This window comes from Nonomuraea sp. NPDC005501 (assembly GCF_040605905.1).
GTDB lineage: Bacteria > Actinomycetota > Actinomycetes > Streptosporangiales > Streptosporangiaceae > Nonomuraea.
Window position 1 is genome coordinate 1 of sequence record NZ_JBEXDT010000040.1, and the last position, 53,964, is coordinate 53,964.

Below are 53,964 nucleotides of genomic sequence, written 5' to 3' on the forward strand. Positions count from 1 at the left end.
TGCGGGAGTCGTGGGGGAGGGCTCCGCCGCGTGGACCGGCCCGGTCGCGATCACCGTGGTCGCCAGGGCCGCGATGACACAGGATAAGACTCGTGTTTTCATGACGTACCGCGCCTTACATTAAGGGCATGAAGGGGTGGCCGGACGGCGGCCGAAGCCGCCATCCGGCCGAGGGGGGTCCCCGAAAAGGTCAGAGCTCAGGTGTCACATCGGGCCGGCGGCGTTCTCACGGGTTGCCGTACTTTTTGACGAACTGGTAATACGTCCATGCCCATGCCCTGCAGTCCGGCCGGACCAGGATGAAGTAGCCGCCGCACACCTTGTCGCGCAGGGTGATGTAGAACCGGTTGTCCACATCGAGCTTTCGCGTACGGGTGTTGTCGAGGTAGTACTTGTAATGCTTCTTCCGGTTGGCTATCAGGCCGTATCCGTAGTCGTGGGAGTCACAGGCCGGCCGGAAATCGAAATTGTGAGGCTTGTCCGGGGACGACGTGCAGTGGTCGTAGTAGATGCCCCTGACCTTGAAGCCGCTGGCGGTCCGCTTCCAGTCGGGCTTGCGCCACTTGCCGCCGTGGAATGCCCAGGCCGAGCAGCCCGACTTCGTGTACCACATCCAGGTCACGGCGGTGCTGCACTTCTTCGGGTAGGACTGCGGGGGATCCACGCCGTCCGGCAGGAAGTCACTGGCGGGCGGCTCGGTCGCATTGGGGTCGTCCAGCCCGGCCGCGCCCTCGGTCGTCCCGCCGTTGGCCGGCATGTCGGTGCCCGTGGCGGTCACCTGGGGAGCGGCGACGCCCGCCGGGAAGCTGAGCTGCCACCCGCCGTTGGTGACGGACTCGATCGACGACAGGCGTCCCACCGCGTCGTAGGCGTAGGTCCCCTGGACGGCGCCGACGCTGGGATCGCTCACGGTGCGCAGCAGGCCGTTCGGGTCGTAGGCGTAGCTCGCCTCGATCTGCGGCGCCTCGGTCCCGTAGGTGACCGCGACCTCCTTGAGCCGGCCCGCGTAGTCGCCGTTGGAGGTGCCGGAGGCCGTGGTGGTCGTGGCGTAGGTGAACTTGGTGACGGATGCGGGGTCCGTGGCGCCGGCCGGCTCCTTCACGGTGCTGACGCGGCCCTGGGTGTCGTAGGTGATGGTGGACTTGCCGACGGCGGTGCTGCCCACGTCCGTCACCCGCCAGGGGTCGGCGCTCGGCGCCCCGGCCGGCCGGGCCCAGGCGTAGGTGAGCTGGAGGTCGCCGTTGTTGATCGGGGTGCCGTCGGCGGTGACGAAGGTGTCGTCGCCCGCCTCCACGAGGCCCGGATCCATCGGGATCGTCTCGATCGTCGTGGTGCGCATCGCTCCGACGTTCGCGTCCCACTTGGTGGTTTCGGTGATCTTTGATCCGTTGTCGGCCTGGTACGTCTGGATACCGCCGCCGTCGGGGAAGGAGACGCTGCTCTTCAGGGGGTAGCGGGTCGACGTCCCTCCCTCGAGCTCCGTGACGACGAGGGTGCCGTTCTGGTTCTCCAGTTTCCGGTTGATCTCCCCGCCGGCGAACTCCGCCTGCCAGCCGGGCCCGAAGACGCCGAGCTCGGGGCGGGTGGCCGGGGCGGACTGCGGCCGGGCCAGATCGCCGGCGGTCAGGGCCACGCCGTGCTTACGGCTGATCGCGCCGGCGGACACGTCCAGCTCGGTGAGCTTGAAGGTCTTGGTGTCGGCGGAGTACTGGCCGGGGCCGATCTCCTGCACGTCGGCCGGCGGCGGATCGGTCAGCGCGGCGGCGGAGACGTCCGGGGCCAGGAAGGGGAGGAGCATGGCCGCGAGGGCGGCGGACAGAGGTAATCGGCGCACGTGGTGCCTCCAGGGTGAAGAGAGAAAGTGATCTGATCACCTGGAGAGTAAGTGCTGATAAATCCCTTGACAAGATATGGACAATTCCGTGGAGTGATGCTCCAATCGCGTATGGAGCTGCGTCCCCGCTGCCATCCCCCTCGTATGAAATGTGCAGGCCGCGAAGGCCGTTCGGCGAATGCTGCCGAATTTATGCAGAATTTATGGGGACAGTTCGGTGGTCTGCGAAAAAGAGAGAATCGCCGGCCCGCCGGTGCTCGTCCGCGCCGACTTGGAGGTCGAAGTGCATAGGAATCAGCGGTGGCAACGCCTCGACGTCGACGAATTTCGATTTCACGGCGGCCCGTAGCGGCAGGCCGGCGCACCGCGGCGGCGCGAGAGGGCCGGACGGCACCCCGGCGAGGACCGCCGCCGCGGGGCCGTGATCACATCGGATAGCCCGGCGTGAACTCGACCGGCAGCGACTCCAGGCTGCGCATCTGGATCGACGACCGCCACTCCAGCGACTCCGGCGGCACCGCCAGCACCACGTCGGGCAGCCGGTCGAGCAGCATCTCCACCGCGATGTGCGCGATGACCTCCGCGAGCTCCGGCGCGGGGTGCGGGCAGCCGTGCGCGCCGTACCCGAACGACATGTGCGCGTGATTGCTCACGGAGTCGCCGTAGAGGTCCGGGCGTACCTGGGGGTCGAGGTTGGCGGCGGCCAGGCCGCAGACGAGGAGGTCGCCGGCCTTGATGCGGCGGCCGCTGAGCTGGGTGTCCATGACCGGCCACCGTCCGATGGCGATCTGCCCGGGCGCCTCCTTCCACAGCACCTCGTTCAGCGCCTGGCCGATGCTGCGCCGGCCGCCCGACAGCGTCATGGCGAACCGGTCGTCCGTCAGCATGAGCTGGATCGTGTTGCCGATCCAGGTGGCCGTCGGGTCGTGGGCCGCGGTCAGGGTCAGGAGCAGGTCCTGGGTGAGCTCCTCGTCGGTGAGCCCGGCGGGGTGGGCGAGCAGCCGGGAGGGCATGTCGGGCCCCGGGTACTGCCGTTTCGTCTCCAGCAGCCGGCTCATGATGGCCTGTACCCGCTGGTACGCCTCCATCGCGGCCGGCCCGCCGTTCAGGGTCGTGGCGACCTCGCCGACCAGCGCACGGGTGTCCGGATCCGGCAGGCCGAGCATCGAGGCGAGGACGAGCAGCGGGATCGGGTTGGCGTACTGCGCCATCAGGTCCGCCCGGCCGGAGCCGATGAAGGTGTTGATCAGCCCCTCGGCGACCCGCTCGCAGCGCGCCCGCAGCTCGAACTGGTCGGCCGCGGCGAGGGCGTCGCTGACCGCGCCCGCGCGGCGCTCGTGCGCCGCGCCCACCTCGAACAGCATGGACGGCTGGTAGGCGACGTACGCGTTGAGGGGCCAGTCGGGCGGGATGTTCTTCCACTGGTTCCAATGGCGCGAGTCGCGGACGAACAGCTTGGGATTGCTGAGCACGTAACGCAGCTCGCGGTAGCCGAGCACCAGCCAGCCGGGTACGTCGCCCTCCAGCAGGATCGGGACCACGGGGCCCTGCTTGCGCATCTCCTCGAAGGCGCGGGCGGGGTTTCGGTGGTACTCCCTGCCGTACATGGGGAAGGCGCCCTCGAACGCGCTCCGCTCAGGGACCGTGGGAGGGGCGGCGAACCAGTGGACGGGTTCGGAGGAATGCGTGGCGTCGGTCATGAGGTCACCTGCCGGGCGGAGGACAGAGCATAGAGGTGGTTGACCAGCGTGATCAGCACGGCCTTGCTGGACTCCCGCTGCCGCGCGTCGCACGCGATCAGCGGCACGTCGCTGGAGAGGTCGAGCGCGTCCCGGATCTGGTCGAGCGTGTGGGTGGACTCGCCGAACCGGTTGTGGGCCACGATGAACGGCATGCCGTGGTGTTCGAGCCGGTCGATGGCGTACCAGGAGTCGGCCAGGCGACGCGTGTCCACCAGCACGACGGCCCCCAGGGTTCCGGTGAACAGGCGGTCCCACAGGAACCAGAACCGCTCCTGACCCGGCGCGCCGAACAGGTAGAGCACCAGCTCGGCGTTCAGGCTGATCCGGCCGAAGTCGAACGCCACCGTGGTGGTGGACTTCGCCTCCACCCCGCGCGCGTCGTCCACCCCGATCCCCGCCCGCGTCATGGTCTCCTCGGTGCTCAGCGGACGGATCTCGCTGACCGATTTGACCAGGGTCGTCTTCCCCACGCCGAAGCCGCCGACGATCACGATCTTGAGTCCGGTGGTCGCGGAGCTCGGCAACGGGGTGCGCGCGACCGGTTCAGAGGTTCTGGAGTCCAACGAGTACCTGCTTCAGCATGTCGGGATCGGGCAGACGCGTCTCGGCAGGCGCCGGACGCGGGTTCCTGGCGGTGATGCGTCCGGTGTCCAGCAGGTCGCACAGCAGGATGCACACAACGCTGACCGGCAGCCGCAGCTCCGCCGCGATCTCCACGACCGCCGTCGGGCTCCTGCAGAGCCGGAGAATGCGGGCATGCTCGGACTGCATGCCCGGAGTGGGATCGCACTCACTCACGATCAGCGTGACCATGTCGAAGGCGTCGTCCGTCACGCTGCTGCGCCCGCCGGTCACCATGTAGAGGCGGTCCGGATTCTCGTCCTCCAGGCGCGGCGACATCAGAGCCGGCTGCTCTGCTGCGGTGCGCGGGGCGGCGCGGTCAGGTATTCGCCGATCTGCTCCACCAGCTCGTTCATGTTGTGGCCGATGACCCCCGGATCGGCGTCGTCGCCGGCCACCACGGCGAGGTGCGCGCCCTCTCCCGCCTCCACGATGAACAGCAACCCGCCGTGGAACTCGGTCATGGACTGCCGCAGCCCTCCCGTGCCGTCGCCGAACTCGATGGACGCGCCGTACGACAGGCTCTGGATACCGGAGGCGATCGCCGCGAGCTGGTCGGCGCGGTCCACGGTGAGCGCGGCGGTGTGGGAGAGGCGCAGGCCGTCTCTCGACAGCACCAGCGCGTACCGGGTCTGCGGGGTCCTCTCCAGGAGGTTCTCCAGCAGCCAGCCGAGTTCCTGATCTGAGCTTCTCATCGAGGTCCGTCCTCTCCAATCTGTCGTGCCCTGCTCGCCTGGTGGAAGGCCGCGAACTTGGCTGCGGCGTCGGAAGGTGGCCGCGTGGGCCGGGGCTCGGGGCCGGCGGCCGGCGCCGGCGACGTGGGTGCGGCGGCCGCGAGCGTCTGCCCCCGGCGGCGTCGCGGCAGCCCGTGCAGCTCCGCGTCCTGCTCGGGGGCAGCCGGCGGCGCGGCCTGCCGGCCGTGCAGGGCCGCCGCGGGGGAGTGCGTCACCCGCGGGGCCGGGATGTTGTGACTGATGAGCTGCTGCGGGATCATGACGACCACGCCGGTGCCGCCACGCGAGGACGGGCGGAAGGACACGGTCAGGCCGTGCTTGCGGGCCAGGCAGCCGACGACCGCCAGCCCGAGCCGGGAGCCGGACAGCGTCGTGAAGTCCAGCGGCTCGGCGGACACGGCGCGCTCCGCCCGGGCCAGCGCGGCGGGGCTCATCACCAGGCCGCAGTCCTCGATCGTGATCACGATCCCCGTGCTCACCTCCTCCACGTACACGTGGACCTCTTCGGTGGGCGGGGAGAAGCTGGTGGCGTTGTCCATCAGCTCGGCGAGGGCGTGCATGACGCCCTCCGCGGCGTGCCCGGCGATCGCGACGGTGCTGACCGAGTGCACCCGGACCCGCTGGTAGGCGCTGATCCTGCCGATGGCCCCCCGCAGGATGCTCTCCATCACGATCGGCTTGGTCCAGCGCCGCCCCGACCTCGCCCCGGTCAGCAGGGCGATGCTGTCGGCGAGCCGGCCGGCCTGCGCGGTCGTGTGGTCGAGCTTCAGCAGGTCGCCGAGGGTGATCCGGTCGTGCCGGTCCTCCATCTCGCGCAGGTCGGCCAGCATGCTGGTGGCCAGGGCCTGCACCCGCCCGGCGGCACTGGCGCACGCGGACGTCGTGGCGGCGCGTACCCGCTGCTCCCGGCTGACCTCGTTGACGAAGACGTACAGGAGGTGCTGCTGGGCGGTGCTCGCCGGCCGGGGGATGCCCGCGAGTACGGACTCCGCCGACATCCCCTCCCTGATCCGCGCCACCGTTCCGGGCATCGTCTCCGTGGCCATCCGGATGAGCTCCGCGTCGCCCGCGGCGAGCCGGCTGCGCAGCTGCCGGATCTGCTGGCTGCCGTACGTCGCGAACGTGACCGCACCGCACACGAGGACGGCCGCGACACCGAGGGTCCAGGCCAGGAATGTCCGGGCCGAGAGGGGGGCGGTGAGCACGGCCGTCAACGACGCGGCCCCCGTGATGACGGCCGTGGCCGCCAGGACGACCAGGGATTCCCCCAGCGGCAGGCGCGCCGCGCGGTGGCGTGTTGGTACCTGTACTGACATCGATGAGCTCCTCGTCGGCGAGTGGAGCCCGGTCATCGCGAACGCGACGCGACCGGGGCCGAACGCGCGACGACGGACCTGTTCCGGCCGATCTCCTTGATCGCTGGGCGAGCGACAAAAGATCTTACAGCACTTTACTCTGCGTCATAAGGCCGCATCTGACGGCAACGCGTCAGATCCTCCCCGAAACTCGACACGTTGATCAACCCTCCAGTACGGTGCCAGTTCCTATCGCCTTGACACAGGACGGGAGTCGGCTCTCCATGGCTGGTTCACTACTCGATGGCAAAGCGGCGTTGATCACGGGCGCCGGATCGGGCATCGGAGCCGCCACGGCGGTGGTGTTCGCCCGGCACGGGGCCAGGGTGGTGGTCGCCGACATCAACGAGGAGGGCGGCAAGCGCACGGTCGCCGAGGTCGAGGCGGCGGGCGGCGAGGCGGCCTTCGTGTGGGTGGACGTGCGGCGGTCCGACGCGGTCAAGGACATGGTCGACTTCACGGTCGAGCGGTTCGGCCGCCTGGACTGCGCGGTCAACAACGCGGGCGTGGACACGGCGGGCGACGGCCGGCTCCACGAGGTGGGCGAGGAAGCCTGGGACGCCTCGATCGGGGTCAACCTCAAGGGCGTCTGGTGGTGCATGAAGCACGAGCTCGTCCAGATGCTGGAGCAGGGCTCGGGCTCGATCGTCAACGTGGCCTCGGTGGCCGGCCTGGTCGGCATCGAGGCGCCCTTCGTCTCGCCGTACGTCGCCGCCAAGCACGGGGTGGTGGGGCTGACCAAGGCGGCCGCCCTGGAGTACGCGACCTCGGGGATCCGCGTGAACGCCGTGTGTCCCGGCGCCGTGCGCACCCAGATGGTGGACGACCTCATCCAGCAGGGGATCATGACGCTGGACCAGACCGCCGCCTACCACCCGGTCAGGCGGTACGCCAACCCTCCGGAGATCGGCGAGGCGATCGCCTGGCTCAGCTCCGACGCCGCCTCGTTCGTGACCGGCCTGCCCATGGCCGTGGACGGGGCGATGACCGCCCGCTGACGGGGCTGCTCACTGGGCGGTCCAGCCGCCGTCCACCGGAAGGATCGCGCCCGTGATGTACGACGCGGCCGGGCTCGCCAGCAGGAGCGCCGCCGCGGTCAGCTCGGTCGTCTCGGCCCAGCGTCCGGCGGGGACCTGGTGGTCCAGGAAGTCGCGCACGCGGGGGTCGTCGTCGGCGCCCTCGTTCAGCGGCGTGCGGAACGGGCCCGGAGCCAGGGCGTTGACGCAGATGCCGGTGCCGGCCAGCTCGACCGCCAGGCTCCGGGTGAGCTGCACGACGGCGCCCTTGCTGGCGGCGTACCCGGCCCGGCCCGCCGCGCCCACGAGGCCCAGCGCGCTGGCCAGCGTGACGATGCGGCCGTACCCGGCGGCCCGCATCACCGGGACGGCCGCCTGGCAGGCCAGGAACGTGCCGACGACGTTGACCTCCAGGCAGCGCCGGAGGTCCGCGGCGGTGAGGTCGGCGAGCGCGCCGCGGGCCTGGACCCCGGCGCTGGTCACCAGGACGTCCAGCCGGCCGTGCCGGTCGACGGCCTCGTCCACCATCCGGCGCACCCCGGCGTCGTCGGCCACGTCGCAGGCCAGCGCCAGGGCGGGACGGCCGGTGAGGGCGGTGATCCGGCCGGCCGCACTCTCGGCGGTCTCCCGTCGCCGCCCGGCCACCGCGACGGTCGCGCCCGCCCGCGCGAGGGCGAGCGCGATGGACTCGCCCAGGCCGGACGAGCCGCCGGTGATCAAAGCGACCTGCCCGTCGAGATCGGTTCCCGGAATCATGGCTGCTCGCCCAGGTATTCGGCTCCGTTGACCCAGTTGCGGGTGAGCCAGCGCGCCGCCTCGCCGAGATCCTCGTCGCGGATGGCGGCGACGATGCGCCGGTGCTCGGCGAGGCTCTGCTCCGCTCGTTCCCGGCCGCCGAAGTAGAGCACGTCGTACCGCTTGACCAGGGGCTTGGTCTGGGCGATGAGCCGCATCAGGTGGTCGTTGGCGCAGGCCGACAGCAGCAACGCGTGCCAGGCGTCGTCGAGCGCGGCCAGGTCGCCTCCGGTGTCGAGGGCGGCGCGCATGTCGTCGTTGAGCCGTTCGAGCCGGTCCGTGACGCCGTGGAGGGCCTGCGGCGGGGACCAGCGCAGCGCGAGCGCCTCCAGCTCGCCCACCAGCGGATAGAGCTTGCGAGCCTCAGCCGGGTCGAGGGGCGGCACGCGGAAGCCGCGCCGGGGCTCGGCCACCAGGAGACCCCGGTCGGTGAGCTCCACCAGCGCCTCCCGCAGCGGAGTGCGGCTGACGCCCAGCTCGGCGGCCAGACGGACCTCGTTGACGCGCGCGGCCGCCGGGAACCGGCCGTCCAGGACGCGCGCCGTGATCTGCTCGGCCAGGTCCCGGCGGAGGGGACTCGCGTTGTCTGTCACACTCGCATCCTATTGCATGCAATCACGAATTTCTGTATTCAGTTTGTATGAACTGCATGCAAGACGTGGACGTCGGGCGGGCGCGGGCGGAGACTCCCGGGTGCGCCCGGGTGACCCACCTCGACAACGCGGGGGCCGCGCTCCCACCCGCGATCGTGACCGACACGGTGATCGCCCACCTGCGCGAGGAGGCCTTGCGCGGCGGCTACCGGGCGGCGGCCGAGGCCGCGCCGCGGCTCGACGCCGTACGGGAGTCCGTCGCCACCCTGCTGAACGCGCACGGCGACGACATCGCACTGACCGACAACGCCACCCGCGGCTGGCAGGCGGTGTTCTACGCCCTGCCGTTCGGCCCCGGCGATCGCATCCTGACCAGCCGGGCCGAGTACGCCAGCAACGTCATCGCGTTCCTCCAGGTCGCCGAGCGGACCGGGGCGCGCGTGGAGGTGGTCGACGACGACCCGAGCGGGCAGCTCGACGTCGAGGACCTGCGGCGCCGCCTGGACGAGCGGGTGCGGCTCATCGCCATCACCCATGTCCCCACCCAGGGCGGCCTGGTCAACCCCGCAGAGGAGGTGGGCCGGATCGCCGCGGACGCCGGCGTGCCGTACCTGCTGGACGCCTGCCAGTCGGCCGGGCAGCTCGACCTCGACGTCGAACGGCTGCGCTGCGACGCGCTGAGCGCCCCAGGCCGCAAGTACCTGCGCGGTCCCCGGGGCACCGGCCTGCTCTACGTCCGGCCCCGGCTGCGCGAACGCCTCACGCCCGCCGTCCTCGACCTGCACGCCGCCACCTGGACCCATCCGGACCGGTACGAGGTGGAGGAGACGGCGCGGATGTTCGAGACGTGGGAGCGCGACGTCGCCGCCATCCTCGGGCTGGGCGCCGCCGTCGACCACGCGCTGTCGTGGGGCCTGCCCGCCATCGAGCGGCGGGTCGGCACGCTGGCGGGGCGGCTCAGGGACGCGCTGCGGGAGGTGCCGGGCGTGCGGGTCCACGACCAGGGGGTGCGGAAGTGCGGCATCGTCACGTTCACGGTGGAGGGAAGACCGGCGGCCGAGGTCCATGGCCGGCTGGCCGCGAGGGGCGTCAACACGTCGGTCTCGCTGCGGCGCTACGCCCGCTACGACCTGCCCGCGCGCGGCCTGCCCGACCTGGTCCGGGCCTCGGTGCACTACTACAACACCGAGGATGAGCTGCACCGGCTCGTCGAGGCGGTCGGCGGGATGAGCCGGTGACGCGCCGGCAGGGTGGTTCACCTCGGCGATGAAACGGACTATAGTCCGGCTATGGCGCGCGATAACAACGGACCGCAGGCCGATTCTGCGAGGCCGCTGGAGCTGCTGCTGAGCCGCCCGCCCAAGGAGCGGGCCGACGCCTCCCGCAACCGCGCCACCGTGCTGGACGCCGCCGCGCGGCTGTTCGCCGCGCACGGGGTCGAGGCGGTGTCCATGGACCAGGTCGCCAAGGCGGCCGGCGTCGGCAAGGGCACGCTGTTCCGGCGCTTCGGCGACAAGTCGGGGCTGGCGGCGGCGCTGCTGGACGCCCGGGAGCGGGTGCTGCAGGAGGCGATCCTGTACGGGCCGCCGCCGCTGGGGCCCGGGGCCGCGCCCGCCGAGCGCCTGGCCGCCTTCGTGGACGCCTACCTCGACTACCTGCTGGAGCACCTGGCGGTGATCCGCATGTCGGAGACCGGCTCCCCCGGCGCCCGTTACCGGATCGGGGCGTACCGGTTCTGGCACCGCCACGTGGCGATCCTGCTCGGCGGGACCCCCGACCCCGACCACTCCGCCCATGCGCTGCTCGCCGCTCTGTCGGCCGTGCACGTGACGGCGCTGCTCCCGGAGCTCGGCGAGCGGCGCATCCGCGCGGGGGTCCTCCGTCTGGCCCGCTCGCTGGGGTGACCCAGGCGGTCCCTGCCGAGAGGCGGCGCGCTCAGGCGGCCGGCGGCGCCGCCAGGTCCCGCTTCGCCGCGCGGCTCAGCTCGTCGGCGAGGATCTCCGGCCGGCCCGCGGCCAGCCCGTCCAGGGCCGCGGCGGCCACCTGCGCCGGATCCACTTTCTGCTCCGGGTCCACGTACGACGCCATGTCGGTGTCCATGTAGCCGACATGCACGCTGGTCACCCCGATGCCCCGCGGGGCGAGCTGCTGCCGCACCGCGTCGGTCATCGCCCACGCCGCGGCCTTGCCCGCGCTGTAGGCGCCGTAGTCGGGCACGTGCACCCACGACAGCACGGACAGGACGTTGATGATCCCGCCCCCGCCGTTCGCCTCGATGACCGGCGCGAAGGCGCGCGTGACGGCCAGCGGGCCGAAGAAGTGGGTCTCCATCTCCAGGCGGATCAGGTCGAAGTCGCCGCCGAGCAGCGTGGCGTGGGTGGAGATGCCGGCGTTGTTGACCAGCACCGTCGTGTCCGTGGCGACCCGGGCCGCCTCGGCCACCGACTCCGCGTCGATGATGTCCAGCCGCAACGGCACCGCGCCGGGCACGTCCACCTGCCCGGGGTCGCGGGCGGCGGCGTACACCTTCGCGCCGCGCTCGAGGAGCTGGGTGACGAAGTGCCTGCCCAGCCCGCGGTTCCCGCCGGTCACCACCGCGACCGCGTCCTTGAGGTCCATACCTCCAGGGTGCCCCGCTGGTCACGGCAGGAGCCGGACGGTAAAGCAAAAGGGCCCGGCGGCAGGCTGCCCCTTGGTGAGGAGCGCGTAGCAGCAGTGGCGGGGAGACCGGGTCAGGCGGGTACGTCGGCGTCCGCGCCGAGGGCCGCCGCGCAGGCCCGCCGCCTTTGCGGTCGTCGTGCCGGGCGGAGCTGTCCGGATCGCCTCAGCGAAGCGTGTCCGGCAGGATGATCACATGGCGGCCGAGAACAGCAGGCGATGGAACCACAACATCCATTACCACCCCCGCATCCTGAGCTCGATCCCTGAGGGAGCCGGGCGCGCCCTCGACGTCGGCTGCGGCGAGGGGATGCTCGCCCGCGAACTCCGGCGGACCGTGCCGCACGTCACCGGCATCGACCTGCACGCGCCCAGCATCGAGCAGGCCCGCTCACACCCCGACGACGTCGGCTACATCGTCGGCGACTTCCTCACCCACCCCTTCGAGCCCGCCTCGTTCGACGTCGTCGCCTCCGTGGCCACCCTGCACCACATGGACGCCGCCACCGGGCTGGCCCGCATGCGCGACCTGCTGCGCCCCGGCGGCGTCCTGGCCGTCGTCGGCCTCGCCCGCAGCACCATGCCCGGCGACCTGCCGCGCGTCCTGGCCGGCGTCGCCGTCGGCACCTTCCACCGCGCCGTCAAGGGCCTCTGGCGGCATTCGGCGCCCACGGTGTGGCCGCCGCCGGTGACCTACCCGCAGATGCGGGAGCTGGCCGCCGAGATCCTGCCCGGCTCCGAGTACCGCCGCCACCTGCTGCTGCGGTACAGCATCACCTGGCGCAAACCGCAGGACTGAGCCGGCGGCGCTCCGGGAGCGGCGTCAGCCGAGGACGAAGTGCAGGCGGGTGGTGGTGCCGTCGGCGTGGTCGTGGCGGCGCACCAGATCGCTGAGCTCGTTGACGAGGATCAGCCCGTGACCGCGCGACTGCAGGTCCACCGGCGGGATCCGCCCGGCCATCGGCTCGACGAAGTGACCGGCGTCGTCGATCTGGTACACGAGCGTCGCGGTCTCGGTCCACACGGTGATCGTGCAGCCGCCCGTGGTGTGCTCGAAGGCGTTGGTGGCGACCTCGTTGACCGCGAGCACGGCGCGTTCGACGCGGGAGTCGGGCAGGCCCGCCGAGCGGGCGAGACCGGCGGTGAAGGAGCGCACGTCCTCCAGCTCGCCGACGGTCTTGAACGTCCGCTGGTACGCGGTGAGTGGGGGAGTGGGAAGAGGCTGGTCGAACATCGCTGCGGTGTCCAAGGGATCGGCGTAGAGGCCGCTGGCCCAGGTGCGGTCTGCCTCGGCCATGACGGGATGGGTGCGGTAGGAGTCCTCGACCGCTCGCGCGCCGAGGGCGGCCGTGTCGTACGGGCACAGGATCGCCGCGTCTCGGCCGGCGAAGGCGGCGTTGATGAGCGCCTCGTGCGCCGCGCAGGCCGGGTACTCGACCTCGCTGCGGCCCGCCCAGATCGGCTCACCGATGATCCACACGCGCTGCCCGGAGTGGCGGCGGGCGAAGTCCAGCAGGACGCGGGGGATGATGCGGCCGGGATTGCGGCCGGCCACCGCCATGTCGGCGAAGACCACCCGGGAGGCGGCCCCGCCCAGACGGGACCGGATGAGGTCGCCGTTGCCGCCCGGCACGGCCACCATGGCCGGCTCGCCGGCGTCGAGCGCCCGCCGCAGGAACGCGGCGCACCCCTCGGCGTAGGCGTCGGGCGTGTCGTAGAGCAGCCCGATGTGCTCGAACGGATCGGCGACGGACCCGGAGGGGCCGGAGGGGGAGGTCGTGACGCTCATACCGGGCTCCCGGTGACGCACCGCGCGTGGGCCTGGCCCGGGTCGATCACCGACAGCATCTCGTGCAGCGTCGGGCGGACGCCCCGCAGGAGGAGCCGGCCCCGCGCGGCGGCGACCGCGCCGGCCAGCAGGCGGGCGATGGCCGTGTCGGCGAACGTCAGGTCCGCCACGTCCACCACCAGCGGGGCGGCCCCGTCGGCGATGCGATGGGCGTCGGCCACGACATGGCGCAGCGTGGCCTCCAGGGCGTCGCTGTTGCTCCGGTCGGCCGCGCCCGTCAGCGCCAGCCCCTCGAAGGTGCGCCGGATCCGCAGCATCGGCGCCCACTCCTCGTGGCTGCCCGCCCCCGCCCGCGCGGTCGCCGGGTGGGCGGCGCCGACCCGGTCCAGCTCGGCGCTGGTGAACAGCCGCCGGTCGTAGCAGCACAGCGCCATCGCGTAGCCGTCGGAGAAGATCTGGTTGACCTGCGCCTCGTACCAGGCCAGCCGCTCGACGCCGGGAGTGGCGCGGACCGTCCAGCCCATGTCGGCCGCCACCCGCAGCGCGCTGTAGCCCTGGCCGCGCGCCTCGCCGATGGCGGTGTGCCAGCCCTCCAGGGCACGCTCGGCGTCGAACGTGCCGCCCGCCAGGTAGGACTCCTCGGCGGTGGTCACCTGAAGCTGCCCGGTGCGCTCGGGCTCGCGCACCTCCAGACCGTACGCCTGCGCCGCCGCGAGGAAGGCGTCGGGCAGGAAGGTGTCGGTGAAGTACAGGACCTGCTCACCCCGCTCGAGACCTCCGCGAAGGTAACGAATCAGGGCCGACAGATGCCGTTCATGGTCGTCGAATGTCCAGCAGACGTGATCCCCCGGGAGGAGATGGTCCACTGTGGTGGGATGTGCCATGTACCGCTTCTCGTCTTCGGGGATGCGGCAGGAGGTCCAGGCGTCGAGGGAGTCGAGGGGAGCCGCGCGTTCCTGCCCGCCCTTCCACAGTAACAACTTCTCCCGCCTCCGCGCCCTTTCGCGGTGACCCCCGTCACAGACGCGGGCGCCGTCCCCGCGGGACGGCGCCCGGAGAACGGGGCGGTCAGGAGGGCACGACCACCTCGGCGTAGCGGGCCTTCATGGTGGCCAGCACCTCGTCCGGATCGGCGGCCCACACGTCGGCGTTGAAGATCTCGACCTCCACGTCGCCGGTGTAGCCGGCCGCCAGCACGGCCCGGGTGATCGGCGCGAAGTCGATCACTCCGTCACCCATCATGCCGCGCCCCAGCAGCACGTCGGCGGGCAGCGGGTGCAGGAAGTCGCACACCTGGTAGGAGGCGATCCGCTCGCCGGCGCGGGCGATCTGCTCGAACAGCCGCGGGTCCCACCACACGTGGAAGGTGTCGACCACCACCCCGACCTGCTCCACCGGATACGGCAGGCTGAGGTCCACCGCCTGCTCCAGGGTGGAGATGACCGCCCGGTCCGCGCAGTAGACCGGGTGCAGCGGCTCCAGCGCCAGCTTCACGCCCCGCTCACCGGCGTACGGCGCGAGCACGGCCAGGCCCTCGGCCACCCGCTCCCGAGCGGCGGCGAGATCCTTCGACACGGCGCCCGACAGCGGCTCGCCCGGGACCACGCCCGGCAGCCCGCCGACCACCATCACCAGGCAGGCCGCGCCCAGCTCGGCGGCCTCGTCGACGGCCCGCCGGTTGTCCTCCAGCGCCGCCGCGAACGCCCGGCGGCCGTCCTCGCCGGGCCCGCCTGCCGTGAGGAAGCCGCCCCGGCACAGCGACGACACCCGCAGGCCCGCCTCGCGCACCAGCTTGGCCGACTCGGCCAGGCCCTGCTGGGCGACCTCCTGCCGCCACAGGCCGATGGCCTCCAGGCCGTGCCGCACGCAGCCGTCGACGGCCTCGGCCACCGTCCAGCGCCTGGTGGTCCACTGGTTGAGGGAGAGGCTCACAGGCCGTTCACCGCCAGCAGCGCCTGCATGCGGCGGACCGCCAGCTCCTGGTCGGCCAGCAGCCCGGCCCGGTCGGCCAGGCGGAACACCTCCGACAGGTGGACCAGCGAGCGGGCCGACTGGGCGCCGTTGACCATGGCGAACGCGTCCTGGTGGCCGTTCAGCCAGGCCAGGAAGACGATGCCGGTCTTGTAGTTGTACGTCGGCGTCTCGAAGATCTTGCGCGACAGCGCCACCGTCGGCGCCAGGATCTCGTCGTAACGGGCGAGCATCCGGTCACGGCCGGCGTCGTCGGAGGCGGCCTCCGCGGCCTCAGCGGCGTCGAGCGCCCGCAGGGCCGCCGCCGCGGCCGGCGCGATCGCGTCGAAGATGCCGAGCAGCGCGTGCGAGCCGCTCCTGATCAGCGACGGGTAGTTGAAGTCGTCGCCGGTGTAGAGCCGGACGCCCTCGGGCAGCGCGGCCCGCAGGCCGATCTCGTGCTCCTCGTCCAGCAGCGACACCTTCACGCCGTCCACCTTCGGCGCGTGGGCGTGGATCAGCTCCAGGAACGCCTCGGTGGCCGCGGCCACGTCGCGCGAGCCCCAGTAGCCGGCCAGCTGCGGGTCGAACATCTCGCCGAGCCAGTGCAGCACCACCGGCCGGTCGGCCAGGCCGAGCAGCTCGCCGTACACCTGGTGGTAGTCCTCCGGGCCGGCCGCCACCCGCGCGAGCTGGCGCGAGGCCATGACGATCACGCCGGCGCCGGCCGCCTGCACGGTCTCGATCTGCTCGGTGTACGCGGCGGTGATCGCCTTCAGGTCGTCCGCGCCGGGGGCGTGGTCCGTGCCCGCGCCGCAGGCCACCAGCTCGGCCGGGTCGCCGAACGCGCGCGCCTCGTCGGCGCTGCGCCGGATGAGCTCTCGCGTCGCGGCCCAGTCGAGGCCCATGTTGCGCTGCGCGGTGTCCATCGCGTCGGCCACGCGCAGCCCGTGCGACCACAGGTGGCGGCGGAAGCGCAGCGTGGCGTCCCAGTCCACGGCCGCGGGGGAGCCGGGCGTGTTGTCGCCGAGCGGGTCGGCCACCACGTGCGCCGCCGCATACACGACGCGGCTGACCGCCGGGCCGTCCGGCCGCGGCCACGTCACCGGCTCGCGCAGCTCGTACGCGCCGCCGGGCAGGTCGATCCTCACAGCTCCGGCACCTCGATCCTGCGGCCCTCGGCCGACGAGCGCAGGCCCAGCTCGGCGAGCTGCACGCCGCGGGCGCCGGCGGCGAAGTCGTACGGGAACGGCGCGTCCTCCAGGACATGCCGGACGAACAGCTCCCACTGGATCTTGAAGCCGTTGTCGAACTCGGCGTTGTCCGGGACCTCCTGCCAGCCGTCGCGGAAGCGCGCGGTGACGGGCAGGTCGGGGTTCCACACGGGCTTGGGCGTGGCGGCGCGGTGCTGGACGCGGCAGTTGCGCAGGCCGGCGACCGCGCTGCCCTCCGTGCCGTCCACCTGGAACTCCACCAGCTCGTCGCGGTTCACGCGCACGGTCCAGGAGGAGTTGATCTGCGCGATGACCCCGCCCTCCAGCTCGAACACGCCGTACGCGGCGTCGTCGGCGGTGGCCTGGTAGGCGTGCCCCTGCTCGTCCACCCGCCGCGGCACGTGCGTCACGGCCTGGGCGTAGACCGAGCGGACCCGGCCGAACAGGTTCTCCATGACGTAGTGCCAGTGCGGGAACATGTCGAGCACGATGCCGCCGCCGTCCTCGGCCCGGTAGTTCCACGACGGGCGCTGGGCCTCCTGCCAGTCGCCCTCGAACACCCAGTAGCCGAACTCCCCGCGCACCGAGAGGATCCGGCCGAAGAACCCGCCGTCGATCAGCCGCTTCAGCTTCAGCAGGCCCGGCAGGAACAGCTTGTCCTGCACGACGCCGTTCTTCACGCCCCGCGCCGTCGCCGCCTCGGCCAGCGCCACGGCCTCCTCGACCGACTCGGCCGTGGGCTTCTCGGCGTAGATGTGCTTGCCCGCCTCGATCGCCTTCAGCACGGCCTTCACCCGGGCGGAGGTGACCTGGGCGTCGAAGTAGACGAGGTTGTCGTCGTCGGCGAGCGCGGCGTCCAGCTCGGTCGTGTAGTCGGGGATGTCGTGGCGGTCGGCGAGCTCGGCCAGCTTGGCGGCGTTGCGGCCGACCAGGACGGGGCGCAGCTTGACCCGGCTGCCGTCGGAGAGCGTGACGCCGCCCTGCTCGTTGATGGCCAGGACGGATCGGACCAGGTGCTGGCGATATCCCATCCGTCCGGTGACGCCGTTCATCACGACGCCGATGGTGCGCACGCTCATGGGGATCCTTTCACGGAAAGCGCTTTCCCGAACGGTAAGGCCGAGCCGCCGGAGGCGTCAAGTGCCGGTCGTGCCTAGAGCTCGCCCTTGGTCTCCAGCCTGGCCAGGGACCTGGCCAGCGGGTGGGCGGTGAGGGCGAGCTGCCAGTCGCGGGCGCCGAGCTCGCGCAGCCGCTCGGCCACGGTCTCGTCGGTGATCTGCTTCGGCGGCTCCCAGGTGAGCCTGCGCACGGCGTCGGGCTGCAGGAGGTTCTCCGTCGGCATGCGGTGCTCGTCGGCCAGCGCCGCGATCACGGCACGGGCCGCGGCCAGCCGCTTGGCGGCGGCCGGGTCGCGGTCGGGCCAGCGGTTGGCGGGCGGCGGGCCGTCGCCGGGCGTGCTCGGCTGCGGCAGCTGCACGTCGGGCAGCGCGCGAGCCCGGCTGACCGCGCTCAGCCACTCGCTCATGTAGCGGCGGGCGCTGCGCCCGGTGAACGGCGCGATCTCGGTCAGCGCCTTCTTCGTGCGGGGCACGTCGAGGGCGGCGGCCACGATCGCCGAGTCGGGCAGGACCCGGCCGGGCGCCAGGTCGTTCTCGCGGGCGATCCGGTCGCGCATCAGCCACAGCTCGCGCACGATCGCCAGCGCGCGCACGTTGCGCACCTTGTGGATGCCGGACGTACGCCGCCACGGATCCGACCGGGGGACGGCGGGCGGCGTGCCGAGCACGGCGGCGAACTCCTCGCGCGCCCACTCCAGCTTGCCCGCCTCCTCCAGCTCGGCGTGCAGCACGTCGCGCAGCTCGACCAGCACCTCCACGTCGAGGGCGGCGTAGCGCAGCCAGTCTTCCGGCAGCGGCCTGGTGGACCAGTCGGCGGCCGAGTGACCCTTCTCCAGCCGCAGCCCGAGCACGGTCTCCACCATCGTGCCCAGCCCCACGCGCTCGTAGCCGAGCAGCCGGCCGGCCAGCTCGGTGTCGAACAGCGCGCGCGGCCGGAACCCGACCTCCAGCAGGCACGGCAGGTCCTGCGAGGCGGCGTGCAGCACGACCTCGGCGTCCGCCACCGCCGCGTCCAGGCCCGACAGGTCGGGACAGGCGATCGGGTCGATCAGCGCGGTGCCCGCGCCGGCCCGGCGCGCCTGCACCAGGTAGGCGCGGTTGCCGTAGCGGTAACCCGAGGCGCGCTCGGCGTCGACGGCGACCGGGCCGCTGCCGCGCGCGAACGCGTCGACCACCCCGGCCAGCGTGACCGCGTCCGCGACGACCGGCGGGATGCCCTCGCGCGGCTCCAGCAGCGGCACGACCGGGCGCTCGCCCGGCTCCGCGCCGTCGGCCACGGTGCCGCCCTGCACGGTTCTTTCTTCTGTCATGAGTTCACCGCTCTCATGACGCGGATGACGTCTCGACTGGTGCCCTCACTTCGTACGGTCACTCTCCGGATCTTCGCGCCTGCGGGGCAGGGACGCCACATCGGGCGGCAGCGGCGGGATCCCCGCGGCCACGCACATGAGGTCGCACCAGGCGGCCACGTGACCGGAGAGGTCTTCCTGGGCGGGGGACCAGGACGCCCGCAGCTCCAGCTCGGTGGTGACCGGATCGTCGGCCTTGTTGCCGAAGCCCTCGGACACCGCTCTTGTCACGGTACCGCCGGCCGCCGAGTAGTCGGCGTGGTGGGCGTCCAGAGCCTCCGTCAGCCAGCTCCAGGCGACCGGGCCGAGCAGCGGGTCGGAGGTGATCTCCGGCTCCATGTCGGCGCGCACGTACGCCACCAGCCGGAACGGGCCGTCCCAGCCGCGCTGGCCGTCGGGGTCGTAGAGCAGGATCAGCCGGCCCACGGCCAGCTCGTCGTCGTCACGGTAGACCGACGCGCCCACGGCGGCGGAGTAGGGGGCCAGCCGCTGCGGCGCGGGCAGGTCCTCCAGCTCGATCTCCGGTCTGACCTCGGCCGGGCGCAGGCTCTCGGCCGCGCGCCTGAACGCCGGGGGAGCCGGCGGCCGGTCACTCGAGGTCATGGTCGCAGCGTAGGCCGCAGCCTCGGGGAAGGGGACCACGGGGGTGCTCATCGTGCCTGCTCAACCCGCTGCCGCAACCCGCTGGCGGGCGGACGCGAACGGCGCGGCACGGCACCCGTCACGAGTCCCGTCATGAGTCGTGCCAGGAGTCCGGGAACGAGTCCCGCAAGGAGCCGCGGTACGGGTCGCGGGAGCGGTCACAGGCCGGGGCACGGCACTGAGCGCGGCGCCTGCGGCGGCGCCTGTCGTCGCACCTGTCATCGCAACGGGGCCTTTCTTCGGATCGTGGCTCCGACGTTGGCACGCCTCACCGACAATTCCCCGCAACGCGCTCGGCGTGTCCCGAAAGTGGATGCTGAATCGGTGCCGCGCGGTCGCTTGGCGAACATTTGGTCCAGTCAAGACCGGCTTTCTGGTCGCCCATGGGGTGTGTTCGACCCGCGTGAGCGCCGAGGGCCGGGTCGGCCGGTAAACCTCCATCCGACTATTCGATCATGATTTGGGGTGTTCAATGCATACTTTTCCGACACCTCGTGCCGATGCGGCGCCGATGAGGGGACCGGCGGGAGGTCATGGCACCCTGGGAGGGTGAATCTCGCCGACTCAGCGTTCCTGCGCGCCTGCCGCCGCCAGCCCGTCCCGCACACCCCCGTCTGGTTCATGCGGCAGGCCGGCCGATCGCTGCCCGAGTACCTCAAGGTGCGCGAGGGCGTGCCCATGCTCCAGGCCTGCGCCACGCCCGACCTCGTCGTCGAGATCACCATGCAGCCGGTCCGCCGCTACGGCGTCGACGCGGCCGTCTTCTTCAGCGACATCGTCGTGCCGCTCAAGGCCATCGGCGTCGATCTCGACATCAAGCCCGGCGTCGGGCCGGTCGTCGCCCAGCCGATCCGCGAGGAGGCCGACCTCGACGTGCTGCGCCCGCTGGAGCCCGACGACGTCCCCTACGTCACCGAGGCGATCCGGGCGCTGACCGGCGAGCTCGGCGGCACGCCGCTCATCGGCTTCGCCGGCGCGCCGTTCACGCTCGGCGCCTACCTCATCGAGGGCGGCCCGTCCCGCAACCACGATCACACCAAGGCCATGATGTACGGCGAGCCGCGCCTGTGGCACGCGCTGATGGACCGCCTGGCCGGCATCGTCCTCGCCCACCTGCGCCTCCAGGTCGAGGCGGGCGCCTCGGCCGTCCAGCTCTTCGACTCCTGGGTGGGCGCGGTCGCCCCCGCCGACTACCGCGAGTACGTGCTGCCCCACACGCGCCGCATCTTCGAGGGCCTGGCCGACCTCGGCGTGCCGCGCATCCACTTCGGCGTCGGCACCGGCGAGCTGCTGGGGCTGCTCGGCGAGGCGGGCGCCGACGTGGTGGGCGTGGACTGGCGGGTGCCGCTCGACGAGGCCGCCCGCCGGGTGGGTCCCGGCAAGGCGCTGCAGGGCAACCTCGACCCGGCCATCCTGCTGGCCCCGTGGGAGGCGGTCGAACGCAAGGCCCGCGAGGTGCTGCGGGAGGGACAGCAGGCGGAGGGCCACGTGTTCAACCTCGGGCACGGCGTGCTGCCCTCCACCGACCCCGACCAGCTCAAGCGCCTCACCGACCTGGTCCACGAGGCCTGACCCGGCCGGCTCGCCGGTCATGACTGCGCGGGCGCCGGGGGCTGGGGCGGTTCGCCGGCCGGGGCCGGTGGCACGGTCCTGGCCGGCGGGGCGGGCCGCCGGCGCGCGTTCCGGCGCGTCAGCCACACGATCAGCGCGGCCACCGGCGCCAGGATGAGCATCCAGGGCAGCAACACGCCCAGCACGGTCAGCGCCACCTTCACGAACGCCACCAGCCCCGACCACCCCTTGGCCAGCCCGGCGAGGAACCCGGCGGGCTCCTCCGACGGCGGCGTCACGACCGTGACCGGCCCCACCACGGTCAGCGTGAGCGTGGCCATGCTCACCTGTCCCGCCAGCTCCTTCTGCTGGGCCTGCAACGACTCCAGGTCCGCCTCGCGGGTGGAGATCTCCCGCTCCACCTCCAGCACGTTGCCGATGGTGTCGGCCTTCTTCAGCAGCGTGCGCAGCGAGTCGAGCGCCTGCTGGGCCGACTTGATCCGGCTGTTGACGTCGGCCACCTGCGCGGTGACGTCCTCGGTGCCCTGGTTGAGCGAGATCTGCTCGCCCAGGTCCCTGCCCATGCTCGCGAGCACGTCGGCGTACCGGGCCGGCGGGATCTTGAACTCCAGCTCGGCCGAGCCCTCGCCCCCGTCGGAGGAGCTGGACTGCTCCTTCGACAGATACCCGCCCGCGCCGCTCACGATCTGCTTGGCCTTCTGGGCCGCCGCCGTGACCTCCTTGGCCCGTACCGTCATCCTGCCGACGTAGATGACCTGCCGGTCCTGGGCGGTGACCGTGACGTCGGAGGCGATGTTCTTCCCGGCGGTCCTGCCCGCGGCGTCCTGGGCCGAGGGCTGACGCCGTGCCTTGTCGACCGCGGAGTCCTGAGGCGCCAGGGCGGGCGCTCCCGCCTGTGCCGACTCGCCGCGGGAGGTGGATTGCACCTCCGCCCCGCCGCCACATCCCGTCAGGCCTCCTAAGAGCAGGGCCGCGCAGGCGGCCGACAGCGCCGTGCCGTACTGGAATCTCCTCATGCTCTTACGACGGACCAGGAACTGGAGGGGTTTGATCGGATCCGTCACGGTACGGTCACGTGCGGATGTCGGCGGCCGGAGCGCACGCGACCCGGAACGCCGTGCCGGCCCCGCGCGGGACCGCGCCCCGGGCGGCCGGGCGGGCCGCGGAGACGGTAGCGTCTGGAGGCGTGGAAGGGAAACGGGCGCACGTGGTCGTCGTCGGGGGCGGGATCTCTGGTCTGGCCGCGGCGTGGCACCTCCGCCAGGCGGGCGGCGATCGGATCAGGGTGACGGTCCTCGAAGGCGGCCCGCGCATCGGCGGCAAGCTGCACGCCTCGGAGGTCGCCGGGGCCAGCGTCGACGCGGGAGCCGAGGCCGTGCTGGCCAGGCGGCCCGAGGGCACGGAGCTGGCCAAGGCGGTCGGTCTCGGCGACGACCTGGTCAGTCCCAGCTCCGCGCGGTCGGCCATCCTCAGCAGGGGCTCGCTGCGCCCCATGCCCAAGGGGCAGGTCATGGGCGTGCCCGCCGACCTCACCGAGCTGGCCAAGTCCGGCATCGTCTCGCCCGGCGGGCTGCTGCGGGTGCCGATGGACCAGATCCTGCCGCCCACCCTCGTCCGCACCGACGTGTCCGTCGCCGCCTACATCCGCGCCCGCATGGGCGGCGAGGTGCTCGAACGGCTCGTCGAGCCGCTGCTCGGCGGCGTCTACGCGGGCCGCTCCGACCGGCTGTCGCTGGAGGCCACGATGCCCCGGGTGGCCGCCGCCGCCCGCTCCGAGCGTTCGCTGCTGAGCGCCGCCCGGCAGATCCTGCACGAGGCGCCCAGCGCCGGCGGACCGGTGTTCGCCACGCTGCGCGGCGGCCTCGGCAGCCTGCCCGAGGCGGTCGCCAAGGCGTCGGAGGCCGAGATCCGCACCGGGGTGACCGTGCGCGAGCTGCACCGCACCGCCGAGGGGTGGCGGCTGGTGACCGGCCCCGTGCCCAGGCCCGAGGTGATCGAGGCCGACGCCGTGATCGTCGCCACGCCCGCTCCCTCCGCCGCCCGGCTGCTCAAGGGCGAGGCGCCCAAGGCGTCGGCCGAGCTGGCGCGCATCGAGTACGCCAGCATGGCCATCGTCACGCTCGCCTACGCCACCGACGCGTTCCCCGAGCCGCCCGGCGAGAGCGGCTACCTCGTGCCGCCCGTCGAGCGCAGGCCGGTCAAGGCCGTCACGTTCAGCTCCGTCAAGTGGCCCCACCTGGCCGGCGACGGCCTCGTGCGGCTGCGCTGCTCCATCGGCCGGGTCGGCGAGGAGCACCTGCTCCAGCGCGACGACACCGAGCTGGTGGCCCTCGCGATGGCGGAGATGGCCGGCTCCATGGGCGTGCGCGGGCTGCCGATCGACACCCGCGTCACCCGCTGGGGCGGCTCCCTGCCGCAGTACAACGTGGGCCACCTCGACCGCGTGGCCCGGGTGCGCGCCGCCGTCGCCGTGCTGCCGGGGCTCGCCGTGTGCGGGGCCGCCTACGACGGGCTGGGCGTCCCCGCCTGTGTCGCCACGGCACGCACGGCCGCCGCCCGGATTCTGGACCACCTGTCGCTGCGGGGAGAATAGGGGCATGACAGAGGGCGCACCGCGGCTCAAGGCCCGCGATCTCAACCAGGTGATCCGCTACACGATGTGGTCCGTCTTCCGGGCGACCGGACCGCTGCCCGCCGACCGCGAGAGTCTCGGCGCGGAGGTCGGCGAGCTGCTGGAGCAGGCGGCGCTCAAGGACGTGGTCACCCGCGGCCTGTACGACGTGGCCGGGTTCCGCGCCGACGCCGACTACATGTTCTGGTGGCACGCGCCCACCTCAGACGACCTGCAGGACGTCTACTCCCGCTTCCGCCGTACGGCCCTGGGCCGCCACAGCGAGCCCGTCTGGTCGGCCATGGCGCTGCACCGGCCGGCCGAGTTCAACAAGTCGCACATCCCGGCGTTCCTCGCCGAGGAGGAGCCGCGGGCGTACGTGAGCGTCTACCCGTTCGTGCGCTCCCTGGAGTGGTACCTCCTGGAGGACTCCGAGCGGCGCGCCATGCTGGCCGAGCACGGGCGCATGGCCCGCGAGTACCCCGACGTCCGGGCCAACACGGTCGCCTGCTTCTCGCTCAACGACTACGAGTGGATGCTCGCCTTCGAGGCCGACGAGCTGCACCGGATCGTCGACCTCATGCGTGAGCTGCGCGGCGCCCAGGCCCGCCGGCACACCCGTCTGGAGATCCCCTTCTACACCGGCGCCCGCAAGCCGGTGACCGAGCTGGTCGCCGCCCTGCCGTAGAACGGTCAACGGGAAGTCCGCGATCCCTCCGCATTGATCTACCTGCTTTGTCACACTCGATGTTGACGGCGGGTTGTCACGTTCCAGGGGGGGACCATCGTGACCGCGGACTCGGGCAGGCACGGAAGGCATCCGTACGGTGACGGTCCGTGGGAGGACTTCCCGTACGGGCTCATGCCGGAGGATTTCCCGTACGGGGACGACGAGGCGGTGGCCCGCGCCTGGGAGCACCTCACCCTGGGCTGGGAGGGGTTGGCCGCCGGTACGGCCGCGCCTTACGGCGGCCCGGACGACGGCCCGGACGGCGTCGCGCACGGTGCCCCGGACGGTGGCGCGCCCGACGTCCCGCGCGGTGGTGCGCAGGAGGGGCCGCACGGAGCCGTGCCGGGGCCGGACGGTGCGGCGGGGCGGCACGGGCGGCCGGCCACGGGACGCGTCGGCGGGCGCGTCGCGGGCCGGCTCTCCCGGCGTGCCGCGGGCCGGGCCTCCCGGCGGATCGCCGACCGCATCTGCAGGAGGCTCGCCGAGCTGGGGCCCCGAGGACGCGGGATGCACGCCGGCGACGATTGGACCTCCGGCCGTGACGGGTACGCGGCCGACCGGGGAGGGCGGCCGGAGCGGCGGCACGCGCGGGTGCCCGAGTCGTGGATGCGGCGGAGCGCGGCGCACAAGGCGTGGCTCGTGTGGGTGTCGGCCGGCTCGGTGGTGCTGGCGGGCGGAGTGGCGCTGCTCGGTGGCGGTCCCGTCGGCGGGATGTTCTCCGCGGCCGGAACGGCCGGACGAGGGGGATCGGGCGGATCAGCGGGATCGGGCGAGTCCGGGAGATCGGCTGGTACGTCCGCAGAGGCCGGAGAGGCCCGGGAGGCCGGCGGGAGCTACCGGGGCGTCGGGGAGACCGGCGTGACCCGTACCGAGGTACGCGCCGAGGGCGTCACTCCCGGCGCCGTACGACCGCCGGCCCACCCGCCGGCCGATCCGGCTCACGCGCCGACCGACCCGGCCCATCCGCCGACCGTTCCGGCGTCCCGCTCGACGACGGCCAACGCGGCGGCCGACTCCATACCCCGGTCCACGACCGATCCGGCGACTGACTCCACGCCCCGGTCCACGACCAACCCCGCGCCCCAGCCCACGCCCCAGCCCACGCCCCAGCCCACGCACCGGTCCGCACCCCGGCCTAGCGGTGGCTCGGGGGCGCCGGTCGGGCGCCCGGGTGACAGCGGGACCCGTACCGGGACCGGGGCGAGGGGCGCCACCGGAGCCGCCGGGGCGACCGCAGCGGCAGGAACGTCCCGGGACGACGAGCTCACCGCGGTCGAGTACTTCCGCGCCCGCTGGGGCTCAGGTGACGGCGCCATGCGCCATGTCAGGGATGTCCGCACCATCGGTGGATATCTGCGTATCTACACGGATCTGCCGGAGTCGGCGGCCAACTCCGCCGACGCCCTGACCCTCTGCCGGCGCGGCCTGGAGTACCTCCGCCGGGACGGCGCCGCGCACCCCGTGGTGTTCGTCCAGGCGAGGTTCGGCGAGAACGGGAACCCCGTGCTCGCCAACATCCTCGGCCCCGCCGACACGAGCTGCCGCGTCACGCACCCGGACCCCGGATGACCAGGGCCCGGGGCTTGGCCCGGCCCGGGACATGCCGAGCGCGCGGGACTAGCGGACGCGGACGCGGGTCTTCCGGCACAGCCGGCAGCGCTGCGTGATGACCCGGCCGATCGCCTCGACCGTCACCCACCGGTGACGGAGATGCACAAGGCTCACCCGCCGCTCCTACCCGTGGCGGCCGGCCGGTACGCGCTGTCGCCGCCCGTTCACTCCTTGGGGAGGAGCCGCAGCGAGACGGAGTTGATGCAGTAGCGGTCGTCGGTCGGCGTGGGATAGCCCTCGCCGTGGAAGACGTGGCCGAGATGGGAGTCGCAGCGGGCGCAGCGCACCTCGGTGCGGACCATGCCGAGGGTGCGGTCCTCGATCAGCCGCACCGCGTCCGACTCCGACGGCTCGAAGAAGCTCGGCCACCCGCAGTGCGGCTCGAACTTCGTGTCGGACCGGAACAGCTCGGCGCCGCACGCGCGGCAGGAGTACACGCCCTCGGTCTTGGTGTCGACGTACTCCCCGGTGAACGGCCGCTCGGTGCCGGCCTCGCGGAGCACGTGGAACTCCTCCGGGGAGAGCTCGACCCGCCACTCGGCATCGCTCTTGACCACCTTGTCCATGTATCCAGCGTACGAGATGTGGCAAAAAGAGATCTCCGTCGGGGGAAGCATCCCTTCTGGGGGAAATTCGCGTCTTTGTAGGCAAGGAGGCGTCATCGCCTCCTGCTCAGGGTGGGATCACTCGCCGGATCGCCCGAGCGGCACAGCCCACGCCCGTGCTGGCGCCGCGCGGGGGCGGTCCGCGGGTCGTCCGGGTGGCGCGCCAGCGCCCGTGCGAGCCGCGCAGGCGGGTGGTCTTCAGGTCCGTCCCGTCGAGCCCTCGGTACCGCCACCGAGGCGCGCTCCGGGACGGACCCGCCCACCCGGGGCCCGCCCTGGGTTCCCGGGATTGTCGGTCGTCCGGGGTAGGTTCGAGGGCATGGCATCGCCGTTCATAGAGCTCGAGGTGGGGGAGCGGACCGTCAAGGTCACGAACCCCGACAAGGTGTACTTTCCGGAGATCGGCGTCACCAAGCGTGAGCTGGTCGAGTACTACGTGAGCGTCGGCGACGGCGTGCTGCGGGCGCTGCGGGACCGCCCGACCAACCTCAAGCGCCACCCCGACGGCATCCACACCGAGGCGATCTACCAGAAGCGCATGCCGCCCAAGCACCCCGACTGGCTGGAGACCGTGACGGTCACCTTCCCCAGCGGGCGCAAGGCCGACTCGCTGCGGGTCACCGAGGTCGCCGCCGTCGCGTACTGCGCGAACCTCGGCACGGTCGACTTCCACCCGTGGCAGGTGCGCGCGGCCGACGTGGAGCACCCCGACGAGCTGCGCATCGACCTCGACCCGCAGCCGAGGCTCGGGTTCGACGCGGCGCGCCGGGCTGCGTTCCTGACCCGTGAGGTGCTCGCCGACCTCGGCATGACGGGGTTCGTGAAGACCTCGGGCAACCGCGGCGCGCACGTCGCGGTCCGCATCGAGCCGCGCTGGGACTTCGTCGAGGTCCGGCACGCGGGCATCGCCCTCGCGCGGGCCGTGGAGGAGCGCGCCCCCGATCTGGTGACCACCGCGTGGTGGAAGGAGGAGCGGGGCGAGCGGGTGTTCGTGGACTTCAACCAGAACGCCCGGGACCGCACGGTGGTCAGCGCCTACTCGGTGCGGGCCAAGCCCACCGGGCCCGTCTCGGCGCCGCTCACCTGGGAGGAGCTGGAGGACGCCGACCCGGCCGACTTCGACATCCGCACGATGCCGGCCCGCTTCGCCAAGGTGGGCGACGTGCACGCGGCCATCGACGACCGGGCGTACTCCATCGAGCCTCTTCTGGAGCGGTACGCGGCGGACGGCCGGGGCGACATGCCCTATCCGCCGAACTATCCGAAGATGCCCGGCGAGCCGCGGCGCGTGCAGCCCAGCAAGGCCCGTCCGGACGGCGACGCCTGAGGAGCTCCACGCTCGCCGTCCCGCACGGCGGCGCCTGAGGAGCTGCGCGCTCGCCGTCCCGCACGGCCGGCCCCCTCCGATCACCGGGGCGTTCGGCATCCACCGGCCGTGCGGCCTTTCCGTCGTGCCCCGAGTGCGGGCACGTGCCTGGAACGTAACCCGGAGTCCGAGGTTACGGAGGTTCGCCTGGGTTGAAAGAACTTTTACCGAGGAGGGTAATCCTTGTCCGCTTGGGGGAGGATTCTTCCACCCGGTGGTTCAGGAGTCCCCGAACTCCAGCCGCAGCGCCCGGGTGAAGTCCGCGACCGCCTCCTCGTGGCGGTCCAGGTCCTGGAGGACCTCGCCGCGCACCCGGTACGCCCAGACGTACTCCGGGTCCAGCTCGATGGCCCGGTCGAGGTCGCGCACGGCCGCCTCGTCGTCGCCCAGCTCGCTCAGCACCGCGCCCCGGCTGCCCAGCGCCCGGTCGTTGTCCGGGTCCAGCTCGATCGCGCGGTTCAGGTCGGCCAGGGCCTCGTCGTAGCGGTCGATCATGCGGTACGCCTCGCCGCGCCTGCTGAGCGCCCGCACGTAGCCGGGGTCCACCCCGAGGGCCCGGGTGTAGTCGTCGATGGCCTCGGCGTACAGGTTGACCCGCTGGTACAGCTCCGCCCTCGCCAGCCACGGGTACGCCTGGCCCTCGTTGAGCGCGATGATGCCGGCGTGCACGTCCAGCGCCTCGTCCAGCCGGCCCAGGTCGGCCAGGGCGTCCGCCTTGCCCTCCAGGACCCAGAACGACTCGGGCGTCAGCGTGAGCGCGTGGTCGAAGTCGGTCAGCGCCTCCTCCAGCCGGCCCAGCGCCGCGTACACCTGGCCGCGCGAGCCCAGGGCGTACGCGCTGTCGGGCTCCAGGCGCAGCGACTGGTCGAAGTCCGACAGCGCCGCGTCGTACCGCTCGATCAGCCGGTGGCTCTCACCCCGCAGCCGCCACGCGCGGGCGCTGTCCGGCGCCAGGGCGATCGCCTCGGTCAGGTCCGCGATGGCCGCGTCGTAGCGTGACAGCGCCACGTACGACTCGGCCCGGCTGCGGAGCACGGACGCCCGCGACTGCGCGGCCTCCTCGGACAGCGCCGGCAGGGCGGACGCGCCGGCGGGTTCGTCGCCGATCTCCTCGCTGATGATCCCCTCGCTCATGGCCGGGAATCTATCCGACTAGATCTGAATGACGGCAGCCTTTTCCCGGGTGTACTCCAGGACGCCGTCGTGCCCGTAGCCGCTGTCCTTCACGCCGCCGAACGGGAGCCCCGGCGGCATCTGCCGGAAGGTGTTCACCCATACGGTCCCGGTCCGCAGGTCCCGCACGAACCGGTGCGCCCGTCCCAGGTCACGCGTCCAGACGCCGGCCGCCAGCCCGTACGGGGAGTCGTTGGCGATCCGCAGCGCCTCCTCGTCCGTCTCGAACGGGATCGCCACCGCGACCGGCCCGAAGATCTCCTCCTGGCAGACGCGCAGCCCGTTGTCGCTCGTCGTGTACAGCGTGGGCGACACCCAGTAGCCGCCGGGCAGGCGCGGCACCACCTCGGCGCCCCGCCGGCCGCCGAAGACCAGCTCGGCGCCCTCCTTCTCGGCCAGGTCCAGGTACGACGTGACCCGCTCGTACTGCCCGCGCGACACGATCGGCCCCATCGTGGTGTCCAGGTCGAGCGGGTCGTCGAGCACCAGCCCGGCGGCGATGCGCTCCATCCGCTCCAGCATCTCGTCCCAGACCGACCGGTGGATCAGCATCCGGGAGCCGGCCACGCAGACCTGTCCCGCGTTGCCCGTGTAGACGGAGTTCACCGTGAGGCCCAGGGCGGCGGCGTCGAGGTCGGCGTCGGGGAAGACGATGTTCGGCGACTTGCCGCCCAGCTCGAACGTCATCGGCTTGAGCGTGTCCGCCGAGGCCCTGGTGATGACGCGGGCCGTCTCCGTCGAGCCGGTCAGGCTGATCTTGTGCACGCCGCGGTGCCGTACAAGGGCGTCGCCGGCCTCCTCGCCCACGCCGCTGACGATGTTGAGAACGCCGGGCGGGAGCACCTCGGCCAGCAGCTCGCCCAGCCGCAGCACCGACACGCTCGCCTGCTCGGCGGGCTTGACGATCACCGTGTTGCCCGCCGCCAGGGCGTAGGCGGCCTTGGCGGAGAAGGTCGAGATGGGGGAGTTCCACGGGATGACGCACAGGGCCACGCCGTACGGCTCCCGCCGGGTCATCCCGAGCGCGTCGGGGCCCAGGATGACGGTGTCGCCCCTGACGGCGTCCAGGCACTGGCCGGCGGCGAGCTGCCACAGGTGCGCCATGCCGGGCAGGTCCTTGGTGAGGGTGTCGCGCAGGATCCGGCCGTTGTCGCGGGTCTCCAGCCGGGCCAGCTCGTCGGCGTGCTCGGTGAAGACGGCGCCTACCTGGCGCAGGACGTGCGCGCGGGCCAGGGCGGGCAGGGCCGACCAGCGGGGGAACGCCTTCCCCGCCGCCTCGACCGCCGCCTCGGCGTCCTGCGGGCCACTCGCGGGGACGCGGGCCCACACCTCCCCGGTGGCGGGGTTGACGGAGTCCATGGTCCGGCCGCCGGCCGCCGGGACCAGCCGGCCGCCGATCAGGTTGCGATAGTCGGTCACGCCACCAAGCATATGCTTGCTTGACAAGCGAGATCCAGCGAGTCCAGCGAGTCCAGCGAGTCCAGCGAGAGCCGGCCGGGCGCCGGTGGGTGCCCGGCGTCCCGGGAGCGGGCCCGGCTCCCCCTAGGATCAAGCGCATGGAGCTGGCCCCGGGTGTCCACATCGCCGTCACCGACCGTCACGGGGGTGTCAGCGCGCCGCCGTACGGGTCCCGCAACCTCGGCGGACTGGTGGGCGACGACCCCGCGGCCGTCCGCGCCAACCGCGACGGGGTCGCCGCCGAGCTGGGCGTGCGGGCCGTGGTGTTCATGCGCCAGGTTCACGGCGCCGACGTCGCGTACGTGAGCGAGCCGTTCGGCGACGACCCGCCCCCGCTGGACGGCGTCTTCACCACCGAGCCGCGCCTCGCCCTGGCCGCACTCGGCGCCGACTGCCCGGCGGTGCTCGTGGGCGACCCCGTGGCGCGGATGGTGGGCGCCGCCCACTCCGGCCGTCCCGGCACCGAGCTGGGCGTGGCCGCGGCGCTGGTCGAGGCCATGGCCGCCAAGGGCGCGTCGCCGGAGCGGATGGCGGCGCTCGTCGGGCCGGGCGCGTGCGGCCGGTGCTACGAGGTGCCCGCCGAGCTGCGCGAGCGCGTCGCCGCCCGGGTGCCGGAGACCTGGTCCACGACCTCCTGGGACACTCCCGCCCTCGACCTGCGCGCCGGCATCGAGGCCCAGCTCCGCGCGGCGGGCGTAGCGGACGTGCGCCACGACGCGCGCTGCACGATCGAGTCCGAGGAGCTCTACTCGCACCGCAGGGAGCAGCCCGGCGGGCGCTTCGCCGGCCTCGTCTGGCTGGCCTAGCCGTCATCGTCCGGCAGCGGTCGCGCGCGCAAACCGGCCCCCGGCCCGTCCGGGCTTCGCGCGCGCAGGCCGGCCCCGGCCCGCCCGGGCTTCGCGCGCGCAGGCCCAGGCCGGTCCGGGCAGCGGCCGGACGAGGGTGTCCGGGCTCACGGTAGGGTCGGAAGTCCAACCGACCAGAGGGAGGAACCGTCATGGCCACCACCCGCACCGCCACCACGCAGTGGAAGGGCGCCCTGCTCGACGGCTCGGGCACCGTGTCGCTCGACACGTCCGGCGTCGGCACGTTCGAGGTCTCCTGGGCGTCACGCGCCGAGGCGGCCAACGGCAAGACCTCGCCCGAGGAGCTCATCGCCGCGGCCCACTCCTCGTGCTTCTCGATGGCGCTCTCCCACGGCCTGGCCGGCGCCGGCACGCCGCCCGAGTCGCTGCGCACCAGCGCCGACGTGACCTTCCAGCCGGGCGAGGGCATCACCGGCATCGTCCTCACCGTGCAGGGCCAGGTGCCGGGCATCACGGCCGAGCAGTTCCAGGAGGCGGCCGAGACCGCCAAGGCCAACTGCCCGGTGAGCAAGGCGCTGGCCGGCACGACGATCACGCTGAACGCTCAGCTCCTCTAGCGAGATCGTGATCGCGATCGCTCTGGTGTGATCGCGATCGCGTGGGACACTTTGAGTCACATGCGAGATGTCTGGCCGGGCGAGCCGTATCCACTCGGCGCCACCTGGGATGGCGTGGGCACCGGATTCTCGGTGTTCTCCGAGGTGGCCGAGCGGGTCGAGCTCAGCCTCTTCCACGATGACGGTTCCGAGGAACGCGTCGACCTGCCGGAGGTCGACGGGTTCGTCTGGCATGCCTACTTTCCCGGCATCGTGCCGGGACAGCGCTACGGCTACCGCGTCCACGGGCCCTACGAGCCCTCCCGCGGCCACCGGTGCAACCCCGCCAAGCTGCTGCTCGACCCCTACGCCAAGGCCATCGACGGCGACCTGACGTGGAACGAGTCGTTGTTCTCGTACGAGTTCACCGACCCGGCACGGCTCAACCTGGCCGACAGCGCGCCGTACATGCCGAAGAACGTGGTGGTCAACCCGTTCTTCGACTGGGGCAACGACCGGTCGCCGCACACCCCGTACCACCAGACGGTGATCTACGAGGCGCACGTGCGCGGCCTGACCATGCGGCACCCGGCGGTTCCCGAGGCGCTGCGCGGCACCTACGCGGGCGTGGGACACCCCGCGATCATCGACCACCTGCTGTCGCTCGGGGTGACGGCGGTCGAGCTGATGCCGGTCCACCACTTCATGCCCGAGCACTTCCTCGTGGCCCGGGGGCTGACCAACTACTGGGGCTACAACACGATGGCCTATCTCGCCCCCCACGGCGGCTACTCCAGCGCCGGCACGCGCGGCGAGCAGGTGCTGGAGTTCAAGGCCATGGTGCGGGCGCTGCACGAGGCGGGCATCGAGGTGATCCTCGACGTGGTCTACAACCACACCGCCGAGGGCGACCACATGGGGCCGACGCTCGGCTTCCGCGGCATCGACAACTCCGCCTACTACCGGCTGCACGACGGCGACCGCCGCTACTACCTCGACTACACCGGCTGCGGCAACTCCCTCAACGTCCGCTCGCCGCACGCGCTCCAGCTGATCATGGACTCCCTGCGCTACTGGGTGCTGGAGATGCACGTCGACGGCTTCCGGTTCGACCTGGCCTCGGCGCTGGCCCGGGAGCTGCACGACGTCGACCGGCTGAGCGCCTTCTTCGACCTCATCCAGCAGGACCCGGTGATCTCGCAGGTCAAGCTCATCGCCGAGCCGTGGGACGTCGGGCCCGGCGGCTACCAGGTCGGCAACTTCCCGCCCCTGTGGACCGAGTGGAACGGCAAGTACCGCGACATCGTGCGCGACTTCTGGCGGGGAACGCACTCGGCGCTGCCCGAGTTCGCCTCGCGGCTGACCGGCTCGGCCGACCTGTACGCCACCTCCGGGCGCCGGCCCGTGGCCTCCATCAACTTCGTCACCTGCCACGACGGGTTCACGCTCGCCGACCTCGTCTCGTACGACCGCAAGCACAACCTCGCCAACGGCGAGGACAACCGGGACGGCACCGACGACAACCGCTCCTGGAACTGCGGCGCCGAGGGCCCGGTCGAGGACCCGGAGATCGTCCGGCTCCGCCACCGCCAGCGGCGCAACTTCCTGACCACGCTGTTCCTGTCGCAGGGCGTGCCGATGCTGTCCCACGGCGACGAGCTGGGCCGCACCCAGCGCGGCAACAACAACGCCTACTGCCAGGACAACGAGATCGCCTGGATCGACTGGTCGCTCCTGCACACCGAGGACGACCTGCTGGAGTTCGTCCGGACGCTGTCGCGGCTGCGGCGTGAGCACCCGGTCTTCCAGCGGCGCCGTTTCTTCCACGGCCGCAACCCCGAGAACGGCCGGCGCGACCTGGTGTGGCTCACCCCTGGCGGAGCGGAGATGACCGCCGGCGACTGGCACACCGGCTACGCCAAGTCGCTGGGGGTCTACCTCAACGGCGAGGCCATCACCGAGCCGGGGACGCGCGGCGAGCGCATCGTGGACGACTCGTTCCTGCTGCTCATCAACGCCCACCACGAGGACATGACGTTCACGCTGCCGGGCGAGGAGTTCGGCCCGGTCTGGCTGCCGGTGCTCGACACCAGCCACGACACCCGCCAGGACGAGCCGTTCCCGGACGAGCGGTGGCAGCCGGGCGCGCTGGTGGCCGTCACCTCCCGCTCCATCCAGGTGCTGCGCCAGCCGCGCGCGTCCTGACGCCCGCGGGTCATCGGCCGGTGAGAGCCGCGGCGGCGAGCGCGAGCGCGAACGTGACCACGCCGCCGAGGCCGTGCAGCGCCACGGCCAGCACGGGGAAGCGGCGCTCGGCGCCCCGGGCGTGCCGCCCCCCGCCGAGCCAGCGGGTGAACATGGTGAAGCCCAGCAGCGCCGCCACCGCCAGCACCCCGAACGCCGTCCACGCCAGCGCCCTGACGCCCGTCACCAGGTGGGCCACCCAGCAGGCCAGCGCCGCCGTGGCGAGCACGGGATGGGAGAAGATCAACGTCACCGGGAAGCGGGTCACCTTGGTGGCCTGCTGCCTGAGGCCGCCGCCCGAGAGCCACAGGTAGAGCAGATAGATGCCCACGATCGCGGTGCACGTCCACGTCACGGCTGTGGCCAGCCCCACCCGGGCCTCCTTCGGTCACCGATCCCTGACGACACGTTAAGCGCATCACTCCATGTATGCCATTGGTTACCGCAAAGTGCTGTGTCTCCGGGCAAAGGCCGCCGTCACGACGGGTTGTCGGAGGCGTGTGCCAAGGTAGAGGAGTGCGTCGCATCTACCCGGATATACAGGACGAACCACCCATCGAGCAGGCGTACGCCTATCCGGCCGGCCAGCCGTGGCTGCGCGTCAACATGGTCGCCAGCGCGGACGGCGCCGCCTGGGTGAACGGCCTGTCGGGCGGGCTGTCGAGCAAGGCCGACCGGCGGATCTTCGGCGTGCTGCGGGGGCTCGCCGATGTGGTCGTCGCCGGCGCCGCCACCGTGCGCGCCGAGGGCTACGGCCCCGCCCGGCCGCGCGAGTCGTGGCGGGCGCTGCGCGAGGGGCGGCCCGAGACGCCGCCCGTCGCGGTGGTCAGCCGCAGCCTCGACCTCGACTTCGACGGCCCGCTGTTCGCCGAGGCGATCGTCCCCACGATCGTCGTCACCTGCGCCTCCGCGCCGGCCGACCGCCTGGCCGCCGCCAAGGCCGTCGCCGACGTGGTGGTCGCCGGGGACGAGGTGGTCGACCTGGCGGCGGCGGTGCGGGGGCTGCACGAGCGGGGGCTGACCCGGGTGCTGTGCGAGGGCGGGCCGCGGCTCAACGCCCAGCTCGCCGCGGCCGGGCTGCTCGACGAGCTGTGCCTGACGATCAGCCCGCTACTGCTCGGCGGGGGCGCGGCGCGCATCCTGAACGGCGAGGCGGCGCTCGTCGGCCTCGGCCTCAGCCAGGTGCTGGAGGAGGACGGCGTCCTCTTCTGCCGGTACACGAGGGAGCCGAACCATGTCTGACCCCATCGACCCGACATCCGCCGAGCCTGTACGGGCTCCGGGGCCCGAGGTCGAGGCCGAGCCGGAGCCGGTGCCCAACCTGCCGGTCCGCCCGCCCGTGGCGCCCATGCTGGCCAAGCCCGTCAAGGCCATGCCCAAGCAGGACGGCACCCTGCTCTACGAGCCCAAGTGGGACGGCTTCCGCTGCATCGTCTTCCGCGACGGCGACGAGGTCTACCTCGGCAGCCGCAACGAGCGGCCGTTCACCCGCTACTTCCCCGAGCTGGTCGAGGCCGTCAAGGCCGAGTTGCCCGAGCGGGTCGTGGTCGACGGGGAGATCGTGCTGCCGCGCGGCTCCCAGCTCGACTTCGACGCCCTCCAGCAGCGCATCCACCCGGCCGCCTCGCGGGTCAAGATGCTGTCGGAGGAGACGCCGGCCGCGTTCGTCGCCTTCGACCTGCTGGCGCTCGGCGACGAGTCGTACCTGGACCTGCCCTTCTCCGAGCGCCGCGCCCGCCTGGAGGGCATCTTCGGCAAGGCCGGCCACTCGGTGCGGCTCACGCCCGTCACGCGCGACGACGGGCAGGCGGGGGAGTGGTTCGAGATGTTCGAGGGCGCGGGGCTCGACGGCATCATCGTCAAGCCCGGCGACCAGCCTTACGTCCCGGACAAGCGCACCATGTTCAAGGTCAAGCACGAGCGCACCGCCGACGTGGTGGTGGCCGGCTACCGCGAGCACAAGACCGGCCCGATCGTCGGCTCGCTGCTGCTCGGCCTCTACGGGCCCGACGGGCGGCTGCACCACGTGGGCGTGGCGGCCTCGTTCCCGATGGCGCGCCGGGCCGAGCTGGTGGAGGAGCTCAAGCCGTACGTCGCCGACCTCGGCGAGCACCCCTGGGGCCACTGGGCCGAGCAGGCGGTGGCCGGTGCCGGCCGGCCGGCCGCCGGACCGGCGACGGGCGGCCAGCGGGTGCCCGGCGCGATCTCACGGTGGAGCGCGAAGAAGGACCTGTCGTTCATCCCGCTCCGGCCGGAGCTGGTCATCGAGGTGGCCTACGACCAGATGGAGGGCGACCGGTTCCGGCACACCGCCCACTGGCGCCGCCTGCGGCCCGACCGCACCCCGGAGTCCTGCACGTACGAGCAGCTGGAGCGGCCGGTCTCGTACAACCTGGACGACATCCTGGCCCGCTGAGCAACCCATCCGTGCTCGTGCTGTGCCTTGCCGCGGCGGTCCGGACACGCTATATCTCGACACATGAGCACCGGTGATGAGCTGCGAGCCGCCGTGTCCGCCCGCCGCGACCTCGGCCCCGACTACGAGGACGCGCTCGTCGAGTCGTTCCTCGACAAGATGGGCCAGGAGGTCGACCGGCGGGTGGACGAGCGCCTCGCCGCCGTCCCGAAGGCCAAGGACCTGGCCAAGCGGTCCAGGGCGGCCGACGGGCAGCGGCTCGCGCTGGCGATCGTCTCGCTGGCCCTGGGCACGGTGGCGACGATCGCGCTGAGCGTCGGGAACGTCTCCGGGTGGGTCATCCCGGTGATCTGGTTCGCCATCGTCGCGGTCAACGGCATCTTCGCCACCGAACGCCGCCCCTGACGCGCCGGACCCCAGGGCCGATCTTCAGGGCCGGGCTTCAAGGGCGGTCTTCAGGGGCGGGCTTCGGGGCGGGATGCCCCTGACGCCCCGGCCCTGAAGGACGGTTGCCCGGTGTCAGGAGCCGGGTGTCAGGAGTCGGGGGTCAGCTTGGCGCGGGCCTCCGTGACGAGGTCGCGGGCGTAGTCGTCGTCGCTCTCGGCCAGCACCCGCTCGACGCCCCGTGCCCCTCGGGCGTCCCCGCGCTCCGCCAGGCCGCGCGTGGCCTCGGCGACCGTGCGCAGGTCCGTGTCGTCCAGGCGGGCGGCCAGCGCCTCGCGGATCTCCGGCGTGTCGGCGGCCAGCCCGGCCAGCCCCGAGGTGGCCCAGTCGCGCACCTCGTCGTCGGCGTCGCCGGTCATCGAGATCAGCACGGCCAGCCCCTCGGCGTGGTCGGGCGGCAGCACGTCGGCCAGCGCGATCGCGTCCGTCATCGTCCGCTGGTGTCCCTCCCTGCCGATGATGCCGAGCACCTGCGGCAGCGCGCGCGGGTCACCCTGGTGGCCGAGCGCCGACAGCACCGACCGCAGCACCTGCGGGTTGCTCTCGGTGGTGGCCATCCGCTGGAGCAGCGGCAGCGTTCGCTCCAGGTACGGCTTGCCGTCCTCGGTCACGCCGAACTGGGCGATGGCGTCCACGCCGAACTCCCGCTCGCGGGCGTCCTCACTGGCGCACAGCCTGGCCAGCGCCTCGTACGTCTCGTCGTCGCCCCGCCGCGCCAGCGAGTCGGCCACGATCCACCAGGTCTCGGCGTCCTCGTCCGTGTCGCGGTGCGCCAGCGCCCGCGCCACCAGCCGGTCGACCGGGGTGTGCGCCCCGGTGGCGTCCTCCAGCAGCGTGACGATGGCCGCGTGCCCCCGCTGCGCCTGGACCTGCTCGGTCTCCGAGCCGTCGGCGGAGCGGCCCGCCACGGTCACCAGCTCGGTGCCGTCCTTGGCGAACTGCCGGGCCACCACGTACTCCCAGTCGTCCTGCCCGATCTGGTCGAGCAGCGCGCTCTCCAGGTGCACGCCCACCCAGTCGGCCGCCACGTCGAGCGGGGTGTCGCCGTCGCCGTCGAACTTCTGCGGGTCGGCCCCGCCGCTCAGCAGCACCTGCACCACGCCGAGCGCGCCTCGCCGGGCGGCCAGCGTGAGGGGCGTGTCACCGTCGTCGTTGGCGGCATCGACCTCGGCCCCGGCCTCCAGCAGCAGCCCAGCCGTGTCGGCGTGGCCGTTGGCCGCCGCCCACAGCAGCGCCGTCCAGCCGCCGCCCTCCCGCCCGTTGACGTCGGCTCCGGCGGCCAGCAGCGTCTGGGCGGCCTCGACCCGGTCCCAGGCGGCGGCCGCGCACAGCGGCAGGCCCTCGTCCTCTCCCTCGCTCGGCCGGTTGGGGTCGGCGCCCCCGGCGAGCAGCTCGCTCACGGTCTCCGACTCGCCGTTCAACGCGGCCCGGTAGAGCTTCTCCTCATGCATGCAAGGGACACTAGCCCAGCTCAGCCCCCACCCCGGCCATCCCTGCCGCCACCGGCCGGGACGCGCGCCCCCGGCCGATGCCATCACATGCGCAGGCCCGACTCCAGATGCGCCAGCGCCTCGTCGAGCTCGGCGGGCCCGTCCATGGACGGGTCGCGCGCCCACTGCAGCCAGACCAGGGTCACGACGCCGAAGACCGCCCCCATGGCGTTGCGCAGGCGCGGATCGTCAGCGTCGTGGCCCGTCCTGCCGGCCAGCAGCTCCCCGACCTCCCGCAGGAAGCCGGACGCCTTGCGCAGGTTGGCCGCCACCAGCTCCGGGACGGTCGCCGCGAACACCTCCCGTGCGTGCCCCGCCGCGATTTCCTCGGCGGTCAGGGAGGCGAACGCCGTGCGGAACGCGCCACGCAGCACGGTGACCGGCGCGCCCGGCGGCTGCGCGGCCAGCGCCTCGACGAGCGGAGGAAACCGGTCGAGTGTGACCAGGTCCTCCTTTGCCGGGAAATAGCGGAAGAAGGTGGCGGGGGAGACCTCGGCGGCCTCGGCGATCTGCTCGGTGGTGGTGGCGTGGTAGCCGCGCTCCCGGAAGAGCCTGAACGCCTCGCGCAGGATCGTCTCCCTGGTCCTGGCCTTCTTGCGCTCGCGTAGCCCGCCGTTCCCCATGCGCTCATTCTGCCGTACCGAAAACTGATGGTGTACTCTCAAAAGACAGTAAACCTTCACATTGCAGGAGCCGATCCGATGAGCGACCAGAACGCCGAGACGCCGGTGACCCTGCCCACCCGGCGTGACCCCGGATGCCCGTTCGCGCCGCCCCCCGAGCTGGAGCGGTACCGCGACCGCCGTGCGCCGGCCCGCCTGGCCTTCCCCGACGGGCACGTCGGATGGCTGGTCACCGGCTACGACCTCGCCAGGGCGGTCCTGTCGGACCCGCGCTTCACCGCCCGGCCGGAGCTCCGGCACTCGCCGCTGCCCCGCCCGAACGTCCGCCCCGGCGGCCACGACGCGCCTGCCGCGCCCGGCTGGTTCCCCGCCATGGACGCGCCCGAGCACACCCGGTACCGGCGCCTGCTCGTCGGCCAGTTCACCGTCCGCCGGATGAGGGACCTCGAACCGCGCATCGCCCAGATCGTCGCCGACCGGCTGGAGGCCATGGCCGCGGCCGGGCCGCCCGCCGACCTCGTACGGGCGTTCGCGCTCCCCGTCCCCTCCCTGGTGATCTGCGAACTGCTCGGCGTCCCCTACCGCGACCACGCCTTCTTCGAGGACCTGACCACCGTGATCGTGGACATGGACAACAGCGCGGCGCGGGCCCTGACCGCGATGGGCGACCTGGCCGGCTACCTGGGCGAGCTGGTGCGGCACAAGCGCGCCCACCCGGCCGACGACCTGCTCGGCGGGCTGATCGCCGGGAGTGACCTGAGCGACGAGGAGCTGACCAACATCGCCCTGCTGCTCCTGGTCGCCGGACACGAGACCACCGCCAACATGCTCGCCCTGGGCGTCTACGCCCTCCTGCGGCACCCCGGGCAGCTCGACGCCTTCCGCGGCGACCCCACGCTCACCGACGGCGCGGTCGAGGAGCTGCTGCGCTACCTCAGCGTCGTCCATCTGGGCGCGCCCAACCGCGCCGCCCTGGAGGACGTCGAGCTGGGCGGCACGCTCGTCCGCGCGGGCGAGACCGTGGTCATCGGGCTGCCCGCGGTCAACCGCGACCCGGGGCGCTTCGCCGACCCGGGCGTCCTTCGGCTCGACCGGCCCGAGGCGAGGCATCACCTGGCCTTCGGGCACGGCGTCCACCAGTGCCTGGGGCAGCAGCTCGCCCGCATCGAGATGCGCATCGGCTACCGCGCGCTGCTCGAGCGCTTTCCCACGCTGCGCCTGGCGGTCGCGGAGGAGGAGGTCCCGCTGCGCGAGAGCGCGATGGTCTACGGGGTGTGGCGGCTTCCGGTCGCCTGGTGAGAGTGCTCCGAAATGAGCAGGGCGAGGGCTGTGCTTCCTCCCGCGGGAGGAGGAACCGGATGCGGAAACGCGATATGTTGCGTCATATGACTGACCCTGGCGAGGTCCGCGCGTCCGACGCGGAGCGCGAGGCCGTCGTGGAGCAACTGCGCGTGGCCTCCGTGGAAGGCCGGCTCTCGCTGGCCGAGCTGACCGACCGCACCGAGGCCGCCTACACCGCCTCCACGCACGCCGAGCTGGCCCTGCTCACCCAGGACCTGCCGGCCGCCGGGCCCGGGGCGTTCCCGGCCGCCCAGCACGGGCCCGGATCGGGGCCCGAGCGCAAACGGCGCTGGTTCGTGGGCGTGATGGGCGACACCAAGCGGCGCGGCGCCTGGCGGATCGACCAGGAGCTGGGCGCGGTGGCCGTGATGGGCGACGTGCTGCTGGACCTGCGCGAGGCCGAGGTGCGCACCGACGCGGTGGACATCACGGCCGTCTCGGTGATGGGCGACGTGAAGATCATCGTCCCGGACGGGGTCCACGTGGACCTCGACGGGATGGCGGTCATGGGCGACAAGCGCGTGGACGTGCTGGAGGCCGCCCCGGGCATGAACGTGCCGGTGGTGCGGGTCCGCGCGTACGCGGTCATGGGCGACGTGAAGGTGGTCGGCGACTCCCGGGCGCAGCCGCTGAAGCGCGGCCTGGCGGCCTGGCGCGAGCAGTGGCGGCGGCTGCACGGCGACGACTGGCGCGACGGCCACCGCCGCCTCCACGGCGACGAGGACCGCCGGCGCCTCCCCGGTCACTGACGACCGGACAACCGGGGCTAGGAGGCCGCCGCTCCCACGGGGACGCGCAGGGCGGCGTCGTAGCGCTTCAGCAGCACCCGCGCCACCTCGGGCGCGGGGCCCAGCACGTCCGCCACGACGTCGGCGCCCGCGGCGAGCGTCGCCCGCCGTACCTTGTCGGCGAACAGGCCCGGAGCCAGCAGGTACGGCGCGACGGCCACCCGGGGCGCGCCCGCCTCGCGCAGCAGCGCGACCGCCTGCTCCGGCGTCGGGGACGCGGCCGACGCGTACGCCGGCACGGCGGCCCACCAGCCGCCGTCTCGCGCCCAGGTCCCGGCCATGCGGGCGACCACGGCGTTGGCCCGCGCGTCGCTGGAGCCGGCCGACACGAGCACCACGGCCGTGCCGGGGTCGCGCGGCGCCACTCCCGCCTCGGCCAGCCGCCGCTCCAGTGCCGCCGTCAGCAGCGGGTGCGGCCCCAGCGTGGCGCCGTAGCGGACGCGCAGCCGCGCGTCGCGCGCCCGCGCCTCGCTCAGCGCCGCCGGCAGGTCCACCCGCGAGTGGTACGCCTCCGTCAGCAGCAGCGGCAGCACCACGGCCTCGCCCAGCCCGGCCAGCGCCTGACCGAGGCTCGGTGCGGCGTGGTCCAGGTAGGCCGTGCGGACCGGCAGACCCGGGCGGGCCCGCCGGACCTCGTCCAGGAGCGCCTCCACGACGGCCGCGGCCCGCGGGTCGCGGGAGCCGTGCGCGACCGCCACCAGAGGCGGGTCCTGGTCCGCCCCGCCTGCCAGCGGGGCGGACCACACGCCGGGGACTACAGGTGAATGCCGCATTCGACCTTCCCCAGCCCCGCCCAGCGGCCGCTGCGCGGGTCCTCGCCGTCCGCGACCTGCCTGGTGCAGGGGGCGCAGCCGATCGAGGGGTAGTTGTCGTAGTGCAACGGGTTGATCAGCACCCCGTTGTCGGCGATGTAGTTGTCGACCTCCTCCTGGGTCCACCGCGCGATCGGGTTGACCTTGACCATCTGCCGCTTGGCGTCCCACTCGACGACCTTGGTGCCGGCCCGGCTGGGCGACTCGTCGCGGCGGATGCCGGAGATCCAGGCGAGGTAGGGCTCCAGCGCGCGGTTGAGCGGCTCGACCTTGCGCAGGTAGCAGCACAGGTCGGGGTTGCGGCCGAACAGGCGCGGGCCGAGGTCGCGGTCCTGCTCCTCGACGGTCCGCGACGGCTTGACGTCGATCACGTTGACGTCGTAGACCTGCCGCACCGCGTCCCGCGTGCCGACGGTCTCGGCGAAGTGGTAACCGGTGTCGATGAACAGCACGTCCACGCCCGGCTTGACCCGGCTCACCAGGTCGATGACGAGCGCGTCGCTCATCGAGGAGGTCAGGCACAGCCGGTCGCCGAACGTCGCCGCCGCCCAGCGGATGATCTCGCGGGCGGACGCCTCCTCCAGGAAGACGGCGGCCGACTCCACGATGTCCTGCAGGTCGAGGGTGCCGCGTTGTCTCCGGAGTCCGACCTCGATGTCCACCAGCGTCATATCGTCACTCCGATCCCCAGGAACTTCAGCTTGAAAGCGCGGGCGCACGAGCGGCAGTACCAGCCCCCACCGGCCGCGGACCCGCCGACGTTGAGTTCGCCCTCGTACGGTTCGAGGTCCTCGTCGCCGCAGTAAGGGCAGTGGAACGGGACGGCGCGCTCGCTCATCGCAGGTCCGCCTCGTCCGCGCGCTGCACCCAGTCGGCGAAGGACTCGCCCTCCTTCTTCTGGGCGTCGTAGTGGGTGACGACCCGCTCCACGTAGTCGGCCAGGCCGGCCGCCGTGGTCTTCAGGCCGCGCACCTTCCGGCCGAAGCCGGCGTTGACGCCGAGCGAGCCGCCGAGGTGGATCTGGAAGCCCTCGACCTGGTCGCCGTTCTCGTCGACGACGAGCTGGCCCTTGAGCCCGATGTCGGCGACCTGGATGCGGGCGCAGGAGTTGGGGCAGCCGTTGACGTTGATCGTCAGCGGCTCCTCGAAGTTCGGCAGCCGCCGCTCCAGCTCGTCGATGAGGTCGGACGCGGTGGCCTTGGTCTCGACGATGGCGAGCTTGCAGTACTCGATGCCGGTGCAGGCCATCGTCTGCCGCCGGAACGTGGACGGGTTGACCTGGAGGTCGTTGGCCTCCAGCTCGGCCACCAGCGAGTCGACCTGATCGGGCGCGACGTCGAGGATGACCATCTTCTGCTCGACCGTGGTGCGGACCCGGCCGGAGCCGTGCCGCTCGGCGATGTCGGCGATGACGTGCAGCTTGTCGCCGTCGAGGCGGCCGACCTTGGGGGCGAACCCGACGTAGAAGCCGCCGTCCTGCTGCGGGAAGACGCCCACGTGGTCGCGGCGCGACCCGCGCGGCTGGGCGGGTGCCGGTCCGTCGGGCAGGGGCGCGCCGAGGTACTCCTTCTCCAGCACCTCGCGGAACTTCTCCGTGCCCCAGTCGTTGACGAGGAACTTGATCCGCGCGCGATGGCGCAGCCGCCGGTAGCCGTAGTCGCGGAAGATGCCGATCACGCCGGCCCAGACGTCGCCGACCTGGTCGGGCCGGACGAACACGCCGAGCCGCTTGCCGAACATCGGGTTGGTGGACAGCCCGCCGCCCACCCACAGGTCGTAGCCCTTCTCGCCGCCGGGCAGCTCGACGCCGACGAACGCCACGTCGTTGATCTCGTGGACGGTGCAGTGGGCGGGGCAGCCGCTGATCGCGGTCTTGAACTTGCGCGGCAGGTTGGAGAACGCCGGGTCGCCGATGAAGCGGTCGTACACCTCGCTGATCTGCTCGGTGGCGTCGAGCACCTCCTCGGTGTCGATGCCGGCCAGCGGGCAGCCGAGGATGACGCGCGGGGTGTCGCCGCACGCCTCGGTGGTGGACAGGCCGACGGCCTCCAGGCGCTCCCAGATGTCGGGCACCGACTCGATGTCGATCCAGTGGAGCTGGACGTTCTGCCGGTCGGTCAGGTCCGCGGTGCCCCGGCCGTACAGGTTGGAGATGTCGGCGATCGCGCGGAGCTGGCGCAGGTCGAGCTGGCCGCCGTCGATGCGGACGCGCAGCATGAAGTAGCGGTCGTCCAGCTCCTCGGGCTCCAGGATCGCGGTCTTGCCGCCGTCGATGCCGGGCTTGCGCTGGGTGTAGAGGCCGTACCACCGCATGCGGCCGCGCAGGTCGGCGGGGTCGATCGAGTCGAAGCCGCCCTTGGAGTAGATGTCGATGATCCGCTGGCGGACGTTGAGCCCGTCGTCGTTCCTCTTGTTCTCCTCGTTCTTGTTGAGCGGCTCGCGGTAACCGAGAGCCCACTGACCCTCGCCGCGCGGGCGCTTGTGGTGCCGGCTGGCAGGAGTGCTCATTGCGCGTCCTTCGCGTCATGGGCGCGCTCGTGCTTCCTCCCGCCTCGTCGTCGAGTGCGGGGGTTGCGAAGAGGAGTGCGACGCCCTCAGTCAGAAATCAGGTGATGATCAGCGGGCGTCACGACAGATGGCGCTGCGGACACGCTGAAGGTCGACGTGGCGTCGGCCGACGAGCATGGGGTCCGCTGGCATGTACATGAAGATACTCGGGCTGCCCGAGATGTCCAACAACGGTCCAGAGTCTGGACGTGATCATCCCTGGCGCGGCCAGTCCAGCGGCGACTCCTTCTCGTGCTCCGAGCCCTGGTGCTGGCAGTCGCACCACGAGCCTCCCCGGCACTCCTCGTGCCGCCGCTCCTTGCAGCTCTCGCAGATCACCCTTCGCATTATTCCTCGTAGAACCTTGTTCGGTTAGGGTGGCGGGCATGAGCGACACGGGACAGCCGGCGCCGGACCTGATGGGGGAGCTGCTCGCCGACCTGCGCGCGGAGACGGCCTCCCTGGAGGCCCTGCTGGCGCCGCTGAGGCCCGGGCAGTGGGAGCTGGCGACCCCCGCCGAGGGCTGGACGGTGCGGGACCAGGTCGCCCACCTGGCGTGGTTCGACGACGCGGCCCGCACGGCGGTGACCGATCCGGCCGCGTTCCGCGCCTCGCCGGAGGTCACCGGTCTGGGGCCGGGCTCGGTGGACGAGCTGGCGTTCCGGTCGCGCGGCATGCCGGCCGGCGAGCTGCACGCCTGGTTCCGCGCGGCCCGCGCCCGCAGCCTGGACGCGTTCGCCGGGCTCGGCGCGCGCGACCGGATCCCCTGGTACGGGCCCGACATGTCGGCCGCCTCCTTCGTCACGGCCCGGCTCATGGAGACCTGGGCGCACGGCGAGGACGTCGCCGCCGCGCTCGGCGCCACCCGCGAGCCCACGCTCCGGCTGCGGCACGTGGCGACGCTCGGCGTCCGGGCGCGCCCCTACGGGTTCGCCGTGCGCGGGCTGCCCCTCCCGGCCGAGCCCGTACGGGTGGAGCTGGCGCCGCCCGGCGGTGGCGAGCCGTGGACGGCCGGGCCGGAGGACGCGGCCGACACGGTGCGCGGCCCCATGCTGGACTTCTGCCTGCTCGTCACCCAGCGCGTCCACCTGGCCGACACCGCCCTCGTCGTCACCGGCCCCGCCGCCCGCGCCTGGGCGGAGATCGCGCAGGCGTTCGCCGGGCCGCCCGGCAAGGGGCGTCCCCCCAGGTCAGGACCCGGCGCTCAGGGTCAGGCTCAGGGGGATGCCGGATGTCGCGCGACGCACGCGCGGTGACAAGCTGAAGGCATGCGCACGATTCTGAACGTCGTCTGGCTGGTCTTCGCCGGCATCTGGCTGGCCCTCGGGTACGCCGTGGCGGGGATCGTCTGCTGCGTCCTCATCATCACGATCCCGTTCGGCATCGCCGCCTTCAGGATCGCCGCGTACGCCCTGTGGCCGTTCGGCCGGACGGTGGTGCGCGACCCCCAGGCCGGGGTGTTCTCCCTGATCGGCAACATCATCTGGTGCGTGGTCGCCGGCGTCTGGCTCGCGATCGGGCACGTCCTGACCTCCATCCCGCTGTTTTTGTCCGTCATCGGCATCCCGCTGGCCATCGCGAACCTCAAGCTGGTGCCCGTCTCCCTCCTGCCGCTCGGAGCGCGCATCGTCGACAACGACCAGGGCAGGGGCACAGGGACATAAGCTGTCGGGAAGAGCCGCTGCGAATACGTTGGTGTCATGACGTCCACCGATCTGCCCACGCGGGCGAGGAAGCGCATCGCCTCCGACGTCCGCGCCGGGTTGGGCCGGATGCGCGGGACGAAGGCGTGGGCGATCGTGCGCGACGCCGTCGAAGCCGGGGTCGCCTACCGGGTGACCGGGCTGGCGGGCGAGGCGGCGTTCTTCGCCCTGCTGTCGCTGCCCCCGTTCGTGCTCGGCGTCATCGGCGTGATCGGCAAGCTCGGCACGTGGCTCGGCCAGGACAAGGTCGAGCAGGTGCGCCGGTGGGTGATCGAGCAGTCCGGCATCCTGTTCACCAAGGACACGATCGACACCGTCGTCAACCCGCTCATGAACGACGTGCTGCGCGACGACGCCAGCAAGGTGTCCATCATCTCCCTGGGCTTCCTGCTGTCCCTGTGGTCCGGATCGCGTGCCCTGTATGTGTACGTCGACCTCATCTCGGTCTCGTACGGGCTGGGAGAGACGCGGGGGATCGTCCGGACGCGCCTGATGTCGTTCGGCCTCTACGTCGTCGGCCTGGCCATCGCCATCGTCGTCATGCCGATCCTCGTCATCGGGCCGACCATCCTCAGGGACGCGCTGCCGGGGCAGTACGCCGTCCTCATCGACCTGCTGTACTGGCCGGTCGTGGTCATCGGGTCGGTGCTGTTCCTGACCGTGCTCTACCACGTGAGCGTGCCGGTGCGGACGAAGTGGTACCGGGAGCTGCCCGGGGCCGTGCTGGCGCTGTTCCTGTGGATCGTGTGCGCCGCCGTGCTGCGCGCCGTGCTCGCCGCGTGGTTCTCGCCCGTCTCCGTGTACGGCTCGCTCGCCGCGCCCATCGCCCTGCTGCTGTGGCTGTACATCACGGCGCTGGCCGTCCTCATCGGCGCCATCCTGAACGCGGAGGTGGACAAGCTGTGGCCGGTCCCCGGGCGCGCGGTCCGGCCGGAGGAGGCGGTCGTCGCAGGGGGCGCCGTCACCACGCGCGAGTGAGCCGACACCACCACGTCCGCTATCGTCTGTAGACGTCGCGACTGGCGCATGAGGTGGACTCACCACCGGGGAGCGGAAGGGAGCGGAGGCCGTGCGCCTGGGTCTTCGCCGGATGTCAATGATGACAGGAGAGTCATGAGTTCTCTCGCTAGCGTCGACCCGCGGATCGCCGAGCTGATCCAGGCCGAGGAGCGCCGCCAGGCCGACACCGTCAAGCTGATCGCCTCCGAGAACTACGTCTCCAAGGCCGTCCTGGAGGCGACGGGCACCGTCCTGACCAACAAGTACTCCGAGGGCTACCCCGGCAAGCGCTACTACGAGGGCCAGCAGGTCATCGACCAGATCGAGACCCTGGCGATCGAGCGGGCCAAGTCGCTGTTCGGCGTCAACCACGCCAACGTGCAGCCCTACTCCGGGTCCCCGGCCAACCTGGCCGTCTACCTCGCCTTCGCCCAGCCCGGCGACACCGTCATGGGCATGGGCCTGCCGTTCGGCGGCCACCTCACGCACGGCTGGTCGGTCTCGGCCACCGGCAAGTGGTTCACCCCGGTCCGCTACGGCGTGCGCAAGGACACCGGTCGCGTCGACCTCGACGAGGTGCGCGAGCTGGCCCTGGAGCACCGGCCGAAGCTCATCTTCTGCGGCGGCACCGCCATCCCGCGCACGATCGACTTCGAGGGCTTCGCCTCCATCGCCCGCGAGGTGGGCGCCGTGCTGGCCGCCGACATCGCGCACATCGCCGGCCTCGTCGCGGGCGGCGCGCACCCGTCGCCGGTCGGCCACGCCGACGTGATCTCCACGACCACCCACAAGACGCTGCGCGGCCCGCGCGGCGCCATGCTCATGGCGTCGAGCGACGAGCACGCCACGGCCCTCAACAAGGCCGTCTTCCCGGGCCTGCAGGGCGGACCGCACAACCACACCACCGCCGCCATCGCCGTCGCCCTGCACGAGGCCTCGACCGACGACTTCAAGGCGTACGCCCACCAGGTCGTCGCCAACGCCAAGGCGCTCGCCGAGGAGCTCGGCAGCCGCGGCTTCGACCTCGTCTCGGGCGGCACCGACAACCACCTGATCCTGCTCGACCTCACGCCCAAGGGCATCGGCGGCAAGCCCGCCGCGCAGGCGCTCGACCGGGCCGGTCTGGAGACCAACTACAACACGGTCCCGTTCGACACCCGCAAGCCGTTCGACCCGTCCGGCATCCGCATCGGCACCCCGTCGGTCACCTCGCGCGGCATGGGCGAGGCGGAGATGCGGCAGATCGGCGCCTGGATCGACGAGGTCGTCACGGCCCTGGCCAAGGGCGACGCCGAGGACGTCATCGCGCGCGTCCACCAGGAGGTCAGCGAGCTGACCGCCCAGTTCCCGGCCCCGGGCCTGTCCTAGTCCGCACCGACGCCGGCGGCCCCGTCCCGGACCCTGTGGTCCGGGACGGGGCCGCCGTCTCTCCCCGCGGGGTCAGCCCAGGAAGAGGTAGTCGGCCCGGTACGGGACGCGCGCCTTCCGTCCCGGCCTGCACGAGCCAGCCGGTGCGACGCCGCCCTCGGTGTTGAGCCGCAGCACCTGGGTGACGCCCGACAGCAGGCCGCCCTTCGCGCCCGCCGGGGTGGCGGCCAGCACCAGCTCCGGGATGGCCCGCTCGCCGTTGGGGGTCTTGGTGACGACCTTGCCGCGCACCGCGCTGCCGTCCGGAGCGATCCACTGCGGCGGGCCGGCGGCCGGGGTGACGAAGGAGTGCGCGATGCCGCGCCGCAACCGGGCGTCCACGCCCTCCTGGGTGAAGGCGTACCCGCCGCCCGGCTGCTCGGCGCAGGCGTAGATCTGGGAGCCGCGCAGCACGTCGGCGGTCAGCGCGCGCGGGTGGCCGAACGGCTTGCCGGACAGCCGGCCGCGCACCGCCCCGCCGCCGAACTCGGTGGTGTGCAGGTTGCTGTAGTACCGGCCCGGGTGGGCGGCGATGCGCTTGACCACGGCGGCCGGCACCCTGGCCTCGCCCGCCACGCCGGTGATGCCGGCCGGCAACCCCTTCGGGGCGGCGAACAGGTCGGCCACGACGGCGCCGTTCTCGCCGGGCACGCCCTTGTGGACGTGGCCGTTCGTCACCGGGGCGAGCCCCGACCAGATCGCGGTGTAGCCGATGGCCGAGCCGTGCGGGCGCAGCCACCACACGGCGCGTCCGTCCTTGTCACCCCGCTTCTTGCCGTCCTTCGCCTGAACCTCCTGCCCGCCGTCCGCGCGCGAGCTCAGGGTCGCGCGGTTGCTGCCCTGGAGCACCCCGTCGAGATCGACGGGGCCCACCCGGTGGAACTGGCCGCGCACCGCGCCCTTCGGGTGGCGGGCGTCGTGGACGTTGGCGTAGAAGCCGCCCGGGTCCTCGACGAGCGCCCGGACCAGCTCGGGATCGGCCTCGACGGAGCCGCTGACGCCGAGCACGCCGCCGGGCAGCGGCTTGGTGAGGAACTCCAGCCGCACGTCGCCGTTCGCGCCCCGCGCGCCGAGGTGGACGTGGGCCGCGGTGGGGGCGCCGATCCCGTTCCAGCGGATCGCGAAGGCGACCCGGTCGCCGCTGACGCGCAGCACGACGGTCGCGCGGCCGTCGGCGTCGCCCCGGACGCCCACCTCGTTGGCGCCGCGCAGACCGGCGGCCAGGAAGACGTCACCGGCATCGGCGCGGGACGGGGCGGCGGGCACGATCGCCCGCTGGGCGGGCCGGGCGTCGGCGGCGGCCGGGACGGCGGTGGGGGCGAGGGCGGCGGCCAGCAGGCCGATGGCGAGTGCGGCGCCGGTGCGGGCGTCCTGGGAACTGGGCATGACAAACCTCTGCATTCGGGCGTTCGGTTCGGTACGGCAGGCAGTACGGGACCCGGACCGGCGGAGGTTCAACCCGTGAATGCGTAGAAGTACCGGTTGCCACCAGGGGGAAGAGGGCATGGAAATGCCCTCCCACCGCAGGTGAGAGGGCATCCGGCGCGAGGTCAGACGTTCACGGTGAGCAGTTTCTCGCCCTTCGTGGTGACCACCTCGAAATGGTCGATCTGTTCCAGGGGGTACGGACTGCCGCCGTGCGTGTACAGCGGATCCGGCTGCCCCGGGACCCCGTAACCGGCGGCTGGAACCGCCCATCCCGTCATGACCCGCCGCTCCCCGGACTTCGACACCGACACCAGCTCGCACTCCAGCGGGCCCTTCACGCCCGACAGCTTGAGCGCCGCGTGGGTGCCCCACGCCTTCGACTCGATCACCAGGCCGCCGGTGACGCCGCGGGCGCCGGTGCCGGCCACGGGGGTGCCGTCGGCGTAGAACTGCTCCGCCGGACCCAGATGGTCGTGGTGCCCGGCCGCCGCGGGTGGCGGCGCGGCGCCCGGGTCGCCGAGCTGGGTGCCGACGGTCAGGCCGCCGGCGACCAGCGTCACCGCGGCGGCCAGGCCGATCACGATCGTGCCCCTGCGCGCACGGCGGTCGGCCGTCCGCTTGCGCCGCATCAGATCGACGACCTCGGCCTCGCCGCGCGACGGCGGCGGGCCGAGGTCGTCCAGCGGGCCGATGCCGACGAGCGCGCCCGCCACCCCCGACAGGTCGGCGAGCTCTGCCGCGCACGGCGGGCAGGTGGCCAGGTGCTCCTCGAAGGCGGCCTTGTCGTCGTCGTCCAGCAGGCCGAGGGCGTAGGCGCCCACATCGGTGTGCTCCACCTGCGACGTCACGCCGTCACCCCCCTCTCCTCCAGTGCGACGCGCAGGGCGCGTACGGCGTAGTACACCCGGGACTTCACCGTGCCCACGGGGATCCCGAGGGCCTCGGCGGCGTCGTTCACCGACCGGTCCCGCAGGATCGTCTCATTGAGGATCTCGCGGTGCGCCGGCGACAGCGCCCTCAGCGCGTCTGACACGAGCACCTGGTGCAGCAGTCCCTCCATCTCGTCGGGCACGGGCACGCTCTCCAGCGGCCCGTCGCCCGACTCCTGGGGGCGGGCGTCCCTGCGCCGCCGGTCATCGATGACGATACGTCGGGCCACGGTCGCGAGCCAGGGCATCAACGAGACCGACGCCGGATCCAGCCGCTCCGCGCTCCGCCAGGCGCGGATCATGGTCTCCTGTACGACGTCCTCTGCCCACTGCCGGTCGCCCGCCGTCAGCCGTACCACGAACGCCAGGAGCGGCCCGTGGTACTCCCGATAGAGAGCCGAGACGACCAGGTCGTCATCGGGCCGGACGCGCCTGATCCATTGGCTCAACCGCGGCTTGCCCATGAGGCCGGCCCCCTCGGTCGAGGGTGGGGGATACGTGCTGGTCCGCATCATTCCCCTTTCTCGAGTCGTCGGCAGGAAGTACGGCCAGGGCTCCGGGCAGGGTTCAACGACACGCCGAGAAAAATGGGATTGCGTCCTTCGTGGCGGGATGCGTAGAGTCTGCGCGACGGCCCGGCACCGGGGCGTCGCCGTCGCCGCGCGCCGCGGTGACCATGGAGTGATCCCACGGAGCGCGAGAGCGCGGCCGTGGCGCGAGAAGAGTGCGAGACAGGAGGTGGAGACCATGCGGATTGTCCTGTTCCGCTTGCGTGCCGTTCACCTCCGGGTGCCTGCCTGAGCCACCCGGTCTCCCTTCTCAGCAGAGGAATCACTGCGTTGTCGTTCGACCTTTCCCTGCTCGGCTGGACCGCGTCCCGCGCCGCCGAGCTTCCTTCCGGCGCCGTCCCCGGGCGGGTCTCCCGCGTGGACCGCGGCGCCGCCGAGGTGATCACCGAGGACGGCCAGCACCACGCCCGCTACTCCGCGCGGGTGCGCCGGGCCTCGGCAGAGGACCCCGTCGCGCTGCCGTGCGTCGGCGACTGGGCCGCGCTCCGCGCCCTGCCCGAGGGCCGCTACGAGCTGGACGCCGTGCTGCCGCGCACCACGGCGTTCGTGCGCGGCGGCGTCAGCCGTGACTCGCGGGGCGGCCTGTCCGGCGACGGCCAGGGCCAGGTGCTGGCCGCCAACGTGGACATCGTGTTCGTCGCCGAGCCGTCCATGCACTCCACCGACTTCGCCGACCTCGGCCGCATCGAGCGGCTCGTCGCGCTGGCCTGGGAGTCGGGCGGCACGCCCGTGGTGCTCGTCACCAAGGCCGACCTGTTCGACCAGGGCCTCGACGACCTGCTCGCCGACGTGCACGCCGCCGCGCCGGGCGTCGACGTGCACGCCGTCTCCTCGCTGCGCGGGGAGGGCGTCGACCTGGTGGGCGCGTACCTGGAGGGCTCGCGTACCGCCGTCGTGCTCGGCCCGTCCGGCGCCGGCAAGTCCACGCTGGTCAACGCGCTCGCCGGCGACGGCGTCATGGAGACGCAGCTCGTCCGCGCCGGCGACGGGCGGGGCCGCCACACGACGGTCCACCGGGAGCTGATCCCGCTGCCCGGCGGCGGCCTCGTCATCGACACGCCCGGCATCCGGCGGGTCGGCCTGTACGACATGAACGAGGGCGTCGACCTGGTGTTCTCGGACATCGACGAGCTGGCACAGCAGTGCCGGTTCGGCGACTGCGGGCACGAGGCGGAGCCGGGCTGCGCGGTGACGGCTGCCGTCGAGAGCGGCGACCTGCCGGAGCGGCGGCTGACCAGCTGGCGCAAGCTCCAGCGGGAGGCGGCCTGGATGGCGGGCCGCACCGACGCCCGGCTCCGCAAGGAGCAGCAGAACCGGTGGAAGATCATCCACAAGGAGATGCGCCGCTCCGGGCGCGCCCGTCCCTGACGGCCGCGATCAGGCGGTGATCTCGCCGTCCTGCCTGGGCGGCCTGTTGTCCAGGCAGGCGCGGACGAAGTCCCGGACGACGGGATCGGCGTCGCCGGCGGGAGTCCACGCGACGCCCACCCCGCTCGGCGCGACACCGGTGACCGGCCGGTACGTGACACCCGGGCGGGTGTAGAACCGGGCGGCGGACTCGGGGGCCAGGGCGACGCCGTAGCCGTTGGCGATGGCGCTGAGCCACTCGTCGGGCTGGTCGGTGACCGCGCCGACGCGGACGGGGCGGCCCTCGCGTTCGTCGGCGGCCAGCCAGTAGTCCCGCCACCCGCCCGTCTCGGACGGGGCCGCCACGAACGGCTCCTCCCACAGGTCCCGGAAGGCGATCCGCTCACGCGCGGCCAGCGGATGGTCCGAGGGCAGCGCGACCCAGCGGGGCTCGGAGAACAGCACCTCCACGCGCAGGGTGTCCTGGCCGGGGAACGGCAGCCGCAGCAGGGCGGCCTCGACGTCGCCCCCGGCGAGCCCGGCCGTCGGGTCCGACCACGCCGCCTGCCGCATGTCGGCCTTCCAGCCGGGCCGGCGGCGGGCGAAGTCCGCGACGATGCTCTGGGTGATCTCGTTCGCGGCGCTGGCCAGGAAGCCGATCCGCAGCAGGCGGGCGGCCCGGGCGGACGTGGCCCTGGTCTCCCGCAGCGCGTCGTCCCACCCGGACAGCAGAGCGGGCACCCGCCCGGCCAGGGTCCGGCCCGGCTCGGTCAGCTCCATGCCGGACCGGGAGCGCGCGAACAGCCGCACTCCGAGCTGGGTCTCCAGCTGCCTGATCTGCCGGGTCAGCGCCGGCTGGGACACGTACAGCCGCTCCGCGGCGCGGGTGAGGCTGCCTTCCTCCGCCACGGCGGCGAAGTACCGCAACAACCGGGTGTC

Annotated in this window: 55 protein-coding genes and 1 riboswitch (1 of these 56 only partly in view); of the genes, 22 read left to right on the plus strand and 33 right to left on the minus strand. The window is 72.7% G+C overall.

All coding sequences use genetic code 11. The features are described from left to right. Nucleotides 1–226: 226 nt before the first annotated feature. The 6 genes from ABZS51_RS20405 to ABZS51_RS20430 form a co-directional block, all read right to left on the minus strand. On the minus strand, nucleotides 227–1,834 hold the full coding sequence (locus ABZS51_RS20405; protein WP_355443111.1) for a phospholipase A2: 1,608 nt from the start codon (nucleotides 1,832–1,834) through the stop codon (nucleotides 227–229). A gap of 425 nt (nucleotides 1,835–2,259) precedes the next feature. Then, on the minus strand, nucleotides 2,260–3,534 hold the full coding sequence (locus ABZS51_RS20410) for a cytochrome P450 (RefSeq protein ID WP_355443114.1): 1,275 nt from the start codon (nucleotides 3,532–3,534) through the stop codon (nucleotides 2,260–2,262). Next, on the minus strand, nucleotides 3,531–4,139 hold the full coding sequence (locus tag ABZS51_RS20415) for an ATP/GTP-binding protein (RefSeq protein WP_355443117.1): 609 nt from the start codon (nucleotides 4,137–4,139) through the stop codon (nucleotides 3,531–3,533). The genes ABZS51_RS20410 and ABZS51_RS20415 overlap by 4 nt, the downstream gene beginning before the upstream one ends. Next, complete coding sequence (locus ABZS51_RS20420; protein WP_355443120.1) at nucleotides 4,120–4,476, minus strand: DUF742 domain-containing protein; 357 nt, start codon at nucleotides 4,474–4,476, stop codon at nucleotides 4,120–4,122. The genes ABZS51_RS20415 and ABZS51_RS20420 overlap by 20 nt, the downstream gene beginning before the upstream one ends. Next, entirely contained in the window at nucleotides 4,476–4,892 is a 417-nt protein-coding gene (locus tag ABZS51_RS20425; protein WP_355443123.1) for a roadblock/LC7 domain-containing protein, read from the minus strand. Before ABZS51_RS20425 ends, ABZS51_RS20420 begins: the two co-directional genes overlap by 1 nt. Further along, nucleotides 4,889–6,247, minus strand: a complete 1,359-nt coding sequence (locus ABZS51_RS20430; RefSeq protein WP_355443126.1) for an ATP-binding protein — start codon at nucleotides 6,245–6,247, stop codon at nucleotides 4,889–4,891. Before ABZS51_RS20430 ends, ABZS51_RS20425 begins: the two co-directional genes overlap by 4 nt. A gap of 263 nt (nucleotides 6,248–6,510) precedes the next feature. On the opposite strand from ABZS51_RS20430, the gene ABZS51_RS20435 reads away from it, so the two are divergent. Continuing rightward, a complete protein-coding gene (locus ABZS51_RS20435) occupies nucleotides 6,511–7,284 on the plus strand; it encodes a glucose 1-dehydrogenase (RefSeq protein ID WP_355443129.1) in 774 nt (257 codons plus the stop codon). A 9-nt stretch (nucleotides 7,285–7,293) separates the two neighbouring features. Here ABZS51_RS20435 and ABZS51_RS20440 read toward each other — a convergent pair whose 3' ends face one another. Further along, complete coding sequence (locus tag ABZS51_RS20440) at nucleotides 7,294–8,058, minus strand: SDR family NAD(P)-dependent oxidoreductase (RefSeq protein WP_355443132.1); 765 nt, start codon at nucleotides 8,056–8,058, stop codon at nucleotides 7,294–7,296. After that, on the minus strand, nucleotides 8,055–8,690 hold the full coding sequence (locus ABZS51_RS20445; RefSeq protein ID WP_355443134.1) for a GntR family transcriptional regulator: 636 nt from the start codon (nucleotides 8,688–8,690) through the stop codon (nucleotides 8,055–8,057). The genes ABZS51_RS20440 and ABZS51_RS20445 overlap by 4 nt, the downstream gene beginning before the upstream one ends. 47 nt (nucleotides 8,691–8,737) lie before the next feature. On the opposite strand from ABZS51_RS20445, the gene ABZS51_RS20450 reads away from it, so the two are divergent. Further along, a complete protein-coding gene (locus ABZS51_RS20450; protein ID WP_355443137.1) occupies nucleotides 8,738–9,928 on the plus strand; it encodes an aminotransferase class V-fold PLP-dependent enzyme in 1,191 nt (396 codons plus the stop codon). A gap of 51 nt (nucleotides 9,929–9,979) precedes the next feature. Further along, nucleotides 9,980–10,594, plus strand: a complete 615-nt coding sequence (locus ABZS51_RS20455) for a helix-turn-helix domain-containing protein (RefSeq protein WP_355443140.1) — start codon at nucleotides 9,980–9,982, stop codon at nucleotides 10,592–10,594. A 31-nt stretch (nucleotides 10,595–10,625) separates the two neighbouring features. Here the strand turns inward: ABZS51_RS20455 and ABZS51_RS20460 are convergent, their stop codons facing one another. Beyond that, the gene (locus ABZS51_RS20460; protein ID WP_355443143.1) at nucleotides 10,626–11,309 is read right to left on the minus strand and encodes an SDR family oxidoreductase; all 684 of its coding nucleotides are present in this window, start codon (nucleotides 11,307–11,309) and stop codon (nucleotides 10,626–10,628) included. A gap of 235 nt (nucleotides 11,310–11,544) precedes the next feature. Between ABZS51_RS20460 and ABZS51_RS20465 the strand changes: the two genes are divergently transcribed. Beyond that, nucleotides 11,545–12,147 carry a class I SAM-dependent methyltransferase gene (locus ABZS51_RS20465; RefSeq protein ID WP_355443146.1) on the plus strand — a complete coding sequence of 201 codons (603 nt, stop codon included), beginning with the start codon at nucleotides 11,545–11,547 and terminating at the stop codon, nucleotides 12,145–12,147. A 24-nt stretch (nucleotides 12,148–12,171) separates the two neighbouring features. Here the strand turns inward: ABZS51_RS20465 and ABZS51_RS20470 are convergent, their stop codons facing one another. From ABZS51_RS20470 to ABZS51_RS20500, 7 genes are all read right to left on the minus strand, one after another. After that, nucleotides 12,172–13,137, minus strand: a complete 966-nt coding sequence (locus ABZS51_RS20470; protein WP_355443149.1) for a sensor histidine kinase — start codon at nucleotides 13,135–13,137, stop codon at nucleotides 12,172–12,174. Next, complete coding sequence (locus ABZS51_RS20475) at nucleotides 13,134–14,021, minus strand: MEDS domain-containing protein (protein ID WP_355443152.1); 888 nt, start codon at nucleotides 14,019–14,021, stop codon at nucleotides 13,134–13,136. Before ABZS51_RS20475 ends, ABZS51_RS20470 begins: the two co-directional genes overlap by 4 nt. A 184-nt stretch (nucleotides 14,022–14,205) precedes the next feature. Continuing rightward, on the minus strand, nucleotides 14,206–15,069 hold the full coding sequence (locus tag ABZS51_RS20480) for a sugar phosphate isomerase/epimerase (protein WP_355443155.1): 864 nt from the start codon (nucleotides 15,067–15,069) through the stop codon (nucleotides 14,206–14,208). After that, nucleotides 15,066–16,238: a dihydrodipicolinate synthase family protein gene (locus ABZS51_RS20485; protein ID WP_355443158.1), complete on the minus strand. Its 1,173-nt coding sequence runs from the start codon at nucleotides 16,236–16,238 to the stop codon at nucleotides 15,066–15,068. Before ABZS51_RS20485 ends, ABZS51_RS20480 begins: the two co-directional genes overlap by 4 nt. Further along, nucleotides 16,235–17,380, minus strand: coding sequence for a Gfo/Idh/MocA family oxidoreductase (locus tag ABZS51_RS20490; RefSeq protein ID WP_355443161.1), 1,146 nt, complete (start codon nucleotides 17,378–17,380; stop codon nucleotides 16,235–16,237). Before ABZS51_RS20490 ends, ABZS51_RS20485 begins: the two co-directional genes overlap by 4 nt. A 74-nt stretch (nucleotides 17,381–17,454) precedes the next feature. Then, nucleotides 17,455–18,729, minus strand: a complete 1,275-nt coding sequence (locus ABZS51_RS20495; RefSeq protein WP_355443165.1) for a ribonuclease D — start codon at nucleotides 18,727–18,729, stop codon at nucleotides 17,455–17,457. Nucleotides 18,730–18,774: 45 nt separating this feature from the next. After that, nucleotides 18,775–19,371 (minus strand): DUF3000 domain-containing protein, encoded by a 597-nt coding sequence (locus ABZS51_RS20500; protein ID WP_310717144.1) that lies wholly within the window; start codon nucleotides 19,369–19,371, stop codon nucleotides 18,775–18,777. A gap of 588 nt (nucleotides 19,372–19,959) precedes the next feature. Between ABZS51_RS20500 and hemE the strand changes: the two genes are divergently transcribed. Next, nucleotides 19,960–20,982 (plus strand): uroporphyrinogen decarboxylase, encoded by a 1,023-nt coding sequence (gene hemE, locus ABZS51_RS20505; RefSeq protein WP_355443168.1) that lies wholly within the window; start codon nucleotides 19,960–19,962, stop codon nucleotides 20,980–20,982. Between the two features lie 17 nt (nucleotides 20,983–20,999). Here hemE and ABZS51_RS20510 read toward each other — a convergent pair whose 3' ends face one another. Continuing rightward, nucleotides 21,000–21,998: a DUF4349 domain-containing protein gene (locus ABZS51_RS20510; protein ID WP_355443172.1), complete on the minus strand. Its 999-nt coding sequence runs from the start codon at nucleotides 21,996–21,998 to the stop codon at nucleotides 21,000–21,002. Between the two features lie 170 nt (nucleotides 21,999–22,168). Here ABZS51_RS20510 and hemG point away from each other — a divergent pair, with 170 nt between their 5' ends. From hemG to ABZS51_RS20525, 3 genes are all read left to right on the plus strand, one after another. After that, the gene (hemG, locus tag ABZS51_RS20515) at nucleotides 22,169–23,575 is read left to right on the plus strand and encodes a protoporphyrinogen oxidase (RefSeq protein ID WP_355443175.1); all 1,407 of its coding nucleotides are present in this window, start codon (nucleotides 22,169–22,171) and stop codon (nucleotides 23,573–23,575) included. A gap of 4 nt (nucleotides 23,576–23,579) precedes the next feature. Then, a complete protein-coding gene (hemQ, locus tag ABZS51_RS20520) occupies nucleotides 23,580–24,281 on the plus strand; it encodes a hydrogen peroxide-dependent heme synthase (protein WP_310717152.1) in 702 nt (233 codons plus the stop codon). Nucleotides 24,282–24,380: 99 nt separating this feature from the next. Next, the gene (locus ABZS51_RS20525; RefSeq protein WP_355443178.1) at nucleotides 24,381–25,892 is read left to right on the plus strand and encodes a hypothetical protein; all 1,512 of its coding nucleotides are present in this window, start codon (nucleotides 24,381–24,383) and stop codon (nucleotides 25,890–25,892) included. A 206-nt stretch (nucleotides 25,893–26,098) separates the two neighbouring features. Here ABZS51_RS20525 and msrB read toward each other — a convergent pair whose 3' ends face one another. Continuing rightward, nucleotides 26,099–26,500, minus strand: coding sequence for a peptide-methionine (R)-S-oxide reductase MsrB (gene msrB / locus ABZS51_RS20530; RefSeq protein WP_355443182.1), 402 nt, complete (start codon nucleotides 26,498–26,500; stop codon nucleotides 26,099–26,101). Between the two features lie 358 nt (nucleotides 26,501–26,858). Here msrB and ligD point away from each other — a divergent pair, with 358 nt between their 5' ends. After that, nucleotides 26,859–27,866 carry a non-homologous end-joining DNA ligase gene (ligD, locus tag ABZS51_RS20535; protein ID WP_355443185.1) on the plus strand — a complete coding sequence of 336 codons (1,008 nt, stop codon included), beginning with the start codon at nucleotides 26,859–26,861 and terminating at the stop codon, nucleotides 27,864–27,866. A 258-nt stretch (nucleotides 27,867–28,124) separates the two neighbouring features. Here ligD and ABZS51_RS20540 read toward each other — a convergent pair whose 3' ends face one another. Further along, nucleotides 28,125–29,039, minus strand: a complete 915-nt coding sequence (locus tag ABZS51_RS20540) for a tetratricopeptide repeat protein (RefSeq protein ID WP_310717160.1) — start codon at nucleotides 29,037–29,039, stop codon at nucleotides 28,125–28,127. Nucleotides 29,040–29,057: 18 nt separating this feature from the next. Then, nucleotides 29,058–30,497 (minus strand): aldehyde dehydrogenase family protein, encoded by a 1,440-nt coding sequence (locus tag ABZS51_RS20545; RefSeq protein WP_355443188.1) that lies wholly within the window; start codon nucleotides 30,495–30,497, stop codon nucleotides 29,058–29,060. 137 nt (nucleotides 30,498–30,634) lie between these two features. Between ABZS51_RS20545 and pgeF the strand changes: the two genes are divergently transcribed. The 3 genes from pgeF to glgX all read left to right on the plus strand — a co-directional run bounded on the left by pgeF (nucleotide 30,635) and on the right by glgX (nucleotide 34,143). Continuing rightward, nucleotides 30,635–31,342 carry a peptidoglycan editing factor PgeF gene (pgeF, locus tag ABZS51_RS20550; RefSeq protein WP_355443191.1) on the plus strand — a complete coding sequence of 236 codons (708 nt, stop codon included), beginning with the start codon at nucleotides 30,635–30,637 and terminating at the stop codon, nucleotides 31,340–31,342. A gap of 191 nt (nucleotides 31,343–31,533) precedes the next feature. After that, entirely contained in the window at nucleotides 31,534–31,959 is a 426-nt protein-coding gene (locus tag ABZS51_RS20555) for an OsmC family protein (protein ID WP_310717168.1), read from the plus strand. 60 nt (nucleotides 31,960–32,019) lie between these two features. Then, the gene (glgX, locus tag ABZS51_RS20560; RefSeq protein ID WP_355443194.1) at nucleotides 32,020–34,143 is read left to right on the plus strand and encodes a glycogen debranching protein GlgX; all 2,124 of its coding nucleotides are present in this window, start codon (nucleotides 32,020–32,022) and stop codon (nucleotides 34,141–34,143) included. 10 nt (nucleotides 34,144–34,153) lie between these two features. Here glgX and ABZS51_RS20565 read toward each other — a convergent pair whose 3' ends face one another. Then, on the minus strand, nucleotides 34,154–34,555 hold the full coding sequence (locus ABZS51_RS20565; RefSeq protein WP_310717173.1) for a hypothetical protein: 402 nt from the start codon (nucleotides 34,553–34,555) through the stop codon (nucleotides 34,154–34,156). A gap of 143 nt (nucleotides 34,556–34,698) precedes the next feature. On the opposite strand from ABZS51_RS20565, the gene ABZS51_RS20570 reads away from it, so the two are divergent. The 3 genes from ABZS51_RS20570 to ABZS51_RS20580 all read left to right on the plus strand — a co-directional run bounded on the left by ABZS51_RS20570 (nucleotide 34,699) and on the right by ABZS51_RS20580 (nucleotide 37,003). After that, nucleotides 34,699–35,424, plus strand: a complete 726-nt coding sequence (locus tag ABZS51_RS20570) for a pyrimidine reductase family protein (RefSeq protein ID WP_355443197.1) — start codon at nucleotides 34,699–34,701, stop codon at nucleotides 35,422–35,424. Beyond that, the gene (locus ABZS51_RS20575; RefSeq protein ID WP_355443200.1) at nucleotides 35,417–36,598 is read left to right on the plus strand and encodes an ATP-dependent DNA ligase; all 1,182 of its coding nucleotides are present in this window, start codon (nucleotides 35,417–35,419) and stop codon (nucleotides 36,596–36,598) included. The genes ABZS51_RS20570 and ABZS51_RS20575 overlap by 8 nt, the downstream gene beginning before the upstream one ends. A gap of 63 nt (nucleotides 36,599–36,661) precedes the next feature. After that, the gene (locus ABZS51_RS20580) at nucleotides 36,662–37,003 is read left to right on the plus strand and encodes a hypothetical protein (protein ID WP_355443203.1); all 342 of its coding nucleotides are present in this window, start codon (nucleotides 36,662–36,664) and stop codon (nucleotides 37,001–37,003) included. Nucleotides 37,004–37,131: 128 nt separating this feature from the next. Here the strand turns inward: ABZS51_RS20580 and ABZS51_RS20585 are convergent, their stop codons facing one another. Together ABZS51_RS20585 and ABZS51_RS20590 are read right to left on the minus strand one after the other, a co-directional pair. After that, complete coding sequence (locus ABZS51_RS20585; protein ID WP_355443206.1) at nucleotides 37,132–38,493, minus strand: ankyrin repeat domain-containing protein; 1,362 nt, start codon at nucleotides 38,491–38,493, stop codon at nucleotides 37,132–37,134. Nucleotides 38,494–38,576: 83 nt separating this feature from the next. Next, on the minus strand, nucleotides 38,577–39,155 hold the full coding sequence (locus ABZS51_RS20590) for a TetR family transcriptional regulator (protein WP_355443209.1): 579 nt from the start codon (nucleotides 39,153–39,155) through the stop codon (nucleotides 38,577–38,579). Nucleotides 39,156–39,233: 78 nt separating this feature from the next. On the opposite strand from ABZS51_RS20590, the gene ABZS51_RS20595 reads away from it, so the two are divergent. After that, the gene (locus tag ABZS51_RS20595) at nucleotides 39,234–40,454 is read left to right on the plus strand and encodes a cytochrome P450 (RefSeq protein WP_355443213.1); all 1,221 of its coding nucleotides are present in this window, start codon (nucleotides 39,234–39,236) and stop codon (nucleotides 40,452–40,454) included. A gap of 86 nt (nucleotides 40,455–40,540) precedes the next feature. Beyond that, nucleotides 40,541–41,245, plus strand: coding sequence for a DUF1707 domain-containing protein (locus tag ABZS51_RS20600; RefSeq protein ID WP_355443216.1), 705 nt, complete (start codon nucleotides 40,541–40,543; stop codon nucleotides 41,243–41,245). Between the two features lie 17 nt (nucleotides 41,246–41,262). Here the strand turns inward: ABZS51_RS20600 and ABZS51_RS20605 are convergent, their stop codons facing one another. The 6 genes from ABZS51_RS20605 to ABZS51_RS20630 form a co-directional block, all read right to left on the minus strand. Beyond that, on the minus strand, nucleotides 41,263–42,030 hold the full coding sequence (locus ABZS51_RS20605) for a sirohydrochlorin chelatase (RefSeq protein WP_355443219.1): 768 nt from the start codon (nucleotides 42,028–42,030) through the stop codon (nucleotides 41,263–41,265). Nucleotides 42,031–42,038: 8 nt separating this feature from the next. Beyond that, nucleotides 42,039–42,767, minus strand: a complete 729-nt coding sequence (locus tag ABZS51_RS20610; RefSeq protein ID WP_310716853.1) for a phosphoadenylyl-sulfate reductase — start codon at nucleotides 42,765–42,767, stop codon at nucleotides 42,039–42,041. After that, nucleotides 42,764–42,934, minus strand: coding sequence for an Insertion element protein (locus tag ABZS51_RS20615; protein ID WP_355443223.1), 171 nt, complete (start codon nucleotides 42,932–42,934; stop codon nucleotides 42,764–42,766). The genes ABZS51_RS20610 and ABZS51_RS20615 overlap by 4 nt, the downstream gene beginning before the upstream one ends. After that, complete coding sequence (locus ABZS51_RS20620) at nucleotides 42,931–44,604, minus strand: nitrite/sulfite reductase (protein ID WP_355443226.1); 1,674 nt, start codon at nucleotides 44,602–44,604, stop codon at nucleotides 42,931–42,933. Before ABZS51_RS20620 ends, ABZS51_RS20615 begins: the two co-directional genes overlap by 4 nt. Nucleotides 44,605–44,712: 108 nt before the next feature. Beyond that, nucleotides 44,713–44,802: a putative leader peptide gene (locus ABZS51_RS20625; protein WP_355443229.1), complete on the minus strand. Its 90-nt coding sequence runs from the start codon at nucleotides 44,800–44,802 to the stop codon at nucleotides 44,713–44,715. Nucleotides 44,803–44,856: 54 nt separating this feature from the next. Next, nucleotides 44,857–44,982: a hypothetical protein gene (locus ABZS51_RS20630; protein ID WP_310716859.1), complete on the minus strand. Its 126-nt coding sequence runs from the start codon at nucleotides 44,980–44,982 to the stop codon at nucleotides 44,857–44,859. A gap of 47 nt (nucleotides 44,983–45,029) precedes the next feature. On the opposite strand from ABZS51_RS20630, the gene ABZS51_RS20635 reads away from it, so the two are divergent. The 4 genes from ABZS51_RS20635 to glyA all read left to right on the plus strand — a co-directional run bounded on the left by ABZS51_RS20635 (nucleotide 45,030) and on the right by glyA (nucleotide 48,713). Then, nucleotides 45,030–45,899 carry a TIGR03084 family metal-binding protein gene (locus ABZS51_RS20635; RefSeq protein ID WP_355443232.1) on the plus strand — a complete coding sequence of 290 codons (870 nt, stop codon included), beginning with the start codon at nucleotides 45,030–45,032 and terminating at the stop codon, nucleotides 45,897–45,899. Nucleotides 45,900–45,911: 12 nt separating this feature from the next. Beyond that, the gene (locus ABZS51_RS20640) at nucleotides 45,912–46,307 is read left to right on the plus strand and encodes a YccF domain-containing protein (protein WP_355443235.1); all 396 of its coding nucleotides are present in this window, start codon (nucleotides 45,912–45,914) and stop codon (nucleotides 46,305–46,307) included. Nucleotides 46,308–46,343: 36 nt separating this feature from the next. After that, the gene (locus ABZS51_RS20645; protein ID WP_355443238.1) at nucleotides 46,344–47,324 is read left to right on the plus strand and encodes a YihY/virulence factor BrkB family protein; all 981 of its coding nucleotides are present in this window, start codon (nucleotides 46,344–46,346) and stop codon (nucleotides 47,322–47,324) included. 27 nt (nucleotides 47,325–47,351) lie between these two features. Beyond that, nucleotides 47,352–47,434: riboswitch (ZMP/ZTP riboswitch) on the plus strand. 25 nt (nucleotides 47,435–47,459) lie between these two features. Further along, nucleotides 47,460–48,713 carry a serine hydroxymethyltransferase gene (gene glyA / locus ABZS51_RS20650; RefSeq protein WP_310716868.1) on the plus strand — a complete coding sequence of 418 codons (1,254 nt, stop codon included), beginning with the start codon at nucleotides 47,460–47,462 and terminating at the stop codon, nucleotides 48,711–48,713. 72 nt (nucleotides 48,714–48,785) lie between these two features. Here the strand turns inward: glyA and ABZS51_RS20655 are convergent, their stop codons facing one another. The 3 genes from ABZS51_RS20655 to ABZS51_RS20665 form a co-directional block, all read right to left on the minus strand. Further along, a complete protein-coding gene (locus tag ABZS51_RS20655; protein WP_355443241.1) occupies nucleotides 48,786–50,138 on the minus strand; it encodes a CHRD domain-containing protein in 1,353 nt (450 codons plus the stop codon). Between the two features lie 164 nt (nucleotides 50,139–50,302). Continuing rightward, nucleotides 50,303–51,028, minus strand: a complete 726-nt coding sequence (locus ABZS51_RS20660; RefSeq protein WP_310716872.1) for a zf-HC2 domain-containing protein — start codon at nucleotides 51,026–51,028, stop codon at nucleotides 50,303–50,305. After that, the gene (locus ABZS51_RS20665; protein ID WP_310716938.1) at nucleotides 51,025–51,573 is read right to left on the minus strand and encodes a sigma-70 family RNA polymerase sigma factor; all 549 of its coding nucleotides are present in this window, start codon (nucleotides 51,571–51,573) and stop codon (nucleotides 51,025–51,027) included. The genes ABZS51_RS20660 and ABZS51_RS20665 overlap by 4 nt, the downstream gene beginning before the upstream one ends. 375 nt (nucleotides 51,574–51,948) lie before the next feature. On the opposite strand from ABZS51_RS20665, the gene rsgA reads away from it, so the two are divergent. After that, a complete protein-coding gene (gene rsgA / locus ABZS51_RS20670; protein ID WP_355443244.1) occupies nucleotides 51,949–53,046 on the plus strand; it encodes a ribosome small subunit-dependent GTPase A in 1,098 nt (365 codons plus the stop codon). A 9-nt stretch (nucleotides 53,047–53,055) separates the two neighbouring features. Here the strand turns inward: rsgA and ABZS51_RS20675 are convergent, their stop codons facing one another. Then, nucleotides 53,056–53,964, minus strand: the 3' portion of a protein-coding gene (locus tag ABZS51_RS20675) for a LysR family transcriptional regulator (RefSeq protein WP_355443246.1). 9 nt of this gene lie beyond the right edge of the window; the window shows 909 of its 918 coding nt (coding positions 10–918); the start codon falls outside the window, past its right edge; its stop codon occupies nucleotides 53,056–53,058.

Bases quoted from the DNA above. Each gene is read 5' to 3' on its own strand.
- ABZS51_RS20655 (WP_355443241.1), bottom strand. From the start codon at position 50,138: ATGCCCAGTTCCCAGGACGCCCGCACCGGCGCCGCACTCGCCATCGGC.
- ABZS51_RS20430 (WP_355443126.1), bottom strand. From the start codon at position 6,247: ATGTCAGTACAGGTACCAACACGCCACCGCGCGGCGCGCCTGCCGCTG.
- ABZS51_RS20410 (WP_355443114.1), bottom strand. From the start codon at position 3,534: ATGACCGACGCCACGCATTCCTCCGAACCCGTCCACTGGTTCGCCGCC.
- ABZS51_RS20470 (WP_355443149.1), bottom strand. From the start codon at position 13,137: ATGAGCGTCACGACCTCCCCCTCCGGCCCCTCCGGGTCCGTCGCCGAT.
- ABZS51_RS20585 (WP_355443206.1), bottom strand. From the start codon at position 38,493: ATGCATGAGGAGAAGCTCTACCGGGCCGCGTTGAACGGCGAGTCGGAG.
- ABZS51_RS20420 (WP_355443120.1), bottom strand. From the start codon at position 4,476: ATGTCGCCGCGCCTGGAGGACGAGAATCCGGACCGCCTCTACATGGTG.
- ABZS51_RS20510 (WP_355443172.1), bottom strand. From the start codon at position 21,998: ATGAGGAGATTCCAGTACGGCACGGCGCTGTCGGCCGCCTGCGCGGCC.
- ABZS51_RS20460 (WP_355443143.1), bottom strand. From the start codon at position 11,309: ATGGACCTCAAGGACGCGGTCGCGGTGGTGACCGGCGGGAACCGCGGG.
- hemQ (WP_310717152.1), top strand. From the start codon at position 23,580: ATGACAGAGGGCGCACCGCGGCTCAAGGCCCGCGATCTCAACCAGGTG.
- ABZS51_RS20555 (WP_310717168.1), top strand. From the start codon at position 31,534: ATGGCCACCACCCGCACCGCCACCACGCAGTGGAAGGGCGCCCTGCTC.
- ABZS51_RS20475 (WP_355443152.1), bottom strand. From the start codon at position 14,021: ATGGCACATCCCACCACAGTGGACCATCTCCTCCCGGGGGATCACGTC.
- ABZS51_RS20435 (WP_355443129.1), top strand. From the start codon at position 6,511: ATGGCTGGTTCACTACTCGATGGCAAAGCGGCGTTGATCACGGGCGCC.
- ABZS51_RS20635 (WP_355443232.1), top strand. From the start codon at position 45,030: ATGAGCGACACGGGACAGCCGGCGCCGGACCTGATGGGGGAGCTGCTC.
- ABZS51_RS20425 (WP_355443123.1), bottom strand. From the start codon at position 4,892: ATGAGAAGCTCAGATCAGGAACTCGGCTGGCTGCTGGAGAACCTCCTG.
- ABZS51_RS20615 (WP_355443223.1), bottom strand. From the start codon at position 42,934: ATGAGCGAGCGCGCCGTCCCGTTCCACTGCCCTTACTGCGGCGACGAG.
- ABZS51_RS20465 (WP_355443146.1), top strand. From the start codon at position 11,545: ATGGCGGCCGAGAACAGCAGGCGATGGAACCACAACATCCATTACCAC.
- ABZS51_RS20595 (WP_355443213.1), top strand. From the start codon at position 39,234: ATGAGCGACCAGAACGCCGAGACGCCGGTGACCCTGCCCACCCGGCGT.
- ABZS51_RS20500 (WP_310717144.1), bottom strand. From the start codon at position 19,371: ATGACCTCGAGTGACCGGCCGCCGGCTCCCCCGGCGTTCAGGCGCGCG.
- ABZS51_RS20620 (WP_355443226.1), bottom strand. From the start codon at position 44,604: ATGAGCACTCCTGCCAGCCGGCACCACAAGCGCCCGCGCGGCGAGGGT.
- ABZS51_RS20440 (WP_355443132.1), bottom strand. From the start codon at position 8,058: ATGATTCCGGGAACCGATCTCGACGGGCAGGTCGCTTTGATCACCGGC.
- ABZS51_RS20580 (WP_355443203.1), top strand. From the start codon at position 36,662: ATGAGCACCGGTGATGAGCTGCGAGCCGCCGTGTCCGCCCGCCGCGAC.
- ABZS51_RS20495 (WP_355443165.1), bottom strand. From the start codon at position 18,729: ATGACAGAAGAAAGAACCGTGCAGGGCGGCACCGTGGCCGACGGCGCG.
- ligD (WP_355443185.1), top strand. From the start codon at position 26,859: ATGGCATCGCCGTTCATAGAGCTCGAGGTGGGGGAGCGGACCGTCAAG.
- ABZS51_RS20625 (WP_355443229.1), bottom strand. From the start codon at position 44,802: ATGTACATGCCAGCGGACCCCATGCTCGTCGGCCGACGCCACGTCGAC.
- msrB (WP_355443182.1), bottom strand. From the start codon at position 26,500: ATGGACAAGGTGGTCAAGAGCGATGCCGAGTGGCGGGTCGAGCTCTCC.
- ABZS51_RS20490 (WP_355443161.1), bottom strand. From the start codon at position 17,380: ATGAGCGTGCGCACCATCGGCGTCGTGATGAACGGCGTCACCGGACGG.
- ABZS51_RS20640 (WP_355443235.1), top strand. From the start codon at position 45,912: ATGCGCACGATTCTGAACGTCGTCTGGCTGGTCTTCGCCGGCATCTGG.
- ABZS51_RS20450 (WP_355443137.1), top strand. From the start codon at position 8,738: ATGAACTGCATGCAAGACGTGGACGTCGGGCGGGCGCGGGCGGAGACT.
- ABZS51_RS20665 (WP_310716938.1), bottom strand. From the start codon at position 51,573: ATGGGCAAGCCGCGGTTGAGCCAATGGATCAGGCGCGTCCGGCCCGAT.
- ABZS51_RS20645 (WP_355443238.1), top strand. From the start codon at position 46,344: ATGACGTCCACCGATCTGCCCACGCGGGCGAGGAAGCGCATCGCCTCC.
- ABZS51_RS20540 (WP_310717160.1), bottom strand. From the start codon at position 29,039: ATGAGCGAGGGGATCATCAGCGAGGAGATCGGCGACGAACCCGCCGGC.
- ABZS51_RS20455 (WP_355443140.1), top strand. From the start codon at position 9,980: ATGGCGCGCGATAACAACGGACCGCAGGCCGATTCTGCGAGGCCGCTG.
- ABZS51_RS20590 (WP_355443209.1), bottom strand. From the start codon at position 39,155: ATGGGGAACGGCGGGCTACGCGAGCGCAAGAAGGCCAGGACCAGGGAG.
- ABZS51_RS20610 (WP_310716853.1), bottom strand. From the start codon at position 42,767: ATGACGCTGGTGGACATCGAGGTCGGACTCCGGAGACAACGCGGCACC.
- pgeF (WP_355443191.1), top strand. From the start codon at position 30,635: ATGGAGCTGGCCCCGGGTGTCCACATCGCCGTCACCGACCGTCACGGG.
- glyA (WP_310716868.1), top strand. From the start codon at position 47,460: ATGAGTTCTCTCGCTAGCGTCGACCCGCGGATCGCCGAGCTGATCCAG.
- glgX (WP_355443194.1), top strand. From the start codon at position 32,020: ATGCGAGATGTCTGGCCGGGCGAGCCGTATCCACTCGGCGCCACCTGG.
- ABZS51_RS20575 (WP_355443200.1), top strand. From the start codon at position 35,417: ATGTCTGACCCCATCGACCCGACATCCGCCGAGCCTGTACGGGCTCCG.
- ABZS51_RS20600 (WP_355443216.1), top strand. From the start codon at position 40,541: ATGACTGACCCTGGCGAGGTCCGCGCGTCCGACGCGGAGCGCGAGGCC.